This window comes from Pandoraea communis, from assembly GCF_902459745.1.
Classification (GTDB): Bacteria; Pseudomonadota; Gammaproteobacteria; order Burkholderiales; family Burkholderiaceae; genus Pandoraea; species Pandoraea communis.
This window is the reverse complement of the sequence record NZ_CABPSJ010000007.1, coordinates 1-57,671: the sequence shown is the minus strand read 5'-3', so window position 1 is coordinate 57,671 and position 57,671 is coordinate 1. Positions and strand designations below refer to the sequence as shown.

Here is a 57,671-nt window from a genome sequence, read left to right as displayed (position 1 = left end):
GTCTGCAACAACATCGAGACGCGCCTGTGTTTCGCGCTTCAGGGCCTGGGGATCGCCTACCTGCCGGAGTTCGCCATCCGGGAGCCACTTGCCGACGGCCGCCTCCAACCCGTACTCGCAACATATGCACAACGCACCGGCGTTTTTTATGTGCTTTGGCCGGCGAGCAAACATCCTTCGCCTAAAGTCCGGGCCTTGGTGGATTTTCTCTGCGCGAATGTATTCCCCGTCACGAAAACCTGAACGGGCAAGGTCGACAAAAAGCCCCCAAGCGCTGGACTGATGTCCGGCCCTTGGGGGCTTTTTTACGTCTTCGCGCACGGCCTGATTGCGCCGGCAGCGCCCCGTGTACGACTTGGGGCAGGGTCAGATGACTCAGCCCACGAACGCCCGTTCAACGAGGTAGTGCCCCGGCGCGTGGTTGTGGCCTTCTACGAAGCCGCGCTTTTCCAGCAGTTCACGGGTGTCTTTCAGCATGGCCGGACTGCCGCACAGCATGACGCGATCGTTCTCCGGCGAGAATTCCGGCAAACCGATGTCGGTGAACATCTTGCCCGACTCGACCAGCTCAGTGATACGGCCCTGGTTTTCGAACTCTTCACGCGTGACCGTCGGGTAGTAGATCAGCTTGTCGCGAATGTACTCGCCCAGATATTCATGCTCCGGCAGATGCTGCGTGATCAGGTCACGGTAAGCCAATTCGCTGGCGAAGCGGCAACCGTGCACCAGAATGATGTGCTCATAGCGGTCGTAGACTTCCGGATCGCGGATGATGCTCATGAACGGCGCGAGCCCCGTGCCCGTCGACAGCAGATACAGATTCTTGCCCGGCAACAGGTTGTCGTTGATGAGCGTGCCGGTCGGCTTGCGGCCGACGATGACCTTGTCCCCCGGCTTCAAATGTTGCAGACGCGAGGTGAGCGGACCGTCCTGCACCTTGATGCTCAGGAACTCCAGCTCTTCCTCGTAATTCGCGCTTGCCATGCTGTAGGCACGCAGCAGCGGTTTGCCTTCCACTTCCAGCCCGATCATCGTGAACTGACCATTGACGTAACGGAACGACGCGTCGCGAGTGGTCTTGAAGCTGAACAACGTATCAGTCCAGTGGTGGACTTCCAGCACGGTCTGTTGATTCTGAGTACTCATAGTGACTTGACGTTAGACGAAGGGAGGCGGCGCGGCGCATCGGCGGGGCGGATGACCCAAACGCCCGAAATACGTGTGCGCGAGCCATCCTTAATGGCCCGATGCCCGGACTCCAGGTGCAGGTGTACGCACTTTCAGTTTTGGGCGGGAAAACCCGGTTATTTTACCCCAATTGGGAATTGCTTTCATTTGTCCGGTGAAGGGGCGCGGGCGGTTTCAGCGTGACGATTGATATCCATCGGGGTTTTGATGCTGCCAACGCCAGTGATCGGCGCACATGCGCGCAAGATCGTACTCGGCGCGCCACCCCAGCAGCGCGTGCGCGCGCGACGCGTTGGCATACGATGTCCCCACATCGCCCGAGCGGCGTTCGACAATCTCGTACGGCACTTTGCGGCCGCTGGCGGCCTCGAACGCCTGCACGATTTCGAGCACGCTGTGCCCTCGCCCGGTACCCAGATTGACGGTGAAACCCGCGCCCAGCCTGTGCAGGCCGGCGAGCGCCGCCAGATGGCCGCGCGCCAGATCCACCACATGCAGGTAGTCCCGCACGCCCGTACCATCGGGGGTCGGCCAGTCGCCACCGTAGACCTTGAGTTTCGGCAGCTTGCCCACGGCGACTTGCGCAACGTACGGCATCAGGTTGTTGGGCAGCCCCCCCGGGTCCTCACCGATCAGCCCGCTCTCATGCGCGCCCACCGGGTTGAAGTAACGCAACACCCCGACACGCCAGCGCGCATCGGATTTCACCGTATCGGCAAGTATCTGCTCGGCCATCAGCTTGGTGTGACCGTACGGAGTCCCCGTCGAAAGCGGCACCGTCTCATCGATCGGCACCGATGTCTGATAGCCATACACGGCGGCCGACGAACTGAACACCAGGTGCCGCACGTCGTGGCGCTCCATCGTCTCGATCAGCGTCAGCAGGCTACCGAGATTGTTGCGGTAATAGAGAGATGGTTTCTCGATCGATTCGCCGATCGACTTCAACGCGGCAAAGTGGATCACGCCGTCGATCCGATGGCGCGTGAAGATGTTGTCCATGACCGCCGGGGAACAGGCATCGCCTTCGATGAACACGGGCGCACGACCGGCAATACGCTCGATGCGCGCCACTGCGTCGAGATGGCTGTTGCACAGGTTATCGACGATGACGACATCGTAGCCGCCCGCCAGAAGCTCGACACAGGTATGCGAGCCGATGTAGCCGGCACCGCCGGTAACGAGAATGGTGCCCAGATTATTCATGACAATACCTTAGCGACGCCCGTGTGGCGCCTTTGATGCCGCACTGATCGAACAACACGATCACACATGCGAGACCCGCGATATTACTCCAGCCGTCGTTCCCTCGCCAACGGGACGCCAGGCCGCTCGCGCGGCACATCGGCCCGGCCGGGTAAGTTATCCCCTCTGCCCCATGTAAGTGTCGTATTCGAGCGCCGCCAGCCGGCGGGTCAGCCGGTGTGCGCCGAGCGCCAGCACGCACAGTAGCGCGAGCGCGAACCCATAGCCGTAGAGCGCGGGCCCGTATTGCAGACTGGCCCAGGTGAAGGTCGCGTTCAGCACCACCAGAAGCGAGACGAGGACCAGTACGTCACGGCGCCGGTCCAGATAGAACAGCACATTGAGCACACCGAGCAGCAGCACCTGCAAACCTGCCGAGATGACGTCGATGCGCAGCAACGATTGCCACGTCTCGGGCACCCCTACGAACCGCAACATGTCGTCGCCGAACGCAAAGACGAGCAGCGTCACCACGGCCTGTACCTTGAGGATCTCATAGAGCCCGGTGCGCACCGCCCGCACCATCGACACCCGCGACGCAGAAATCTGGCGCAGCGTGCCGCCATGCCGTACGGCATCGAAAAAACCGGTATAGGCTTCGGCAAAATCCGTCTCGATCCGCAGCAGGAACACTGCCATGCCCGGAATCACGCAAAGATACGACAGGAACACCGGCAGATCGTAGATGGGGGCAGCGCGCAGCGGTCCGATGATAGCGATGCCGGTCACTGGCGACGCCCAGAAGATCAACTTGTCGATCCACGCCCCCAACCCGAAGCATACCCCGACGCCAACCAGCGAAAGCCGCAGATTGCGCGGCTCGAAGACCGACCACGACAGCCAGGTGGTGGTACGGTAGTTACGCACGACAATGGCGGTCAGCCCCAGTAGCAGACATGTGTGGCCGATCACGAAGCCGCCCAGCAGGCCCGTAAGTCCGAAGCGCCCGAGCAGTACGGCACTGACCACGCTCAGGCTGTACCCCAGGCAGAACACACCGAGAATCGCGCGATATTGCTTTACGCTCGTGAGGAACAGCACCACGATCCACAGATTGCCGAGCAACACGAAGCCAATCCACATCAGCCAGCGATAAGCCAGCGGCAAGGCCGAGAAGAGCGTCTGCGACAGAACGAGCCCCATCACGCCGAGCACGACGGTGGTGACCAGCGTCACGGCATTGAACGCCGGTATCACCGCCTGCGGATCGCCCGCGAACAATCGATCGCTCAGATAACGGGTGAATGCCAACTGGATCAGTCCCGTCACCATGACGCTCGACGCAATCAGATACGTCACCGAGACCTGAAACTGCGTCAGCACCTCGTGCGGATGGACGCTGGCCAGACTCATTAGCCCGACAAGCACCACACCGAGCATCGACAGCACCAGCGGACCGGCGCTGATGATCCCCGCATAGCTGTATGCGGCGAAGGTGCCCGAAAGCGTGTCGCTGCGTAGCAAACGCCGCAACTCGAAACCGATACCCGCCATCAGTCACCCCCTCCGTCCATCCAGCGCTCGTATAGCGTGCGATACGCATCGCGCAGGGTGTCAAGCCGGTAGTAGCGCTCGACACGTGCGATGCCGGCGCGGCTCGCGGCGTGCCATACCTCGGGCTCCAGCACCTCGACGATGGCGGCGGCCAGTGCCTCTGGGTCGGCCATCGGCACGATGCGCCCCGAGCAGCCAAGCGCGCGGTCCTCGGCGCCGTTGCCTTCGATCAACTGACGGCACGCACCGACATCGGTCGCCACGACCGGCACGCCGGCCGCTGCCGCTTCGAGCATGACCAGCGGCAAAGCTTCGGAAACCGACGACAACGCCAGCACGCCGATTTGCGGCAAGACCGATTCAATGGCGCGATACCCCATGAAGCGCACCTGATACTCCATCCCGAGACTTGCGGCGAGGTCCCGGCACTCTTGTGCATAGGCGGTATCTTCGGTGTCCGGCCCGACGATCCAGCCCTGCAAGTCCGGCCGTGCCCGGTAGGCAATGAAGATGGCGCGTAGAAACGTCTTGATGTCTTTGACGGGCACCACGCGCCCCACCAGTGCCACGACCGGGGGGATGTCCGCGCGGTCCGCCTGCGCATCAGTCTCACGCCGCACGACACGCAACGCCGCAAAGCGTGCGATGTCTACGCCGTTCGCAATACTGTGCGTCTTGTGCGCAGGCGCGCCATCACTCACCTGACGCTGGCGGCTGCCCTCATACAGCGAGACGATCTCGTTGGCCGTGTCGTAACACACCCGGCCGATGGCCTCGAAGAACCGCATCCACAGGCTCTGGAAATAGCCAACGCGCGAGATGTCGCGCTCGAGCGGACCGCGATTGTCACGCAACCATTCGCTTTGCAGCAGGTCGAGCTTGCGCTCTTTCGTGTAGCTGCCGTGTTCGGTCACGAGCAACGGGCGGCCGGTGCGCTTGCTCAGCATCGTCCCCAACAGCCCGGCATACCCCGTCGACACTGTGTGATACATGCGAGCCGGCGGCAAGGCCCCGGCGATCCCTGCCAGTTGCCAGATCGGCTTGTGCATCGCACGTATCGTCCAGAAGTAATCGGTAAACGACGGGTCGTGGCAGTAGCTTTCGTAGCGCTGCGTGATGAAATCCCAGGCACGCTCGCTATGGAGAAATTCCGGCTGCGCCAGCGCCTGAGCCTTGCCCAGCATCGGCAAAATCCGCGACAGCATGGCGTGCAAATCGTCGACACCCATGTCGTCGGTCGCGCCATCACGCCCATCGCGCCCATCGCCCGCTTCGTGCCGCTGACGAAACAGGTCGTGCATCCGGGCAATCTGCGCGAATGCGCTCACGTCGCCCGAGCCCCGCCGCGTTCGCGCCTGGCTGGCGGCCGCGCCCACCGGGGTGTCTGCCGTCTCGTACAGATAGTGCGCCTCGAAGTGGACGACGTTCGCCGGCATCGGATAGACGGGCGCGCCGTAGTCGTCCCGGCGGCTGCCGATGAACACCACCGAGAAGGTCAGATCGGGAAACGCGCGAATGAGCATATCGACCCACGCCGACACCCCGCCCCGCACATACGGGAAGGTGCCTTCGAGGAGCAGCGCGATGTCGGCGGCCTCGCCTGACGGCCGCGAAGTCGGAAGATCGCCGTGCGGGCGCATTGGCATGGGCCCTAACGTGTCCAGAATCGTACTGCGGGCTGCACCGCCTGCGAGGCTGTCGCGCCTCTGGCGCCCTTCGCACTCGCCCCCAGCCCGCCAAGCAGTTGCGCCACCCGGTCATAACGACGCTTCTGAAACGCGGCTTCCGCCAGCCAGGGCAACAGGCGCTCCGTCGGGAAGCTGTGAAACTGTGCCTGGCGCAGGTACATCTCGGCGACGTCGGGCGTCTCACGCAGTAGCGCACAGCGGCCGAGGAGGTACCACATCGAGGCGTCGTCGTCGTGCTGCTCCAGTGTGTCGCGTGCGAACTGCTCGACTCGCTCCATCGTGAAGCGCAGCACTTCGCCACGCACCAGATTCTGATAGATCAACTCCCAGTACAGTTGAGCGAGATGCCGGCACGCATGGGCGCGCTCATCTTCGTCCTGCGCTGCCGCGTGCCGGTCGCGCATCGCGTAAATCTGCTGCATGATGCGCTTCTCCATCCCGTCGAGAATGCCGTACGCCAGCAAGCGCACCTCTTCCACGGGATCGGCCAGCAGGTCGCGCGCGATTTCGCTCGTCACCCGCGACGGCAGCGCCTGAACCGATACCAAGGCCGCCACGCGATCGTCGCGCTCGCCACGCAGGTTGCGCAGGCGCGCCCTCAGCCGCATTCCCGCGCCATGCCGTACGCGCCCCACCAGATGCGATATGAAACCAGGGGGCGTCACCCGGCCAGCCACCACTGCCTCGCTCGGCGGCGGAAACAGGTAGCCGATCAGGAGCACGCCCAGCACCACGCTCAGGCCCGCACCGGGTAGAAAGAAGGTGATGAGCGCGATATGCCAGAACGCGCTGCGCCGCCCGCGATAGCTTGCCGGCACCACGCATGTCGTAAAACCGCCCGCCAGCAACGCCGCGACGGCTTGCCATCCCAGCACCGCCGACATCGACACCAGTGGCATCGCAACGCCTCCCGGCTGAGCATCCCAAACCTCGCTCTGCATGACGAGGCGCAGCGCCTGTGCTTGCGCCCCCACGGCAAGCGCGGCAAGGCCAAGCGTGCATGCCCAACGCAGCAGACACAGGCCGCTTGCGCCATCGCTTCGACGCAGCCGCCGGCCGCTCGTCGCGCGCTCGTCCTTCGATGTGGGCTCAGGCATGGTCGACGCACCGCTCCATCAGCTTGAGAAGTCCGGCGCCGGGCGCGTCGGCGTCCACATGTGCCGTGTGCACCGCAATGTGCCCCCTCTGGAAATCGACGTCGTACTGTTGGCGCAAGAGCGTCTCCACACGCAGCAGATAGCCGTCGATACCGTGCTCGTCCGTGATCGGCATCAGGGCAATCGCGATCTGCCGGCGTGGTGTGCCGATGGTCCATAGCGCGTCGAGCGCGCGGCGCTGACGCACCGTCTGCTCGAACAGCGAGTCGCCCCGTGCACCCCGCGGGAACGCCAGTGCAACGAGCGAAGACTCAATGCCGCTCGCCCGCTTGAGCCGCGCCAGACGCCCAAGCTCAAGCGCGAAATCGTAAGGCGCCTGGGGCACCGATTCCCGGACGCTCGCCACCAATGGCTGATGCGCCACGCCATCGGCGTAGTAGGCAAGCAGCACCAGCAGCAATTGCAGATTGTCATGATTGAGCGCGAGGAACGGCATGCGACGCACGATCAATACGCTGATCAACGTGCCATCGGTGTCGAGCAGCGGCGCGCAGGCGAGATAGGGACTGGTGTCGCTAGCGGCGTCGTCGGCGCGCACATGCGCGAGCGTCCCCTCCTGCAAACAGTGCCGGACAAGCGGGTCGTCGGCATCCGGCTCGAACCCCTCGCCGACACGCGCGATAGGCGTCGTGACGAGGTGGCCGGCGCGCACGGGAAACAACGAGGCGACTTCAATCTGGCAGGTGAGCGACGCGAATTCGAGCATCGGCTGCGCATTCGGCAAGCCACCCGCGTGGCCATGCACATCCCCGGCTCGCCGCACGGAAAGCTCACGCAGGCGCGTCAGCGCATCACGCAATGTCACGGGACGTGCCAGCAGGTCGCGTTCGAGCCGTTCGTGAGAAACACGCAGGAGATATTGGTTGTGTGTGATCGCCACGAGCCGGTCGCTGAAGTACGCATTGATGCCCTGCGCCCGATTTGTCCGGTGAGACCAGATGTCGCAGAAGTGTCCGGCGATCAAAACCGCCGTCATGCCGCCCGCAAAGTGCACTATGGGAAACGGACCGCCTGCCGGTGCGCACAGCGCATACCAGGCCGCCGCGAGTACCAACCCGCTCGCAGCGCCCGCCAGCGCTCCGTAGCGCAATGCTGCGACGAGTGCCGCCAGCCATAGCCACGGGAACTGCGTGCCAAGCAGCAAGGGATCGTCCGGACGCAACCGCCAGGCGACAAGCACCGCGAGTGCGGTGCCGCCCAGCACTTCAAGCATGGCAAAGGGACGTGCGATAGCCGGGGCGATCCAGCGCCCCCACCGCCCGAGATTGCCGAGCGGCTGCGAGCTGCGCACGCGTGCCGGCGATTGGGCATTGCGTGCCGGTTCGGCTTCGTTGGGCGTAGCGGCGGTCACGTGGTGTTCGCGGAAATTGAGATCAACCGGGTGCGCGCGCGCGGATTCGATGGTATCGCGGCGTCGCATGCCATCGAAATGCCCGGCGCGAAACGCGGGCGTTCGCGCAAGCGCTGCGCGATGGCGGTTTGCATGATTCCCCGTTATCGGAATGTGCCCGGCCCGGCATCTTCGGCCGGTGCTTCGGGCGGCGGATCGACAGGTCTCCTGGCAAGACCCGTCGCTCCCGTCCCGCGATACTTCCCCGGCGGGGCGGCCTGTGACTGCTGATCCGAACTGATCTCTTATGTTTGATGGGAATGAACTTTACACACGCCCAGTCCTACTTTCGTCCCCATTTTCACCTTGCCGGAAACCCGCATGAATCCGTCAGGAGACCGATTCACCGTCGAACGAATACGGTCCATCGTGCGGGCCCACATAAGCCAGATGCGTACGAACACCCGCTCCCGGTTGCCACAGATGCAACGCGAAGCCCGGCGGCTCGAGTGCAATCGTCCCTGGCGCACCGGGCGCGAGTCCGAGCGTGATCTGGTGCGCGGTCGACACGCACGTACTTGCCATGACGCCGGGCGCCCCCTCGACGCTCGCCTGAATGCTCCGGTGCAAGTGACCGCAGATCACCCGTTCAATGTGACGATGCCGTGACGTCACACGCGCGAAACCTGCGCGCCCTTGCGCCGTAAGGCCGTATCCATCCATGAACTCGATGCCCGTATCGAACGGCGGGTGATGCATGGCGATGATCGTCGGGCGTCCCGCGCACGCATGCAGTTGCTCATCGAGCCAGGCAAGCCGGTCTTCACACAAATGACCACCGGCATTCGGGGGATCTTGCGTATCGAGCGCGAGCACGGTCAGTGGCCCGAGATCGACTCGGTACTGCACGAACTCATGCCCCGTATGTAGATAGGCATGCTCCGGAAACGCGGCGCGCAGCCCTTCGCGGTGATCGTGGTTCCCGACCACCAGATACAGCGGGATTGTGAGTTCCGCAAGACACTCGCGAAGTACTTCGTATTCCGATAGATGCGGCGTATCGATCAGATCGCCAGTGGCAATGACGGCATCGGGCCGCGGCGTCCAGCGATTGATGGTGGCAATGGCGCGGCGCAATGCCTGCGCGGTATCGACACGCCCGCAGGCAAGCAAACCGGGCCGTGTGATATGAAGGTCGGTGATCTGACAGAGCAGCATGAAGGCAATTCCTCAAAAGCGTACTGCGACGCGCCCCACCGATCGTCGCCATTCGAGTGTAGGACGCACGCAGCGGTACGTAGTCGATCGTGCGGCGCCACGCTAGACATTGCAGATGACACGCCAATGAATTCCGGGCAATACGGACACTGTGTCAGCAATGCCAACCAAAAGTCGGCCCGCAACGCAACCCCTATTACGTTAGGGGAAACCTGCAAAGCCCGCCCAGCAAGGGATTGCGCGCGATGGTGACCGGAGATGCCCGCAGTTACCGGGTTTTTATCATCAAAAACGAGAAAGTACGCGGCATGTCACAACAAAATCGCCGCAAACCATTGTCAGGACTGGCCCACAGCCCGCCGAAGGCTCTATAATGCGGCTGCCCGGCCAGTGCCGGCGCCCTCTCGATACGTGACTGACCCAATTTTCGGATCGTGTTTGCGTGACGTATCGCGATGGCGATATCCTGGCGTGCGCCGCGTGCCTTATGGCGCGGATACAACACCGACACTCGCCAAATGGCGGAAGTGTTAGAGTTGTCGCCGGTATTCACCACCTCTCAAGGGAAACACACATGAACAAACAGGAACTGATCGACGCCGTCGCTGGTACTACGGGTGCAAGCAAGGCTCAAACCAACGAGACCCTCGACGCCGTGCTTGAGGCGGTCAAGAAGGCCGTTGCCAAGGGTGACACGGTTCAGTTGATCGGCTTCGGCTCGTTCGGTTCGGGCAAGCGTGCCGCACGTACCGGCCGCAACCCGAAGACCGGCGAAACGATCAATATCCCGGCAGCCAAGACCGTGAAGTTCACGGCTGGTAAGGCGTTCAAAGACATCGTGAACAAGAAGTAACACCAGTTGCGCGCAGGCTGGCCTTCGGGCCAGCCTATCTTTTTGCTCACATGGCCGTCCTGCGGCTTGTGGCATTGGACGCGTGTCACGTCATCCTCTCGCGAGGTCCACGACTGATGTGATGCTGCGCGCCTCGCGGGTGTCCTGCGTGCCGAATCCTCGGAGACCGGGCGCCCGCGGCAGCTTTACCCCCGCTTTTCCTTCCGGCCGCACTCTCCTGCCGATACGCTTCGGCAACGCGCCCCTTGTCATGGCCTGCCGTTTCGGCTGGCACGACCGATTTGTCTTCGCAAATCGCGGCGCCGCGACCCTGCGCGTCATCGCGCCGCACCCAATTTTCCCCAGATCATTTCCCAAAGCATCTATGCTATGTTGGGTGACATGACACGCGTGACGACAGCGGCCATCGCCGCCTCCGGTGAAGTTTCACCCGCGGCCGCTCCGGCTGATGAAGAGGCTATCGCGCCGCCCGACGCCCGACACATGCGGCACATGTCGGCTTCGCGCCTGCTTGTCGCGCTCGCCGCGTTTCCTCTGAGGCAGTGGCCATCATTGCCGGACACCCCAGAGAGCGACGCTCACCACGGGGCCTTCGACCCCGAAGTCATTCACCAGTTGCGCATTGCGACGCGCCGTCTGCGCGCGCTGATCGACGTCTTCTCGCCATGGCTCAAGCCCCGCTGGCACCGTCGGCTGAAAGCCGAATTGCGCTGGCTGGGGGAAGCGATGGGCCCCGCGCGAGATGCCGACGTGCTGGCGACAACGACGCTGCCCGCATTGCGTACCGAGCATCCCGATATCGACTGGCCGGCAATTGACGCTCATGTGGCGAAACTGCGCAGCGACGCCCGCGCGCACGCCGCCGAGGCGCTCGCTAGCGAACGTCAGCGAGCATTACGTGCATTGCTGTTGAAGGCTTTCGGCATCGGAGAAGATGGTTACGCCGACCTGCGAATCGCGAAGGCGTTGCGGTGCCCTTCGCGCACACCAGGCAAGCGGCCGCGCGCGCTAGCGAAGCACGCTCACAACATACTCCGTGCCCGTTACGTTGCGCTATTTCCGGATTGCCGTCAGTTGGCGATGCTCGACACCGGGCAGTTGCACGCGTTGCGCGTGAAGGTCAAGAAAGCCCGTTACAGCGCCGAAGCCTTGACACCGTGGCTCCGCAAAGCGGTCGGCACGCCCTATCAGGGCACACTGCACGCCGCCCAATCCTTACTGGGGCAGCTCAACGATGCAGTTGTGGCTCAGCGAGCCTTCGAAGACATGCCGATTTCGGCTGCGCAGCGCGACATATTGATCGGACGCCTCGACACGATCATCGTGAACGCAACCAGCCGCGCCGCCCATATCCTGTGTCAATTGCCCGACGCGCACACCCTTGAGCGCGGCATGCGCGAGGGCTGAACCTCAGGCGGCAGGCAATCCGAGGGCTCACGCCACCTTCGCGCGCAACAAGCGCATGCCGTTGGCGATGACCAGCAGGCTAGCCCCCACGTCGGCGAACACCGCCATCCAGAGCGACGCCAGCCCGGCGATGGCGAGCGCGAAGAACACCGCCTTGATGGCGAGCGCCACAGCGATGTTCTGCTTGAGCACGGTCGCCGAGCGCTTCGATAACGCGAGGAAGGCCGGCAGCTTGCGAAGATCGTCGTCCATCAACGTGACGTCGGCCGTCTCGAGCGCGCTGTCGGTCCCCGTCATGCCCATTGCGAAACCGACATCTGCGGCAGCAAGCGCGGGGGCGTCGTTAATGCCGTCACCGACCATGCCGACGTGCCCAAACGCCTCTCGCAACGCCGATACCGCCTGCCATTTGTCTTCCGGCAGCATTTCCGCACGCACTTCGCTCACACCCGCCTGCTGACCGATGACCCGCGCAGTGGCACGGTTATCTCCCGTCAGCATGACGGTGCGAACGCCCATTTGCGTGAGTCGCGCAATCGCCTCGCGGCTTTCCTCCCGCAAGGTATCCGCCACAGCCAGCACCGCAAGCGCTTGCGTTTCGCTGGCCAGCACAATTGCCGTGCGGGCCTGCGCTTCGAGGCGGTCCAACTCAGCCTCCACGTTCGCGTTGCACACCCCAAGCGACTCGATCAGACGGTGATTGCCGAGGTAGTACAGCGTTTGGCCGACGCGCCCCTTCACGCCCATGCCGACGAGCGCCTCGAAGTCTGTCACCGGCGGCAGTGCACCGAGCCCGGCTTGCGTGTGGCCGTCGACGACCGCGCGGGCGATGGGGTGCGTAGTCTGCGCGTCGAGCGCGGCGGCGAGCGTCAACACGTCGTCGTGCGACGTTTCGCCCAACGGCACGACATCGGTCAGGCGCGGCTCGCCGCGTGTGAGCGTACCCGTCTTGTCGACGGCCACGGCCCGGATCAGGTGACCACTCTCCAGAAATGCGCCGCCCTTGATCAGGATGCCGGCGCGCGCCGCCGCTGTCAGACCGCTCACGACCGTGACCGGCGTCGAGATCACCAGGGCACACGGGCACGCGATCACCAGCATCACGAGCGCCTTGTAGATCCAGGGCGACCAGGCCAGACCAAAGGCCAGCGGCGGTACCAGCGCGACGAGCAGCGCGCAGATCACAACTGCCGGCGTGTAGACGCGCGAGAACTTGTCGACGAAGCGCTGCGTCGGCGAGCGCTGCTGCTGCGCAGACTCGACGATGCGCACGATGCGGGCGAGTGTCGTATCGCCCGGCGCAACGTTCGTGCGATACACGATGAGACCGCTCTCGTTGATACTGCCTGCATAGACTTCGTCGCCCACCGTCTTGTCGACAGGCACGCTTTCGCCAGTGATCGACGCCTGATTCAGTGCGGAGCTGCCTTGCTCGATCACGCCATCGATGGCAATGCGCTCGCCCGGGCGCGCTCGCACGCGTGCGCCGATCGGGAGCGATGCCGCAGGCACATCTGCCCACGTGCCGTCCGCCTGTTCGACCGATGCCTGATCGGGTGCCAGACGCATGAGCGCTTCCACGGCACGGCGAGCGCGCGTGAGCGACGCGGCTTCGAGTTTTTCCGAAAGCGCGAAGAGGACGATCACCATCGCGGCTTCCGGCCACTGCCCGATGAACACCGCCCCGATCACAGCCAGCGACATCAGGAAATGGATGTTCAGCGTGAAGTGTCGCAGCGCGATCCAACCCTTCTTGAGCGTGGGCAGGCCGCACGCCAGAATGGCGACGGCCACCATGGCCCCCACCCAAGGGCTGTGTTCGGGCATGCCCGACCAGACGGCAGCTTCGCTTGCCGCGGCCAGCACGCCCCCCACCATCAGGCGCGCAACATCGCCCTTATGGCTCGCGGGAGGGGGTGCGGCGTTCGCGTTGTCTCCCACGAGCGGCACCGGCGTCATCCCCAGCTTGCGCAACGTCCCGGCGACCGCCTCCCCGTGCTGGGCGACATCGGCGGCCGACGCGCTACCGTCGAAAACAACCGTCAATTCCCGCTTGAGAAGATTGAAATACAGGGCGTCGACGCCCGGCCGATGCTCAAGTTGGTCTCGGATGAGACGCTCTTCCGTCGGGCAATCCATCTGATCGATGCGGAATCGGGCCTGCGGCGCGCCGGTCGAAGGCACTGGCTCGACGAGGGCCAGATTTGCGTCACCGGCGCAACAGGACGAGCCTTCGTGCGCATGTGCTGCATCTGAGGCGCGGAGCACGGCATGATCGTGCGCACGAGCGTGATCATGAGCATGCCCGTAATCGTGGTTGTGATCGTGATGATGCGAATGATCGTGATGCTGCCCCTGATCGTGGCGATGCGCATGACTCGGATCTTGCCCGTGGTCATGTACCTTGCGATCTGCCGCCGTCGAGCCCGCCAGACGAGCCGAATCCGAGGGGTTGGACATGTGAACTCCTGGTTTCTTGATTCGTGTTACCCTGCATTCAAAACCCTGTAGCGACTACGGAGTCAAGTATGAAAATCGGAGAACTGGCCCGGGCAGCGGGCACCGATGTCGAGACGATTCGCTATTACGAGCGGGCCGGCCTGCTGTCGGCCCCGCCACGCACGGATGCTGGTTATCGCACCTATGGTGAAGACCATCTGGAAGCCCTGCGCTTCATCCGCCATTGCCGCTCGCTCGATATGCCGCTCGCGGATGCGAAGCGACTCGGTGAACTCGCTCACGACACGAGCGTGACGTGCGAAGACGCCAACCAACTGATCGAAGCGCACCTCGAGCGGGTGCACACGCGCATTCACGAGTTGCAGGCACTCGAACAACAACTGCTGCATCTTCAGGCGCAATGTCATAGCCGTCACGAAACAAGTGACTGCGGAATTCTGCGTGCACTCATGCAAGGCGCACACGGCGAAGCCTGTGCTTGCCATACCGATACCGATCCGATCGAAGTCGCCTGCGATCACAATCATCTGCACGCGTAAATTTGAAGGGATGTCACCGTAGTGGTGGCGCCCTTCTCGCCGCTCTTGGAAATCCTCTCGGCAATCGCAAGCGCCCGCCACTTCAGAAAGCGCACGTTCGCCAACACTGAACCGGCGCGCGCCTTTCAAACCCTTTCCTCATCCTGCATTGCGCTGAACGCCGCGATGATTGTGATGAATGCCCGCGCTCCCCGCGAAAACAAGGGCAAATCAGCTCAGTTTCTATACAATGTCCCGCACGCGCCGCGCCAGCAGCGACTTGTTCGTGTGAACAACCATGGCGTGCCGTTCAGGAAGTGCGCATCGATATGTCGCAATCCGTTCCAATTTTTTGCTCATTTGTCGGAGACCTTATGTCCAGCGACGTATCCGCTACGCCAGCACCCGCGACGGAAAGTAGCGCCGACATCGTGATCATGGGCGCTGGCGCTGCGGGGATCTCCGTGGCGGCCAGCTTGCGCCGACGACGTGCGTCGCTCTCGATCACGATCGTGGACCCGGCCGACACACACTACTATCAGCCAGCGTGGACACTCGTCGGCGCAGGGGAATTCGACGCCGCGCGCACCGCGCGTCCGATGGCAAGCGTCATCCCTGAAGGGGTGACGTGGGTCCAGGCGGCGGTAACGGCTTTCGCGCCGGATCGTCAGCAAATCCTGCTCTCGGATGGCCGGCGTCTCGGCTACCGCTACCTTATCGTCGCGCCGGGCCTTCAACTGAATTGGGAAGCCATCGATGGCTTGACCGATACACTCGGCCGCAACGGTGTCACATCCAACTATCGCTTCGATCTCGCCCCCTATACATGGTCGCTGGTTCGCGAATTCAAGGGCGGCAACGCGCTGTTCACGCAGCCGCCGATGCCGATCAAGTGCGCGGGCGCACCGCAAAAGGCGATGTACTTGTCCGCCGACACATGGCGTCAGCATGGCGCGCTGGACAAGACGAAAATCGAATTCCATCTCGTGGCGCCAGCGCTGTTCGGTGTGAAAGATTACGTCCCCGCGCTCATGGAATACGTGAAGCGATACGGCATCTCGCTCAATCACCTCTCGCATTTGCGTGCGGTGGACGGCGAACGGCGCGTTGCCCGTTTTGAAATCTTCGACGCCGACGGTCAGTCGCAGTTTATCGACAAACCCTTCGACTTCCTGCACGTGGTACCACCGCAAAGCGCGCCGGATGTGCTGCGCGCAAGCCCGCTTGCCGACGCGGCCGGTTGGTGCGAAGTCGATCCGGCAACCCTGCGCCACGCGCGCTATGCCAATATTTTCGGCTTGGGCGATGCCATCTCCGCGCCGAACGCCAAGACGGCTGCCGCTGCGCGCAAACAAGCCGTCGTCGTCGCGGAAAATCTTCTTGCTGCCATGGACGGCCACCCGCTCGCCCTGCACTACGATGGCTATGGCGCTTGCCCGCTCACGGTGGAACACGGCAAGATCGTGCTTGCCGAGTTTGGCTACGGCGGCAAACTGCTGCCCACGTTCCCCATCGACGGTACGCATGCGAGCCGTTTTGCCTGGGTATTGAAAAAATACGTGCTGCCAAAGGTTTACTGGGATTTCATGCTCCGCGGTCGCGAATGGCTGGCACAACCCAGCCGCGCCGGCCATAGGTGAAACCCGGACTCAATTTTCAATGATGGGTGCCGTTAAAAGTCAAAGGACCCGGTGTCGCAACCGGGCACGAGCTTCTGTCGGGCCACGCCTTGCGCGCGGTCTGCCGGATGGCGAGGGATGTGGTGCCGTGGCCGGTGTCTCCCACCCGCTCCTCGCCTGACGGCCGACACATTTACGCGTCTTATGCTGAACATGATTCAAGGGTTTTCCGGCGGCACGACCTGTTCGACGCGTGGGCTTCCTCTGTCCGCAGGCATTACACGCGGCAATGACAAACGTTCAACCGTACGGGGCACGCCTGCCCGTTTGCCGAGATGAACGATACCAACGCGCTGCGACGACAAGTCGTCCTTGCCGATCTGCTGCTGGATCGCCAGCGGCTGTTACGTGCCCTCAGCCTGGAGTTGCGCACCCCGAGTCCACCTGGCAGCCACAGTGCGCTGGTGGTACTGCATGTGGGCCGTGGTCAGCGCACGGCAAGCAGTCAGGCCGCCATTTCGGATGCCGACCTGCTCGCCACCATCGCGTTTCGCATTGGCTCGCGCATTCGCCGCCGCGACCTCATCGGTCGCGTATCCGATCAGCAGATTGCCATCTTGCTGCGCGACCTGGGCAGCCGCGATGCCGCCTCGCAGATCACGCGCCGCTTTATCCGGGCCGGCGAATCGCCCGTGCCGTGCGGGAATGGCCTGCTGTATCCGATTCTCTCGGCAGGGGTAACCCACCTGCCGCAAGTGCCGGTCTGGCCCGCCACGCTGCTCGAGCACACTTCGGACGTCGCCGATCAGGCCATTCGGGAAAGCGCGTCGCGGTTTCTCGTGACCGAAGCCCCGTCTGCCCCCACCGAAGGCATCACGCCGCCGGACGAAGCGGGCAACGAGCACTATTGGCGTAACACTATCGGACGCGCTCTGTCGGAGTCCGAATTCCGCCTGCATTACCAGCCGCAGATCGACATGCGTACGCACCGGCTGACCGGTCTCGAAGCGCTGATCCGCTGGCAGCGCGACGACGAACTGATCATGCCGGGCGAATTCATCCCGGCCGCCGAGCGCTGCGACGTCATCGGCCCCATCGGTGAATGGACGCTGCAAGAGGCTTGCCGTCAACTCGATCAATGGCAGACGGACGGTGAGGAATATCCGCGCGTGGCCGTGAACCTGTCGGCACAGCAAATGCGCGTGCAGACACTTGAGACGGTCCGCTACGCCCTCAAGCACCATCGGGTGCCGCCGGACAAGCTTGAGATCGAGATTACCGAGTCGTCACTGATCTCCCATCTCGACGAAGCCGCCACACTGATGAACGAACTCGTCGCGATGGGCGTTCGCCTGTCGCTCGATGACTTCGGCACCGGCTATTCGAGTTTCGTGCGTCTGAAGCGCTGGCCGTTCGGCACGGTCAAGATCGATTATCAGTTCGTCGCCGGCGTGCTGCTTGGCGGCTACGATACCGAGCTGATCCGAGCCATCATCGCGATCGCGCGCAAGCTGGAGATCGAAACGGTTGCGGAGGGTGTCGAGACCAGCGCGCAACGCGACGCACTCGCGTCACTGGGTTGTCACGCCTGGCAGGGGTATCATTGCACACGCCCCCTGCCGCCCGGGCATATCGAGACATTCATTCGCGACTGGCACGGGCGCCTGTAATCGCGTCTGTAACCGCCTCTGCCGTTGGTCAACGCCTTGTTTAATCGTCGCCGCACCGCTTCTGCCTTCGTCAGCAGCCTGGTCATTCTCGTGTGCGTCCTCGTCGCCTGGGGGCTGGCCCGTTTCGCCGCCGATCAGTTGGTGGCGAACCGCGCGGCGCGACTGCTCTCCGAAGAACGCAGCGTGGCGACCCGCCTCGCACAAGGCACGGTTCACACGGTCAATCAGGATCTGATACTCATTCGCGGCATCCCGCAGGTACTCGCTCAGGTCGAGCAGATTCAGGACGCCGCAGCCAGCCTTGCAAAGCACCCGCTCACGGGCATGCCACCGGAAAGAACCCGTCAGACACTGCTTGCCAACCCCATACTCAAACCCGTCAACGAGTTGCTGCACGCCGCGCAGCTCTACTTCGGTGCGGATCTCGTATGGCTGGGCACGCCGGATGGCGTCACCGTCGCCTCCAGCGATGCCGACGCGGCCAATCCGCTGATCGGCGAGAACTACGGCGACCGGGAGTACTACAACACTGCCGTGCTCGGGGGTATCGGGCAGCAATATGTCATCGGGCGCAAGACCGGCCTGCCCGGCATCTACTTCACGGCCCCCGTCTATCGGGACGGCCTGCTCGCCGGCGTGATGGTGGTGAAGGTCGGCATGCGCCGGCTGGCGCATTGGGTCGATTCCGGCGCGTCGTTCGTGACAGACAACAACGGTGTCATCGTGCTCGCCAACGACCCGACATTCACCGGCATGGCAGTTCCCGGTGCCGATGTCTTCAAACTGACGCCAGCGGAACGACGACGCCTCTATCAGCAGGAAGACTTCCCCCTCGTTCCCATCGATGACTATGATTCGTCGCCCGGCACGCCGGGGTTCATGCAAAAAACGCCTGAAGACAAAGAGGGTCGGCAGCACGCTCGTCTGGTTTGTGTCCGCCCCGGCAATCGGCCATATCTTCTGGAGGCCGAACCGTCTGCGGACAGCGAACTGGTTGTCTACACCATGAACGAAGTGCCGACGCTGGGCAGCCTGTCCATCGAGCGGCGCCGTTATGCGGTATTGGTCTTCGCGTTGTTGCTCAGCTTAGCGGGTGCGCTCTGGTTGCTCGTTCGCTATCTGCGCCGCGAAAAACTTCAGTTGACCGACACCTTGGCCAGGAATGCGGCACTTGAGCGCGAAGTCAAATATGACGCGCTCACGGGTGCGCTGTCACGCGGACACTTTCTCAAACGCCTGCGCGCCGAGGTTGCGCAAGCCGAATCGACAGGGGTACCGACCTGCGTCATCCTCGTCGACCTGGACCACTTCAAGCAGATCAACGACACGTGGGGTCATGCGCTCGGCGATACCGTGCTGGCGACATTCGTCCATCTTTGTCACGAATCGTTACGCGAAGATGACATCTGCGGTCGTTTGGGAGGCGAAGAATTCGCTATCATCGCGAGTGGTGCCGCCGAGGCACGCGCTTTTGACGCCGCCGAGCGTTTGCGCGATGCCGTGCGCACGTCCCGCATCAATGTCGGTGGCCGGCCGCTTCAGTTCACGATAAGTGCGGGCGTAGCCCAATGGCACGCTGGCGACGACGATCACGCGTGGCTAAGACGCGCCGACGCGGCACTGTACCTTGCCAAATCTCTCGGACGCGATCGCTGCGCCCGCGAATCCGACCTCCGGGGGTTCTCCCCAGGCGGGTTGTAACAGACGTCGGGCTCACCGGCCCGGGGTCACAAACCCAGACCGGACCGATGCCCAAGACGAATCTCGCCACATTCGCCCCGTCACCGTTGTGTGCCATCCGGATCGGCACAACTGCGCTTTGCCTGGTCCTGAGTACTGCGGCAAATGCCGAACTCGCACTCTTACAGGCACCGCGCGCCCTCACGGGCGAGGCCCCCTTGCAACTGACCCTGCTGGCCACACAGGACACGCAGGGCCGCAAAACCATCAAGCTGCCGGACGAAATCGTCGTGCGCATCTCAAACGACGACTTCGGGCCCACGCTGCTCCATCTGAAGCGTGCAGCGGCGGCTCCCGCTGAAGTCACGCTCTCGAAGGGCCAGTTCCGGCGCATCTCGTACGCTGCCGCGCTTCCGAAGGAACTACGCGGCACCCTACACCTTGAGCCGATCGACTGGGACGTCTCGACAACAACCATCGTCCTCGATCGCGCCGCCCCTACTGAACCGATGGTGGCAGCTGCACCGGCACCATCCGGGGCGGGCGCAGCGCAAGCGGCGGGGAAAGGCACCCCGGCGTCCGCTGCCGCCGCAGCAGCAGGGGTGACGGCCAGCGCCGCACCCGACGTAATCGCCCCGACGACCGATACCGAGTTCGCCCGCATCTCGTCGAACGAGCCGATGTACATGGCTTTCGGCAGGAACGGCGGCTCGAACGCGCGATTTCAACTCAGCTTCAAGTTCCACATTCTGAAACCGGACAATCCGGCCTCGAAATCCTTCCTCGACAACCTGTATTTCGGCTATACGCAATTGTCGATCTGGGATCTGCAGGCCGAATCGGCCCCGTTCCGTGACTCGAACTACCGTCCGAGCCTGTTCTACTACACCCCGGATACTGGCGCGCGCGCCAACTGGTTCACATCGCTGGGCATCGCGGCAGGTGTCGAGCATGAGTCCAATGGCAAGGCGGGCGACGATTCCCGCAGTCTCAACACCCTCTTCGTCAAACCGATCCTGAAATTCGGGGATCCGTCCGAATACCACTGGACGGTGGCACCGAAGCTCTACGCCTACCTGGAAAAAAACGACAACCGCGATATTCAGGACTATCGCGGCTATATGGACCTGCTGGTTCTATGGGGTAAGCCGAATGGCTGGCAGGTCGGGGCGACGCTGCGCAAAGGGATGAAACGCAACTACGGCAGTGTCGATGTGCAGGTGACCTACCCGCTCGGCAAGCTGATCCCAGGCGCCGGTGGCTACCTCTGGCTCGGCTACTTCACAGGCTACGGCGAAACCCTGCTCGACTACAACCATCACTCGCGGTCGCAGGTGCGTGTCGGGTATAGCGTGTTCCGCTGGTAACGGCGCTTGCTTGCGCGCACCGCGAAGAGCACGTCCATCCATGTTCCCAACAAGCTCATAACACCAGCACGAGCGCCCCTGCGACAATCAGCGCGCCGCCGAGAACTTCCTTGAGCGAGAACGGCTCACCAAGCACCACCCAGCCGATCAGCATCGCCATCGCGACGCTAAGCTTGTCCAACGGCGCCACACCCGACACGGGCCCCAACTGCAACGCGCGGAAGTAGCAAAGCCACGACAAACCGGTTGCCACCCCGGAAAGCACGAGGAACAGCCACGTATTCGCGCTCAAACTGGCCGGCCGCTGCCACTCCCCCCGCATGCCCACGATCGCCAGCGTCACCGCGAAGATGATGACCGTGCGAATCAGCGTAGCCATATTGGAGTTGACTTGTGCCACGCCGAGTTTGCCGAACACGGCCGTCAGTGCGGCAAAGAACGCTGAACCCAGCGCGAATAGTTGCCAGTTACGCAGCATAATGCATCACCATCGCTATTGAGATTTGAGTACCGCCAACCTGAAACGCATTGAAAAGTCCACTGCCTGCCCCCGCCCGTAGGGGAATCGCTGCCGGTGTGACCATCGGTGAGATAATGGCGCTTTCCTGTGACACCGACCTGCCTCCGGCCGAATTCGCCCTCTCATGTCAGAACTGCACGACCGCCCCGACAGCCCCTGCATTGGCGTTTGCTCGACGCTCTTCGACGACGTCTGCAAGGGTTGCGGCCGTACGGCTTATGAAGTGTCGAACTGGGTGTTCTTCACTGACGACGAGAAGGCAGCCGTCTGGGAGCGCATCAACCGCGAAGGCACAGCGATGCGCTATGGCGACAACGGGTCTACGACTTCGCGGACTTGAATTGCAGCGACTTGTACTCGAGGAATTCCTCGAAGCCGTACACGCCATTCTCCCGTCCGTGCCCTGACTGCTTGAAGCCGCCGAACGGTGCCTGCACGTTGAATTCACCGCCGTTGATATCGACTTGCCCCGTGCGGATCTGACGCGCCACGCGTACCGCGTGCGCTTCATCGCCCGACCACACACCACCGCCCAATCCGTAGATCGAATCGTTGGCAATGCGCACCGCATCCGCTTCGCCCTCATAGGTGATGATCGAGAGCACTGGGCCGAAAATCTCCTCCTGTGCAACGGTAGCGTCGGGGGCGACACGCCCCAACACCGTTGGCTGGACGAAGAATCCCGACTCGAAGCCCTCCGGTACGGCATCTCCACCGGCAATCAATTCGGCCCCTTGCGCGAGGCCCTTGCGAATATATGTCTGCACGCGCTCTCGCTGGGCAGCCGATGCCAGCGGTCCGAGACGCGTTGTTTCCTCGCGCGGGTCACCCAGCGTAAAGCGGGCAACGGCCTCCTTTGCCAGCGCCTTGACTTCCTCATAACGCGACGCCGGGACAAGCATGCGAGTGTGTGCCGAACAAGTCTGTCCAGAGTTCAGATAACACGCGTTGAGCGTGCCTTTGACCGCTGCGGCGAGATCGGCATCGTCGAGCACCACTGAAGCCGATTTCCCGCCCAACTCCAAGGCCACGCGCTTGACCGTTTGCGACGCCACTTCGGACACGCGCTTGCCTGCACGCGTCGATCCGGTAAACGACACCATGTCGACGTCGGGATGGCGTGCCAACACCTCGCCGGCGACCGGCCCGAGCCCCGTAACCAGATTGAACACGCCCGCCGGCAGTCCGGCCTCGGCGATCACCTCCGCCAGAATGAACGCATTGAACGGTGCCACCTCCGACGGCTTGAGCACCACCGTGCATCCGGCGGCCAGCGCCGGCGCAACCTTCAGGGTGATCTGGTTCAGCGGGTAATTCCACGGCGTAATCGCACCAACCACCCCAACGGGTTCGCGCACCACCAGCGAATTGCCCACGCGCGCTTCAAATTCGAATGTCTCGGCCAGTTCAGCGTACTTGTTCCAGTGATACACCGGACCGCCCACCTGAATCGCACGAACGAGTTTGATCGGCATGCCCGTCTCGCCCGTCATCACGTTCGCCAGATCCTCCGTGCGTGCCTTCAGGCCCGCCGCGATCTTCCGCAAATAGGCCGCACGTTCGGCCGGTGGCGTGGCCGCCCAGGTGTCGCGCACCTTCAACGCTGCGGAAATGGCCGCTTCCGTGTCTTCGGCAGCCCCCTCGGGAATGCGGCCCATGAGCTTCGCGTCGGCCGAGTGGAAAACGTCCAGCGTGCCGCGCCCAACCGGCGTAACCCACTGACCACCGATGAAAAATTTATCGTACGTAATCATGCAATGTCTCCTGCTGGCAGAGGAACGTCGAACGCCCATTGTAGTCTGCTCGCCTCCGCGCTTCTCAGCCCTTCGGTGAAATCGGATGCCTCTGCGCTGCGCCTTCCGATATTCCCATGACACCGTAAGACGACACCTGCTCCGCCTCAACGTGCTGTAAACGCAAACAGGGCGCTTGCCAAGCAAGCGCCCTGCCGGGTATTACGTGCGTCGCGTGGACGTCTCGAAGACTTCCGTCAGACTTCCACGCCCTGGCTGGCCAGGTACTCGTCATAAGTGCCGGCGTAATCGACCAACGTGCCGTCACTCTTCACTTCGATAACGCGCGTGGCCAGACCCGACACGAACTCGCGATCGTGCGAGACGAAGATCAGCGTGCCCGGATATTTGTCGAGGGCGATCTGAAGCGACTCGATCGACTCCATGTCCATATGGTTGGTCGGCTCGTCCATCATCATCACATTGTGACGGCCCAACATCAGCTTGCCCCAGATCATGCGTCCCTTCTCACCACCGGAGAGCACACGAACAGACTTGCGCACGTCGTCGCCACCGAACAGCAGGCGGCCCAGCGAGCCACGAATCACCTGATCGTCGTCGCCTTCCTTGCCCCATTGCGTCATCCAGTCGGTGAGCGACAAATCTTCCGGGAAGGCCTCCGAGGTGTCTTGCGGCATGTAACCGATGTTGGCGTTCTCGGCCCACTTCACGTTGCCCGCGTCGACCGGCAGTTCCGCCATCAGGCTGCGCAGCAGCGTGGTCTTGCCCGCGCCGTTCTCGCCAATGATGGCCACACGCTCACCGGCGCGCACCGCGCCGGAGTAGTTCTTGAAGATCTGGCGGTCGAACGACTTGGAAATGCCTTCGAATTCGAACGCGAGATTGTGCAGCTTCTTCTCGAATTCGAAGCGGATGAACGGGTTCTGACGTGACGAAGGCTTGATGTCCTCAACCTTGATCTTGTCGATCTGCTTGAGACGGCTCGTCGCCTGACGCGCCTTGGACTTGTTCGCCGAGAAGCGGCGCACGAAGTCTTGCAGATCGGTGATGCGTTCCTTCGCCTTGGTGTTCGCCGCCATCTGACGCTCGCGCGCCTGCGCCGACGCAAGCATGTAGTCGTCGTAGTTGCCCGGATAGATCGTGAGCGTGCCGTAGTCCATATCCGCCATGTGCGTGCACACGGCGTTCAAGAAGTGGCGATCGTGCGAAATGATGATCATGGTGGAGTTGCGCTCGTTGAGCACGTCTTCCAGCCAGCGGATCGTGTTGATGTCCAGGTTGTTGGTCGGCTCGTCGAGCAGCAGCACGTCCGGATTCGAGAACAGCGCCTGTGCGAGCAGCACACGCAGCTTCCAGCCCGGTGCAACGTTGCTCATCGGCCCCTGATGCTGGTCGATCGGAATACCCACGCCCAGCAGCAGCTCACCCGCGCGCGCTTCGGCCGTATAGCCGTCGTACTCGGCGAACTTCGCTTCGAGTTCGGCGGCGTGCATGTAGTCGTCGTCCGTCGCTTCCGGATTGGCGTAGATGGCATCGCGCTCGCTCATGGCGGCCCACATTTCGGTATGGCCCATCATCACGACGTCGAGCACGCGCATGTCTTCATACGCGAACTGATCCTGCTTGAGCTTACCCAGACGCACGTTGGGTTCGAGCATGACGTTGCCGGCGCTCGGCTCCAGATCGCCCCCGAGGATCTTCATGAACGTCGATTTGCCGCAGCCGTTGGCGCCGATCAGGCCATAACGGTTGCCCCCGCCAAATTTGACGGAAATGTTCTCGAAGAGCGGCTTGGCGCCGAATTGCATCGTGATATTGGCAGTAGACAGCACAGGCGGTATCCGGGGAAATGAAGTGCGGCGGCACAAAATTGCGCCACGAAACCCGACATTTTAGCACTGATGCGTGTCACGCGCCCTGAGTCGCCCCCGGCGCTTGTGAAGGCTCCGAAATGCGGCGCCTAAAGGGAGTGCCGGTGCTCGCCGACCCGTAGGCTCCCCCCAAAGCCGCTGAATTTGGCGGAAGTTGCCTGAAGACCTTCAGACGCCGTTTGCGGCCATCATCCCCCGGATGGAGATGCCTCTCTTGCCCTCCCGGGGCGCTATCACTTCCCCAGTGCCTTCTCATGACCCCTATCCGCCTGTCTACGCCCCATGCATGCGCGCTGCGCCCTCAGCGCAACCTCTGCCCCCCTCTCCTCGGCCCCTTCCTTGCTGCCGCCGTGTTGTTGATCGCCACTGCCGCACCGCCGTCTCCCCCGACACGGAAAAACTCGCGCAGGACGAGACCGTGAAAACATCCCGCGACTAACGTCCCTTCAGAGCCTCCAGCACAAAAAAACCGCCGGCAGATACCGGCGGTTCTTCTGATACCGCGATGCCGCACAGAGGCGGTACAGCCATCGTTACTGCTTCGGCAGCGAGCCCTCGACGCCTTCCACGAACCAGTTGATCTGGTGCTTCTCGTCGTCGTTAAGGGTCTTGCCGGCCGGCACGATTTCCTTGCCGTCCTGCCCCTTGATCGGGCCGGTGAACGGATCGTACTTACCGTCGCGAATGGCGTCGTGACGCGCAGTCACGGCCTTGCGCGCCGCTTCCGGCACGGTCTTGTCGTTGATGGCCACGAGGTTGATCTCGTCTTCCTTGATACCCCCCCAGACCGGCGTGTTCTTCCACGAGCCCTGCATGACTTCGTCGACCGTGCGCACGTAGTACTTGCTCCAGTCGATGGCGGCTGATGCGAGATGAGCGTTCGGGCCGAACTTGCTCATGTCCGAATCCCAGCCAAAGGCGTGGATCTTCTTCTCTTCGGCCACTTGCATCACCACCGCCGAGTCGACGTTCTGCATCAGCACGTCGGCGCCCTGTCCGACGAGCGATTCCGCCGCCTGACGCTCCTTGCCCGGATCGAACCAGCTATTGATCCAGACAACCTTCACCTTGACTTTCGGATTGACTTCGCGCGCCGCAATAGTGAACGCGTCGATGTTGCGGATCACCTCGGGGATCGGCACCGATGCCACATAGCCGATCACGTTGGACTTCGTAACATGACCGCCGACCACACCGGCCAGATGCGCGCCTTCGTACGTACGCACGTCATACGTGCCGAGGTTCGGCGCCGTCTTGAAGCCGGTGGCGTGCTCGAACGTCACATCCGGGAAATCGGCGGCCGTCTTGACCATCGAGTCCATGTAGCCGAACGACGTGCCGAAAATCAGCTTGTTGCCCTTGCCTGCCAGATCGCGGAACACGCGCTCCGAGTCCGCGCCCTCGGGCACGTTCTCCACGCGGGTCACGCTCACTTTGTCGCCGTACTTCGCTTCTACGGCCTTCGCACCCTGCTCGTGCGCGTAGGTCCAGCCAGCGTCGCCCGGGTTGCCGATGTAGACGAACGCCACCCCCATCGGGCCCTTGCCTGCCGGCGCGGCCGATGCCTGCGCGTCGGACGCTGCCGCCGGCGCGCTCGCGGTGTTGCTCTCCTGCTTGCCGCAGGCAGAAACCAGCATGGCCGCCGCCAGGCTTGCCATCGTGATCAGGACTTTACGTCGCATCGATTTTCTCCTCGTCATCGATTGTTTCAGGTTGATTCCATGCTCTCGTTTGCCAAACCCCTCGCGCTGCCCGCAGGCAACGCGTCAAGACCCTGCGAAAAACGGCTTGCCCAGCGAGGCCGGCGCATTCAGGCGAATCGTCTGGCGATTGCGCGAGATGATCACCAGCACCACGATGGTCGCCAGATACGGCAGACTGGCCAACGCCTGCGACGGAACGCGAATGCCCATCGCCTGCGCCTGAAATTGCAGCGCCATGACCACGCCGAAGAGCAGCGCGCCGAGCACCGTGCGGCCCGGACGCCACGTCGCAAACACCACCAGCGCCAGCGCAATCCAGCCGCGTCCGGCCGTCAGGTTCTCTTGCCAGAGGCGCAGATAGCCAACCGAGTAATACGCGCCCGCAAGCCCCGACATCGCGCCGCCGAAAAGCGTTGCAAGATAACGGATCCGCACCACCGGGTAGCCGATGGCATGCGCCACGGCGGGTGCCTCACCGATCGAGCGCAACACCAGCCCGGCTCGCGTGCGGTACAAAAACCAGGTGATCGCCACCAGCAGCACCACCGAGAGATAACCCAGCGGGTTGAGCGAGAAGACCGACGGCCCTAATACGGGAATCGACGACAGGCCGGGGATCGGCAGGTCGCGCAGCATCGGGATGGTGGCGTCTGTGTACGGACGGCCGGCATAGGCCGAAAGCCCTACGCCGAAGATCGTCAGCGCCAGCCCCGTTGCCACCTGATTGGCCATGAGCGAGAGCGTGAGCCACGCGAAGATGGCCGACATGACCACACCCGCAGCAATGCCCGCGAGCACGCCGAGCCAGAGGCTCCCCGTCTGTACGGTCACGGCGAACGCACCGACGGCACCCATGAGCATCGTGCCTTCCACGCCGAGATTGAGCACGCCAGACTTCTCCGTCACCAGTTCGCCCAGTGCGGCGAGCATCAACGGAATGGCCGCGATCACGGCACTTGCCGCCAGCGGCGTCAGCAGATTGATCCAGTCCATGCGGCGCTCCTCAGGCTTCCCGCGCGTGTGCACGGGCACGACGGCGCAGACGGTAGTTCACGAAAACGTCGCAACCCAGCAGGCTGAACAGAAGCAGCCCCTGAAACACGCCGCTGATCGCCTTGGGCAATTGCAGCGACGTTTGCACCGCTTCGCCGCCGAGATACAGCAGCGCCATGAGCAAGCTCGCCAGAACGATGCCGACCGGATGCAGACGTCCCACGAACGCCACGATGATGGCCGTGAAGCCATACCCCGGCGCCCAGGTCGCCTGCAGTTGCCCGACCGGCCCCGCCACTTCGCCGGTGCCCGCCAGCCCGGCGGCGGCCCCGCCGATCAGCAGGGCGAGCCAGACGGCGCGCGGCTCGGAATAGCCTGCATAGCGAGCGGCAAGCGGTGCGAGCCCGCCGACTTCCATCCGGTACCCGGCGAAACTCTTGCGCATGAAAAACCACGCGGCCGGCACCGCCACCATCGCCATGAACACCGACGCGTTCAGGCGTGTGCCCCGCCATGGGGTCCAGTGCCAGTCGCCGAAAAAGCGAGGGAACAGCGCGTCGCGGCCAAAGCTGATCGACTGCGGGAAATTCATGCCATGCGGGTCCTGCCAGGGGCCGCTCACGAGATAGATCAGCAGTTGGGTGGCCACGTACGTCAACATCAGGCTCACGAGAATCTCGTTGGCGTTGAAGCGAACGCGCAACAGCGCGGGAATAGCGGCCCACAACATGCCGCCCAGCGCGCCTGCCGCCATCATCAACGGCAACAGCCACGGGCCACCGTGACCATCGAAGTGAATCGCGACACCCGAGGCGAAAATACCGCCCAGCAGCAACTGGCCTTCCGCACCGATGTTCCACACGTTGGCGCGATAGCCAATGGCCAGTCCCAGCGCAATCAGGCACAGGGGCGACGCCTTGAGCAGCAGCTCCGACCAGCCGTTCAGGCTGCTGACCGGTGCCAGAAAGAACGCTGCCATCGCCTGCGCCGGATGCTTGCCGAGGAAACCGAAAATGAGCACACCGCCGGCCAGCGTGATGAGCGTGGCCACCAGCGGCATGGCGAGCCGCATGGTGCGGGAAGGACTTGGCCGTGGCTCAAGCGTGAAATCGAACATGGTGTTTGAAAATCGATGAAATACGTTACGGTGCCGGCGACGGTACGACCGAAGGCCCGACGATCCAGGTCATGCCCCTCTCGCCGATACGTCAGGTCGCGCGCTCTCCTGAACCGCCCGGGCCGCCGGGGAACATCCCCGCCATCCACAGGCCGATCTCGCGGGCGTCGGTCTGCTCGGGCTTGCGCACTGGCGACAGACGCCCCTGCGCAAGCACCGTGATCCGGTCGCAAATTTCGAAAAGTTCGTCGAGTTCTTCGGACAGCACCAGCACCGCGACGCCACGAGCCGAAAGGTCGAGCAACTGCTGACGGATGAAGCTCGCCGCGCCCACATCGACGCCCCACGTCGGCTGAGCCACCACGAGCACCCTGGGTTCCTGAAGGATTTCGCGTCCGACGATGAACTTTTGCAGATTGCCGCCCGAGAGGCTCTGTGCAGCGGCATCCGGTCCGCCCGCCTTCACATTGAAGCGCTCGATGCACAGTGACGCGAACCGCCGGAGCGTGTGCCGGCGAATCCAGCCGCCGCGCAGCAATCCGAGGTGTGCCGTGCCGGACGCGCCAAGCAGCGCGTTGTCGGTAAGCGACATGCTGGGCACCGCACCACGCCCTAGCCGCTCTTCCGGCACGAAGGCCAGCCCGAGACGGCGCCGGGTGGCGGCGCCCATGCGACCGGCGGCGCGGCCGTTCAGATGAAGGGCTTCGGCCTGCGGCGCACGAGTCTCACCCGACAGCGCAGCCAGCAATTCGGCCTGTCCGTTACCGGAGACCCCTGCGATACCGACAATCTCGCCCGCATGCACGTCGAGGTTGATGTCGTGCAACGAGGTGCCGAATGGGTCTTCGCTCGCCATCGACAACTGCCGCAAGGAAAGCAGCACGTCGCCCGGCTGGTGCTCGCGACGCTCGATCTGCGGCAACGCGCGCCCGATCATCATCTGCGCCAGCGTCTCTGCGGTCTCCTCGCGCGGCACGGCGTGGCCCGACACGCGCCCGGCGCGCAACACGGTCGCGCGGTCGCACAGATCGCGTATTTCGTCGAGTTTGTGGCTGATGTAGACGATGCTGCAACCTTCTGAAGCCAGACGGCGCAGCGTGGTGAAGAGTTTCTGGACGGCTTGCGGTGTGAGCACCGACGTGGGCTCGTCCATGATGAGCAGACGCGGATTCTGTAACAGACAGCGCACGATCTCCACACGCTGGCGCTCGCCCACCGACAGGCTATGCACGTGACGCGCCGGATCGACTTCGAGCCCATACTGCGCCGACACATCGCGGATGCGCCCGGCGAGCGCCTTCAGATCGTGCCCCGCGTCATCGAGTGCAAGGGAAATGTTCTCGGCGACGGTCAGCGTCTCAAACAGCGAGAAGTGCTGGAAGACCATGCCGATGCCGAGCTTGCGGGCCGCGGCCGGACTGTCGATACGCGTGGGCTGCCCTTCCCAGCGGATTTCGCCCGCGTCAGGGCGCACCGCACCGTAGATGATCTTCATCAACGTGCTCTTGCCTGCACCGTTCTCACCTAGTACGGCATGGATTTCGCCGGGTAACACGCTCAACGCGATGCCGTCGTTGGCCACCACGCTCGGATAGCGCTTGGTGATGCCGGTCAGCGCCAGACGTGGTGTGGATTGCATTGGGGATGTCACGGGCAAAGTCTCGATCCTGAGCTTGGGCGGGACGAAAATACCCAATTCGCGGCGAAATGTCGAGCGTGCGTCAATAACATGGCATGTCGTGCTTTATGAAGCGCGACATGCCCCTATTTTAGTGATACGGGCTTTCCGCTATGGAGACGTCGGGCGCTTGTGCTTCATAATGATTTAGTTATGTAATTCAGGGTCCGGCATATTCGGACTGTTATATTTCTCATGAGCCAAAACCGCGAACCGATCGACACCTATTTGCTACGCGTCCTTCACACCTTGTTGATCGAGCGCAGCGTGACGCGTGCGGCCGTCAAGCTGAACCAGTCTCAGCCCGCGATCAGCGCGGCACTGCGGCGCTTGCGCGATATCACCGGCGATCCGCTGCTGGTGCGCGGCAAATCGGGCATGGTACCCACGGAGTACGGTCAATCGCTGCTGGAGCCGACGCAGAACGCCCTGCGTGAGATCGAGCGCATCACGGTCCAGCAATCGAGTTTCGATCCGGCGACGACGGTGCGCACGTTTCGCATCGGCTCCCCCGATTATCTGAATACGCTGTTCGTCCCCACGGTCGTCGAACGCTTTCGCCAGCAAGCCCCCAATGCGCAGCTCGAACTGCATTCGCTCGGCCCTGCCTTCGATTACGAACATGCGCTCGAAGACGGCAAGGTCGACGTCGTCATCGGCAACTGGCCCGAGCCACCCGAGCAGCTTCACCTCTCGAACCTGTTCGTCGACCAGATCGTCTGCCTGGTGCGCAATACACATCCGTATGCCAAACGCGGCCTCACCCTCGAGCAATACCTCGCCAGTCCGCACCTCGCGCCAACACCCTACTCCGTCGCCCAACGCGGCGCCATCGACATGCACCTCGCGCGCGAGCGTCTGAAGCGCAATGTGGTCGTGACAATTCCGTATTTCAATCTGGCGCCGTACGTTCTGCTGAAATCCGATCTGATCTTCACGACGACGCGTCTGTTCGCCGACCATTACGCGGAGTTCCTGCCGCTCACCGTGCTCGAAACGCCCATCGACTTCCCGCCGATGCAGTACTACCAGTTGTGGCACGAGCGCACGCACTATTCGGATGAGGTGCGCTGGCTGCGCAGCATCATTTCCGACGCCACACGCACACTGCTCGAGTCACACACGCAGTCCTGATCCTCGGTGGATGCCGGGGTTCCGCGCCGTTTTTACCGGCGGAGCGGCCCCCACCGCTCCGCCGAACCGAACGGCGGCGTTCCTTATGCACAGAAACGTCGCCCCGATTTCCCGCTTGCCCGCTGCCACGCTCGGCCACACACCATGAATCGGTGGCCGGTGTGGCAACGCCTTACCGGGAAGCCTCGGCCAGTTGTCGCGCCAGCGCGTTGTGACGCGTGACGAGCGACGGCAGGTCAAGCGTCGCCAGACGCCCTTCGCGCACCACCACCCGTCCGTTGACCACGCTGTACGCGGCTTGTCCAGGGTTACAGAAGACCAGCGCCGCCACCGGGTCGTGCAGACCGCCCGCCATGCCCACGCTACGGGTGTCGAACGCCACGAAATCGGCCGCCATGCCGGGCGCGAGGATGCCGATGTCGTCTCGACCCAGCACGCGCGCGCCGCCTACCGTGGCGATTTCCAGCGCCTCGCGGGCCGTCATCGCGCTCGGGCCGAAGCCCACACGCTGCAAGAGCAACGCCTGACGCGCTTCGCCGATCATGTTGGCCGCATCGTTCGAGGCCGAGCCATCTACGCCCAGCCCGACCGGCACGCCCGCATCGCGCATCCGGCGAATCGGCGCAATGCCCGAGGCGAGCCGCATGTTCGAACACGGACAGTGCGCCACGCCGGTCCCCGTCCTGGCGAACAGCGCGATGCCTGCGTCGTCAAGTTGCACGCAGTGCGCATGCCAGACGTCGTGCCCGACCCAGCCCAGATCCTGAGCGTATTCGGCTGGCGTCATGCCGAACTTCTCACGGCTGTAGGCAATATCGTTGACGTTCTCGGCCAGATGGGTATGCAGCGACACCCCGTAGTGACGCGCCATCGACGCCGAATCGCGCATCAGTTCGCGGCTCACCGAGAAGGGTGAACAGGGGGCCACGACCAAGCGCAGCATCGCGTAGCGGCCTTCGTCGTGATACGTCTCGATGAGACGCTGCGTGTCTTCGAGAATGTCGTCTTCGCGCTCGACGACGCGATCTGGCGGCAGCCCGCCCTGACTCTGCCCGACACTCATGCTGCCGCGGCTTGCGTGAAAGCGCATGCCGATCTCGGCGGCAGCTTCGATGCTGTCGTCGAGCTTACAACCGTTCGGGTAGATGTAGAGATGATCGCTCGATGTCGTGCAGCCCGAGAGCAGCAACTCGGCCATCGCCGTCTGTGTCGAGACGCGGATCATTTCCGGTGTGAGATTCGCCCACACCGGATACAGGTTCGTCAGCCAGTTGAACAGCTCGCCATCTTGCGCGGCGGGAATGGCACGCGTGAGGCTCTGATACATGTGGTGATGCGTATTGACGAGGCCGGGAATCACAACGTGCCCGGTCAGATCCAGCACTTCGTCGGCCGTGGCTGGAAGCGTATCGCGCGTGCCGACGGCGACGATCCGGTTGTCTTCCACGTACAGTCCGCCGCGCGCAATCTCGCGGCGGCCTGCGTCCATCGTGACCAGAACCTCGGCATTCTTGACCAGCAGTGTTTTCATCAGTGCGCCTCCAGCCCCATGCCTGTACCGTTCTTCTCACCATGAGCGTTGGCCGCCGGGGCTTTGAAGCCATTGAAGTAAGCGTTCAGAATCACGGCCGAAAGCGTGGCGAGCAGAATTCCACTGTGCAGCAGCGGCGCGAGTTGCTCGGGCATCTTCGCGAAGAACTTGTTCGACGCGACCGGGATCATCGCCATACCGATGCTGATGGCCACAATGTACAGGTTGTAGCGGTTATGCGAGTAATCGACCTTGGACAGGATCTTGATGCCCGTGGCGAGCACCATGCCGAACATGACCACGCCCGCCCCGCCCAGCACGAATTGCGGAATCGAGGCGACGATCACCGACATCTTGGGGATCAGTCCGAAAACCAGCAGGATGACACCGGCTGAAGCGCAGACCCAGCGGCTCTTCACGCCCGTAACGCCCACGAGACCGATGTTCTGCGAAAACGAGGTGTGCGGGAACGTGTTGAACACACCTCCGATCACGGTGGCCACGCCATCGACACGCAGACCGGCCACCAGCGCCTTCTCGTCCACCGGCTTGCCGACGATCTCGCCGAGCGCCAGAAACATCCCCGTCGATTCGATGAACGTAATCAGAATCACGATAGTGAGCGTAACGATTGCCCACGGATCGAACACCGGCATGCCGAAATGGAACGGCAGCACAACGTCGAACCACTTCACGTGATCCAGGCCGTCGAAATTCACCTTGTGCAGCATCAGCGCGATCGCGAAGCCGAACAGAATGCCCAGCAGCACGGCGATATTCGAGAAGAAGCCCTTCACGAAACGCGTAATCAGCAAGATAAAGATCAGCACCGCGAACGACACGCCCAGATAGACGGGGTCGCCGTAATCGGGGTTGCCCACCCCACCTGCGGCCCAGTTGATGCCGACGCCGATGATCGTCAGGCCGATGGACGTGATCACGATCCCGGTGACAATCGGCGGGAAAAAGCGCAACAACTTGCCGATGACCGGCGCAATGAGTGTGCCGATGATGCCCGAGGCGATCGTCGCCCCGAAGATGCCCGGCAGGCCCAGCGACGGGTTGGTGCCGATGGCGAGCATCGGACCGACGGCCGCGAAGGTCACGGCCATGATGACGGGCATACGAATACCGAACCGGCCCACGCCTACGCTTTGCAGCAACGTCGCAATGCCGCAGCACATCAGGTCGGCGGAAATAAGAAAGGCAATCTGATCCTTGGGCAAGCCAAGGGCGCCGCCGATGATCAGCGGCACGGCCACCGCACCCGCATACATCACCAGCACATGTTGCAGGCCCAGCATGAACAATTTTGCGATCGGCAGTCGTTCGTCGACCGGATCGACGGCTTTCGTTGTCACACTCATTGCGTCTCCGTCCCTGGGGGGCTGTCTGATTGATATTTTTGGGGTGGTTCAATGGTGCAGGTCGACGCCTTTTGCGACAAGACCACCGGGGGCTATAGTGTTTTTTCCATGGAACGTATGCATGAATGCTTATCATGCGTCTCGGGTTTTCCCCAACGACGCACGTCGCCATTGGGCTTTCCGGGCGATGGGCCTGCCGTCGCTACAGCACTTCATATTTCGGTTGTTATAGCCCGGATAACAGAAGCAAGTAGTGGTCCAAAAAAATGCCAAATTCGACGCGTGCGGCGTACTCTCCACACACGCGCACCCCCTATTGATGGCCGTCGGCTTTTTGTCTGGCGTGACATGGTATGTGCGCGTTTTTATCTTTGGTATTGCGCCCGTTGTCCGGCCGCCATCTCCCTACAATGCACCCATCCATCACAGGAGACACCATGGGACGACTGACTACCCACGTACTTGATACCTCTCACGGCAAGCCCGGCGCGGGCATCCGTGTCGAGTTGTGGCGCGTGGACGGCGAGCGCCGTTTGCTGCGCGACGTGCAAACCAACAGCGACGGCCGCTGCGACAAGCCACTGCTCGAAGGCGAAGCGTTCGTCGCCGGCGAATATGAATTGGTATTTCACGCGGGCGACTATTTTGCCGCGCAGGGCGTGGACGTTCCTTCGCCGCGCTTTGTCGATCGCGTTGTGCTGCGCTTCGGCATTGCCGAGCCTGCCCAGCATTACCACGTGCCCCTTCTGGTTTCGCCGTGGAGCTTTTCCACGTATCGCGGCAGTTGAAGCGCGAGCCGTGAACGTCAGGCAGTTGAGGAGAACATAAGATGGAAGCGTTTATTACCGACTGGGTCAATCTGTTGCTGCGCTGGCTGCATGTGGTGGCAGCCATTGCCTGGATTGGCGAGTCGTTCTATTTCGTGATGCTGGACAACGGTCTGAAGCCGCCCAAGGCGGCGGAAGACCGGCAAAAAGGCGTGTTCGGTGAGATGTGGTCGGTGCACGGCGGCGGTTTTTACCACGCCCAGAAGTATCTGAACTCACCGCCGCAGATGCCGGAAGACCTGCACTGGTCGAAGTGGAAGTCGTACACGACCTGGCTCTCGGGCTTTGCCCTGTTCTGTGTGCTGTATCTGCTGCAACCGCAGACTTACCTGATCGATAAGAATGTAATGGATCTGCAACCGGGTCAGGCCGTCGGCCTCGCGGTGGCGTTCCTGATCGGCGGCTGGTTCGTCTATGACTTCCTGTGCCGCATGCTGGGCAAGAACGAGCGCGTGCTGGGGATTGGCGTTGCGCTGTTCGTGGTCGCGGCAACCTATGCCACGACGCATATCTTCGCGGGTCGTGCCGCGTTCCTGATCGTGGGCGCCATGATGGCGACGTCGATGTCGGCCAACGTGTTCTTCTGGATCATTCCGGGGCAGCGCAAGAGCGTCGATGCCCTGTCGAAGGGCGAAGTCCCAAACCCGATCTGGGGCAAGCTGGGCAAGCAGCGTTCGGTGCACAACACGTATTTCACGCTGCCGGTCGTGTTCATCATGATCAGCAACCACTATGCGTTCACGTACAGCAATCCGTACAGCTGGGTAATACTCACGATCATCATGGCCGCAGGCGCGATGATCCGTCAGTTTTTCGTGCTGCGTCATTCCGGCAAGAACCTGTACGCGCTGCCGGTGGTTGGCGCCGCGCTGCTCGCCGGCGTTGCCGTCTTCGCCGCACCGCGCCCCGCCCCGGCACCGGCCGCCGGTGTGCACGGTGAAGCTGCGGCCCCGGCCGTGAAGCTCTCGGAGATCCAGCCGATCTTGACGCAACGCTGCGCCACCTGCCACTCGGCCAAGCCGACGATGATGGGCAGCGCTCCGGCGGGGGTGATGTTCGATACACCGGCCGAGATCTCTCAGAACGCTCAGCGTATCTATCAGCAAGCCGTGGCGCTCAAGTCGATGCCGCTGGGCAACGTGACCCAGATGACCGACGACGAACGCCAGAAAATCGCGGCATGGTTCAACGGCGGCGCACAACAATAACGGCCACGACCGGCCGTCTTGCTGGACCCATGTTGGGGCGCTTCGGCGCCTCTTTTTTCATTTCACGATGACTCCCGTCCGGCTTGTGAGCGGCCCACGTGTGAATGAGCGGGCCGTCCACACTGAAATGCTCGCCCGACAGGTAGCCGTTGGTGCGCCGTCTCGACCGTCTCATTGACCAGCGCCACCAGGACGTCGCGGGCCATCAAGCGGTCGCGATTGTTGCTGAAGGTCGAGGCATCCCGCACGGCGTCGTCCATCGCCAAGCCGGCAAACCAGCGAAACAGCGAAACAGCATGTTGTAGGAAATCCGCTCCATCAGCATCCGTTCGCTGCGAGTCGAGTACAGTACTTGCAGCATCGCCCGCATCAGCTTCTCTGGCGCGATGCTTGCTCGACCACCCTTGACGTCGCGTTTTTACATCCGCGCAAACACGCTGACCATGCCAACCCACGTCTCGCTCGACCATTGCCGAACCGGTCGCAGCGGACGGTTCGCCGGAGCCAAATCGGTCAACCCCAGACTGCGGGAAAATACCCTATCATTTTTTATAGTTTTTTTACCGAATGTCATTAAATTCGGCTAGATTGACGACCTGCCAAAGAAGAGAAAGTTCCGAACATGTTCGGATTGTCTGGACAAAACTAAACCCGACACGGGAAAACGCGGCCGCTGTGGCGTTTGCAACAAGGGGTAGGGCGCGATACGGGGGGAACCGGCCGCAGCCCGACGACATAACGATAAATGGCTCCACGCACGCGGCCACGAGCCATGCGTGAGCGAACGACTGGGCGTCGGGGCCAACGCCCAAGGGAAACGCAAAGTGTTAGCTCTACCCTGCACGACGGGCGAAGTGCAGCGCCCGGACAGATGCCTATCGTCTCGCCGACCGACGATAGGACTAGCTCCCCGCCTTCGGCGCACCGCATGTATCCGCCGGCTCGCCTGCCAAACGGCACCGGCTTATCTGCTAACAGGAAGATCCCGAAGTGATGGCGCCTCTGCGACATTCGCAGGAAGACGCCCACTTACGCGCGCCTGAATTCATGTGCCCGCCGACGCACACCGGCGTCGGCAGCCCCCCCCATTCCAGCATCAATAGCTCGTTATCTGGCGCAGGCAACTGTAAGGAGAGCATTGCCATGAAGATCATCAAACAGTGGTTCGCGCGCGAGCAGCAAATTGCCGACCGCCCCGGGCCGCGCGTTGCGGCTTCCCCGTTGTTGCTCGCACTCGAACCCCGCGTGGTCTACGACGCGTCGGTAGCGGCTGTCGCCGCGCAACCGCACGCCCAGGACCCGGCTCACACCGACAGTCACAGTGCCACCGAGACGCACACGGATACGTCGGTTCGTGCGTCCGGCAACGCGACGGCGAGTGCGCCGCCCGACCAGAGCGCCTCGGCCGCGACGAACGCTGCAGGCGACGCCCGCGCTTCCGGGGCGAGCGCGCCGGACAAGTCGCAGACCGGCGCCGCACAGAACGATGCGCCAAGCGCCGTCCACGCCACGCAAATTACGCAAACGCAGGTCGTGTTCATCGATCCGAGCGTGGCCAACTATCAGGTGCTGATCGCAGGCTTGCCCGCAGGCACGCAGTATGTGGTGCTCGACGCCAATACGGACGGCCTCGCGCAGATCGCCCAGTACCTCCAGGCGCACCAACGTGTCGAATCGATCAGCCTGATCTCGCACGGCTCGGACGGGATGATTCAAGTCGGGTCGACCTGGCTCACCAACAGCGACTTTTCCGGCTACGGCACGCAGCTCGCGCAAATCGGCGCGGCGATGAAAGCCGGCGGCGATTTCCTGATCTACGGCTGCGACGTCGCCCAACAGGCCGACGGTCAGGCGCTGGTGCAAAAGATCGCCGCCCTCACGCACCTGAATGTGGCCGCCTCCACCGACGCCACCGGTTCGGCTGCGCTGGGGGGCAACTGGACGCTCGAATATCAGGTCGGCAACGTCCGCACCGCGCTGAACGAATCGACCAGCGCCCAGGCGCAGTTCAATGAACTGCTCGGCGTGACGACGGAAACCTACGACTCCCCGGCCGCCAACAATTGGCAGGCGATCGGCCAGTCGCAGTTCACGCTCAACGGCCTCGTCTACACGTTGGACCGGCCGACCAATACCTTCGCATACAACGCCTCGAACTGGCCTTACCCGAGCGACATCTCCGTGTCGCCCACGGACGGCGTGCTGGAAATCAATGCAAACGGCGCCTCGCCGATCCGCAACGTCACGATCTCGCTCTCCAACGGCCACGTGTTCAGCCTGCAGAGCTTCGACCTCAGTTCGTTCAACGGCGACCTGTACATACAGGCCAACTACGCGAACGGCTCAAAAAGCGCCCTGATCCCGCTTGCCACAGCGGGCATCGGCAACTTCACTGGCCCCGTGTCGAACCAGAACCAGCTCGGCAGCGCCTTCAACAATATCGTCTCGTTCTCGCTGATCGACCTGAACGACTCCGGCCCCTTCCAGCCCACGCTCAACAACCTCGCCTACATCGACAACAGCCCGAGCGTGACCACCAGCGGCGGCATCGCCGCCTGGGCCTCGAGCGACAACGGTGTGGGCGGCACCGCGGTGGCGGTCGATCCGGGCATTACGATCTCCGATCCCGGCTCGGCCTCGGCGGTCACCGCAACGGTGCGCATCACCAATGTGCAGAGCGGCGACCAGTTGTCGTTCGTCGCGCAGAACGGCATCACCGGCAGCTACGACGGCACGACCGGCATTCTGCTCTTGACCGGTTCCGGCTCGCCGAGCATCGCCAACTGGCAGGCCGCGCTGCAGTCGGTTACGTTCTTCAGCACGCAGACCTCGCCCACCCTCTCGACCACCACGCGCACGGTGTCGTTCTCGTTCAACGATGGCACCGCGGCGAGCAACGTCGCGACGCGCTCCATCACAATCACGGCCACCGACCAGACGCCTGTGCTCGGCGCCGGCGGCAATACCACCGCGTTCGTGACCGGCGACAACGTCGCCTCGACGCCGGTGCCGGTCAACAACGCCATCACCGTCTCCGATCTCGATGGCGGGCCGCTTCAGCAGGCCGTGGTGACGCTCACGAGCCATTACGAGCCGACAGACGTGCTCGCGTTCACTAACACAAACGCGGCGCTGTACGGGAATATTCTGGCGAGCTATACGGGTGGTGTGCTGACGCTGACTTCGTCGGGCAACGTAGCCACGCTCGCGCAGTGGCGGAACGCACTGCAGGCCGTCACCTACAGTTCGACGGCCATCACGCCGGGCACCGGTGCGCGCACCGTGAGCTTCGTGGTGAGCGACGGCACCAAGCTCAGCGCGGCAGTCACCTCCACCGTGACCGTGGCCGACACCGATCAAACGCCAATCATCCGCGGTTCGTCAGGCAGCGCCACGTTCACGCAGGGCGACAACGTCCCGGCCACGCCGATCGTCATCGATTCCGGCATCACGCTCTCGGACCGCGACAACAGCACGCTGACCCAGGCCAACATCGCGATCGCGAGCGGTTACGACTCGATTGGCGACACGCTGCTGTTCGCCAACGACGGCTCGACGATGGGCAACATCGCGGGCACGTACTCGAACGGCGTGTTGGTGCTGACCTCGACGGGCGGCTCGGCCACGCTCGCGCAATGGCAGTCCGCGCTGAGCTCGATCCGGTTTACCGATTCGGCCGCGACGCCCGGCACCACGCAGCGTGTCATCAACTTCGTCGTCACCGACGGCGTGAAGGTCAGCGCCTCGTTCCAGCGCGCCATCGACGTGGTGCTGACCGACCAGACGCCGATCGTGACCAACTCCGGCGGCAGTACTACCTTCACCTCGGCCGACAATGCCCCGTCCACGCCGATCGTGGTCGATGCCAGCGTGACGCTGACCGACTCGGACAGCCCCACCCTGGCGTCGGCCACGGTGGCGATCACCGGCAACTATCGGAGCGGCGAGGATGTGCTCGCGCTCGGCAGCGGCTCGTTCGGCGACATCCAGGCGCACTTCGACGCCGGCACCGGCACCCTCGCGCTGACCTCGGCCGGTAGCGCGAGCCGCGCGCAGTGGCAGGCCGCGCTGCGCTCGATCACCTACACCGACACGGCCGCCGTGCCGCAAACCGCCAACCGCGTCATCACCTTCATCGCCAACGACGGCACGAAGTCCAGCGCCAGTTCGAGCAAGGTCATCGTGGTGAACGCGACCCACCAGACCCCGGTGCTCGGCGCGTCGGGCAGCAGCTTGAACTACCTGCCGGGCCAGACGGCCACGTCGATCGACAGCGGCATCACGCTGACCGACCTGAACGTGAGCGGCTCGACGCTGGTGTCGATGTCGATCACGGCCCGGATCAGCTCAGGAATGCAAAGCGGCGACACGCTCGGCTTCGGCTTGCCGCTCTCGACGCTGACCAACGGCATGACCATGACTTTCGACGGCGTCAGCGGCACATTGACGATCACCTCGACCGGCGGCACGCTCGCGCAATGGCAGACCGTGCTCGACAACCTGCAGTTCTCGGCCCCCGTCAACGCCGCGCTCGGCACGCGCACGATCAGCATCGTCATCAGCGACGGCGTGAAGACCAGCACCGCGCTCGACCACAGCGTGAACGTCATCAGCTCCGCTCCGGCGCTGGCCAGCGCCAGTACCGGCAGCGTGAGCTTCGTGGCGAGCGACAACAGCGCCGCGTTGCCGGTGGCGATCGATCCGAACCTGACGGTCGCGGACCCGCTCGGCAACGTGGTCGACAGCGCAGTGGTCGCGATCACGGGCAACCTGCACACCGGTGAAGACGTGCTGTCGTTCGTCAACGACGGCCTGACGATGGGCAACATCACCGGCAGCTATAGCCCGTCGACGGGCGTGCTCACGCTGACCTCCAGCGGCGGCTCGGCCACGCTCGGTCAATGGCAGGCCGCGTTGCGCACGGTCGCTTATACCGACACGCGCGTCACGCCCAACAGTGCGACACGCACCGTCAGCTTCTCGCTGAACGCCGGCTCGCAGTTCAGCAACGTGCTCACGCGCTCCATCGCGGTCTCGCCGACCGACCAGACCCCGCTGCTGACCTCCGGCAGCACCGGCAGCGCCGCATTCGTGGCAGGAGACAACACCGTCTCCACGCCAGTGGCGATCGACACCAACATCGTGGTGTCCGACCTCGACAACGCCACGCTCAGTTCGGCCACCGTGCAGCTCGGCGCGGGCTTCCATCAAGGCGAGGATGTCCTCGGCTTCATCAACAACGCGGCCACGATGGGCAACATCACCGCGTCGTACGACGCCGCGCACGGTACGCTGACGCTGACCTCGTCGGGTGCGAGCGCCACGCTCGCACAGTGGCAGGCCGCGCTGCACGCCGTGACCTACACCGACACGGCGATCACGCCCGCGCTGGTATCGCGCACGGTCAGCTTTACCGTCAGTGACGGTACCAAGACCAGCGCGCCGATTACGCGAACCGTCAGCGTGGCCAACACCGATCAGACCCCGATCGTGCATTCCACGAACAGCGGTGCGGCCGTTTTCACGTCGGCCGAAACCGGGCCGTCCACGCCGATTGCCGTCGATACGGGCATCGTCCTCAGCGATCTCGACAACACAACGCTGGCCTCGGCCACCGTGCAGATCGGCACCGGGTTCCACGCCGGCGAGGATACGCTGAGCTTCCTCAACGACGGCCTGACGATGGGCAACGTTACGGGCAGCTACAACCCCGCTACCGGCACGCTGACGCTGACGTCGGTCGGTTCCAGCGCCACGCTGCAGCAATGGCAGAACGCCCTGCGCGCGGTCACCTATACCGACTCTGCAAGCTCGCCGGATCGGGCCACGCGCGTTATCGGCTTCGCCGTCAACGACGGCGTGAAGACGAGCGCCGTCCATTCGCGCAGCGTCGGGATTACCGTCCCCGACCAGGCGCCGCTGATCTCAAGCAGAAGCACCGGGACCGCCTCGTTCGTGGCCGGAGACAACGTTGCCTCCACGCCGGTGGCGATCGACACGGGCATTGCATTGTCGGACGCCGACAACGGTACGCTCGCCTCGGCCGTCGTGCAGATCGGCACGGGTTTCCATGCCGGCGAGGACGTGCTCGGTTTCCGCAACGACGGATCGATGGGCAATATCATGGGCGCATACAATGCCTCGACCGGCATGCTTACGCTGAGCTCGGCCGGTGCGACAGCCACCGTCGCCCAGTGGCAGGCCGCATTGCGCGCGGTGACGTACACCGATACCGCCGTCACGCCCAACACGGCAACCCGCTCCATCGGCTTCAGCGTGAACGACGGTACCAAGTCCAGTCTTTCGTTCAGTCGCGATGTGAGCGTCACGGCCACGCACCAGACGCCGCTCCTCAGCGCCGACAACGCGGCGCTGCGCTATACCGCCGATGGAAAGCCGACCTCGAGCGTTTCCGTCGGCACGGGCATTACGCTGGTCGACCGAAACGACACGCCGCCCACGTCGGCCACGGTGGCCATCAGCGGCGGCTTCGATCCGGCGCATGACGTGCTGACCTTCGCCCCCGGCGCAGCGACGGGCGACATTGCGTCCAACTACGATGCCGTGCGCGGCGTCCTAACGCTGCGTTCGGCGAGCGGCACCGCGACGCTCGCGCAGTGGCAAGCCGCCATTCAGGCCGTCGCCTATCGCGATACGCAGATTTCGAACAAGGACGGCACGCGCACCTTGACGTTCGTGCTGAGCGACGCCGCCGCCAACAGCGCACCGCTCACGCGCACGTTGCAGATCAACGCCGGCCAGGACCCAGTCGGCTCGCCGATCCTGCCGAAGCCACAGCCGGGGCCTGTCGGCGTGCCCAATGTCGTCGCACCGCCTGCGGTTTCCGATCATCGCAATCCGCTGATTCTCTCCGACCTGAACGGACAGAACGACGCCGTTTCGAATCCGACAATTGTGCTCAATGCGCTGGACACCATGCGGGGTATCGGTATTGTGTCGCCGCGCGCGACGTTCACGTTTGCGGCTCACGGTGCAATCGACGCGTCGCTGGGCAACACGCATGTGAGCGCCCTGGACCCGATCGTGATGCCGCATGACGCGCAAACCACGCCGCCCCCGCGCACGCTGCCGGCCGTGGATGTGAGCCCCGTGCGTCAGACCGGCAACGGCTTCGCGTTACCGATCGCCCCGCTGCTTCAGGTGCCGTCTTCGGCGCCGGGCGCCGCCGCGCACGACAATCAGGTGGTCATCACGTTGGCCGACGGTGCGCCATTGCCGCCGTGGTTGCATTTCGACGCAGCGCGCGACGTACTCACGGGCACCCCGCCGGCGGGCGTGCATTCGGTACAGGTGACGCTGCTCGTGCGTGACGCGGCAGGCAATCTTACGCGCCGCGAGGTGACGCTGCATTTCGACGCGAAGAAGGCCGATCGCGCAACGAACGGCGCGAATCCGCAGGGTCGCAACGTCGCCCCGGCACCGGAGCATGCGGCGTTGCCGGCCGCGAAGGCGTCGCTTGCCACCCAATTCGCCAATGCCCGCGCGGCGCTGCATGTCGCGACGCCCGCCGAAGGCTCGCTCGGCCCCGCGCGGAGCCGCGCATGACACATCGTTTCCTGACTCAACTCGCTCAACTTCCTAAGAGATCCGTCGAAGTGAAAACCATGTCGTTCCGGGGACGCATGCCGCGTCCCGCCCTGCTCGCGGTCGCGCTCGCCGTCGTGTCGCTGTCCGGCTGCGCAATCAAGCCCGTACCGTTCTCCGACGCCGAACGTGCCCAAACGGCCCAGGCCGACCGAACCACCATGTTCGCGGATCAACAGCCGGTGACCGGGCCGATTACGCTCGACGAGGCAATGGCGCGCGCCATCCGCTACAACCTCGACCATCGCCTCAAGATGATGGAAGAGGCGCTCGGGCAGCGCCAGCTCGATCTGTCGAACTTCAACCTGCTGCCCAAGCTGACCGCGGCGGCCGGTTACACGAACCGCAATCACGAGCTCGCCTCGTCTTCGGAAGGCCTTTACACGCGTGAGCAATCGCTCGTGCCGTCGTTCTCCACCGACAAGAACAGCCGCACCGCAGATCTGAACCTGTCGTGGAACATTCTCGACTTCGGCGTCAGCTACTTTGAAGCGACGCAACAGGCCGACCGGCTGCTCGTGCTCGAACAGCGCCGTCGCAAGGTCGTGCAACTGATGATGCAGCAGGTGCGCGAAGCCTATTGGCAAGCGGTGGGCGCACAGCGTCTGCGCGATCGCATCGCACCGCTGCTCGACGAAGCCCAGAGCGCGCTCGACGACTCACGCACCACGCAGCAACAGGGGTTGCGCTCGCCCGTCGACGCGCTCAACTACCAACGCTCGCTACTGGATCTGATGCGCCAGCTCGAAGCCGTGCGCGACCAGCTCGAAGTCGCCAAGCCCCGTCTGGCCTCGTTGATGAACCTGGACCCGGGCAAGGACTTCACGCTTGCCACCACCGGGGCATTTCGCGTGCCGGCCTTCGACATGGCCATGCCGGCCATGGAAGATATGGCGTTGCAGCGCCGCCCGGAACTCGTCGAGGCGAGCTACAACGAGCGAATCAGCGTCAATGAAACGCATAAGGCGATGGCCAAGTTGCTCCCGGGTATCGAGTTCAACGTCGGCGCGCACTACGACAGCAACAGCTTCCTCGTGTACAACGCGTGGCGCTCGGCCGGCATCAGCGTGAGCTGGAACCTGCTCAATCTGCTCAACGCCGGCAACATTCGCGGCACGGCGCAGGCGCAGCTCGACGTGGCGAAAATGCAGCGCATGGCGCTCAGCATGGCCGTGCTCACGCAGGTTCACGTCGCACGCAGCGAGCTGGGTGCCAAGACCCGCCAGTTCAATCTGTTCAAGCGACTCAACGACGTCGATCAGCAAATCCTCGAACAGACGCACAACGCCACGCAGACCCAGGCAAAGGGCAAGCTCGAGGAGATTCGCGTGGCGACGTCAGCCATGATGTCCGAATTGCGCCTCTACCAGAGCTACGGCGAACTCGAGAGCGCTTACGGCCAGATGCTCTCCACGCTGGGCCTCGACCCGCTGCCGGCCAAGCTCGACGGCAACGATATCGCGTCGCTCACGCAGTCGATCAGCGAGGAGCAGAAGCGCTGGGACGCGGTTGCGGCGCAGGGTATCCCGGTTGCGGCAAGCGCCCGGCCGGGTCCGACCATCGCGGCCGCAGCAACTTTGCCCACAGGGGCGGTGCAGAAATGACGGGGTTCCGGAAACACCGGGCAGCGCTCGCCGTCGCGCTGCTCGCGGCAATGCAAGCCGCTTCGGGAGCATCCCCCCAGACCGCTGCGGCGGCGCCTGCCCCCGCTCGGCCAGCCGCGGGTGCCCCGGCACCGGCCGTGTTGCCGGGATCGCCCGTCTCGCCGGCCGCAATGAGTGCGGCGTCACCGGACAGCAGCGACTCGCGCATCCGCATTCAGCTCGTATCGCGCGATCAGGTCGAGGTGTCGAGCGAAATCTCGGCAAAAATCGCCTCGTTGCCGTTGCGCGACGGCGACGCGTTCCGTGCCGGGCAGACGCTCGTCACGCTCGACTGCTCGCTCTTCAACGCGCAATTGCGCAAGGCGCAAGCCGATGCCGACGGTGCACGCGAGCTGCTCGAAACGAACCGCAAGCTCCAGGCGCTGCGCTCGATTGGCGACCTGGAAGTGCAGCAGGCGCAGGCCAAGCAGAAAGCCACGGCGGCCGATGTGACCTACATGCAGGCGACGGTTCGCAAGTGCGCCATTACGGCGCCGTTCGACGGCCGCGTTTCGAAGCGCAGCGCCGCGCCGCAGCAGTTCGCCGAGCCCGGCAAGCCGCTGCTGACGATTGTGGACACCAGTCATCTCGAGCTGAAGATGATCGTGCCGTCGAAGTGGCTCGCCTGGCTCAAGGCTGGCCATGCGCTGAGCGTGCAGGTCGACGAAGTGGGCAAGACCTACCCTGCCAAGGTCGCACGGATCGGCGCGCGCGTCGATCCGGTGACCCAGACGGTGGATGTGACTGCCGCCCTCAACGGCAGCGCCCCGGAACTCTTGCCGGGCATGAGCGGCTGGGCGACGTTCGCGCGGTGATGTCATGACGCAATCGCAGATGGCCGGGGACGACGACCCGCAAGTCCGCATCGACGGCCAGCAACTCGCGCTGCTGTGGCAACTCTCGGTTCGCGCGCGCAGCGCCGCCAGCGAGACCACGCTCGGTTTCACGATCGTCAACGAGACGCTGGCGCTCATGCCCTACCGGCAGGCGGCATGGTGGCGCGGCGACACCCCCGGCCACGTCGCCGCCGTCTCCGGTCTGCCGCAAAGCGATCCCAATGCGCCTTACGTGCAATGGCTCGGTGCGCTTTGCAAGGCGCTCGCCAAAGGGTTGCGCAACGTGCCGCCGAAAGACGCCGCCGCCCACGTGGAAGGCCAAAACGCGAGCGTGCTGCCCGCGCAACCGAGGGTGCAGGCGTTTACCGCCGCGGATCTTGCAGCGCACGCCCCTCACGTCGCTGCGGAATGGGAGGCGTGGTGGCCGGCGCACGGTGCCTGGTTGCCGCTGACCGACCGTGCGGGGCATTCCGTCGGCGGCGTCGTGTTCGCGCGCGAGGCCGCCTGGAACGCCACCGATTTCGCGCTGCTGAGCGAACTCGGACAAGTCTGGGCGCACGCGTTCGAAGCGTTCGCGCCGCGCGCGAGCTGGCTAGAGCGTGCCCGCGAGGTGCTGCGCCCCGGCCGGCTGCAACGCCGTGTGCTGATCGCCATCGCCGTCGTCTGCCTGATTCCGATGCGGCTGACCGTCCTCGCCCCGGCGGAGGTAACGCCGAAAGACCCCTTCGTGGTGCGCGCGCCGCTCGACGGCGTGATCGATCATCTGTACGTGAAGCCGAATCAGCCGGTCACGGCCGGCACCGCGCTGCTCGGACTCGACGCCACCACGCTGCAATCGCGCTATGCCGTCGCACGCAAGAACTTCGATACCGCGCAGGAAGAGTTTCGCCAGACGGCGCAACTCGCCGTCACCGACGATCGCACGCGACTCGACATGGCGGAGCGCAAGGGGAAGCTCGACCAGAGCCGCGTCGAGCTCGACTACACCGCGCGCCAGCTCGCACGCGTGAGCGTGAGCGCCACGCGTGCCGGCGTGGCCGTGTTCAGCGATCCGAACGAATGGACAGGCAAGGCGGTAGCCGTAGGCGAGAAGATTCTGGTGCTGGCCGATCCGGCCCACGTGGAAGTGACTGCGTGGCTCCCGGTGGCCGATAACATCAATGTGCAGCCCGGCGCGGCGCTGACGCTGTATCCCAAGAGTTCGCCGCTGACCAGCTACGACGCGCACATCGACTCCATTGCGTGGCGCGCCGAACCTACACCGGAAGGTGTGCTGGCCTACCGCGTGCGTGCGAGCTTCGACACGCACGGTAAGGACATGCCGCAGGCGCCGCTCGGCGCCATGGGCACGGCGCGCATCCGGGGGCCATGGGTACCCGCCATTTACTATGTTCTGCGCCGCCCGCTGACGCTCGCGCGTCAATGGCTCGGCTGGTAACCTTTCGTGCACCGAGACGCATGCCCCGACTTCCGCAACTTCGTCAGGAACTGACGCTCTCGCCCGGTGCGTCCACGCCCGACGGCGCCCCGACCTGGATGCTGCACGATCCGGCGGCCAACCGCTTCTTCCAGATCGGATGGCCCGCTTTCGAGCTGCTCGCGCGGTGGCCACTCGACGACATGCACGCTATCGTCGACAGCGTGAATCGGGAAACCACGCTGACGGTCTCGCTCGACGATCTCGAGGCGCTGGTGCGCATGCTGCGCCATCAGAATCTGCTGGTGTCCGCGGGGGCATCCGGCACGGCGCGCCTCGAACAGCACAAGGCCGCCCAACAGACGTCGCGCGCGATGTGGCTGCTCAAGCACTACCTGATGATCCGGATTCCGCTCTGGCATCCGATGCCCTTCCTGCGCGCTGCCGAGCGCTACGTACACTTCGCCTTTCGCCCGGTGTCGTGGGCGATTGTGGCGCTCGTCGCCCTGACTGGACTGATTTTGGTATCGCGCCGCTGGGACGAATTCGTCCATACCTTCCATGGCTACAGCGACTGGCGCGGCCTGATCGGCGTAGGTATCGCGCTGGGCTTCGCGAAGATTCTGCACGAGTTCGCCCATGCATTTACGGCGCAGCGCCACGGCTGCCGTGTGCCCACCATGGGCGTGGCGTTGCTGGTGATGTTGCCGGTGCTCTACACGGACACCACTGAAGCGTGGAAAGTGCCGGCTCGCCGCGACCGGCTGTGGATCGGCGCTGCGGGAATGCTCAGCGAGCTGGCGCTCGCGGCGTTCGCAACATTGGCGTGGAGCCTGTTGCCCGACGGTCCCCTTCGCGCCGGGGCGTTCATGCTTGCCACGACGACCTGGGTGGCGACACTGGCGATCAACGCGAGTCCGTTCATGCGATTCGATGGCTACTTCCTGCTCTCCGACTGGCTCGACATGCCGAACCTGCACGACCGTGCGTTCGCGTTGGGCCGCTGGTGGCTGCGCGAGCGGCTGTTTGGCTTCGGCGATCCGCAACCCGAGCCATGCCGCGCCTCTCGCCGGCGTTTTCTGATCGCATTTTCGTTTGCTACGTGGCTGTACCGGGTCGTGGTGTTCGTGTCGATCGCGTTCGTGGTGTATCACGCCTTCTTCAAGCTGCTCGGCATGCTGCTGTTCTGCGTCGAATTTGGCTGGTTCATCGTGCGCCCGGTCTGGCAGGAAGCGCGCGCGACCTGGGCGCGGCGCGACGAATTGCGCTGGTGCCGGGAGACGCGACGTACCGCCATTCTCGCCGCCGTGCTCCTCAGTATATTCGTGCTGCCATGGCATGCCGGCGTGAGCGCCCCGGCCGTACTCGCGCCGCAACGGGCACAGGGGCTCTACACCATCGCCCCTGGCTATGTCGCCGACAAGCCGACGCCCGCGCACGACGGACAGCGCGTGCGCGCCGGCGAGATGCTCGCCGTGCTGGTATCGCCCGATCTCGAGGCGCAACTGGCGGCCGCGATGGCAAATGAGGCGCTGCTGCATTGGGAGGTCGACCAGCAATCGTTCGATGAGCGGCTGCAAAAGCAAGGGACGGCGCTTGCGCATCGATGGGAAGCCGCGAAGCAAGCCGTGGTCGGGTTGCAGGCGCAGATCGCTCAATTGACCATCACCGCCCCCTTCGACGGAACGGTTCAGACAAACGACGATGCGCAAGTGGCGGGCACGTGGCTGCCGCGCGGCGAGCGGATCTACGACTTGATCGCCCCCGGTGCGGTCAAGGGAGACGCCTATGTGGGCGAAGACGACGTGGCGCGACTCGAGGCCGGGCAGTCGGCGACATTCGTCGGAAGCCTGCCGGAATCAAGGGCGCGGCGTTGCGTGATCGATGCGATCGACAAGGTCAACGTAGCGACACTCGATGCACCGTCGGTTGCAAGTACCTACGGTGGGCCTATTCCGGCCGAGCAGAATGCGAAGACGCACGCACTCGTGCCGCTTGCCGCGACATGGCAGGTGCGGTTTGGACAATGTAGCGGCGGCATGGGGCTTGGACGTGAGATTACCGGCACCGTTCATCTTGGCGCAGGACGGCAGAGCTTTGCCGGCGAAGGGATTCGCTTCGTGGCGGCGGTATTGCAGCGAGAAGTCGGGTTCTGAAAGCGCGCCGGCCGGTGGAGCGCTCGATTGCATGGCTTCACTCGTTTGGACGGCTCAAGATTCGCTACGAATGCTATGCACATGTTCATGAGGCCTCCATGTCTTTGGCTGGTGCCTTGATTTGCCAGACGCATCGTTTGGGAACTTCGGCACAAGTACGCAGGTCTGTATTACGCGCCCGGCAGTCCGGGCGTGACGTTGTTGTGAGGGCGGCATCCGCCCAACCTTCCCATGACGTTCAACACTGGCGCGATGCCCTCCACGGCGGGCGCGTCACGCAAACCACACAATGAATTTCCTGCTTTTCTCCGCTTCCCGGCAAGGCGTCGTCTGGGTGCATTTGCACCAGGCCATGTTCCCGCCGTCCGATCTGTCTGCCTGACAACGTCTGCGTGCACTGAAGTTGCGCGTGATGTGTCGGGCGGGACGGGGGCGCCATCGCTTGCGTGCGCCCGATTGATCTCCCATCCGTTTTCGATGTGCAAGCCACGGTGAGCTGCGTCCCGACACGACGCGGCGATGTGTCATCGGGGGGACCATGTCTCATTCCAATTTCTGCCAATCCACGCAGGGCGTCAGGACGTCGCTGCTCAAACAATTCGCTTCACTCGCGATTCCGACGATTCTTTCCGGCTGGGTGTATACGGTCTACACGCTGATCGACGGGATCTTCATCGGCCGATATGCCGGCGAACAGGCGCTGGCCGCGCTCAACCTCGTCGTGCCTCTGCTGTATGTGCCTTACGCCTTCAGTGTGATGGCCGGGGTGGGCGGTGCCACGCTCATCGCCCGTCTGCTGGGTGAGGGACGGGAAGCCGAAGCACGTCGTGCGTTCTCGCAGGTGCTCTGGGTGATGCTTGCCTTCGGTATCACGATGAGCGTTGCGGTGCTGGGCCTGCGGCACGAGATCGCTGCTGCCCTCGGCGCCGAGGGCCCCATCGCGCAAGACGTGGTGGCTTATCTCTCGGGCTGGGGCTGGTTCGTGCTCTTCGCCAATGGTTTGTACGCGCTGGAACTCTTCCTGCGCGTGGAAGGTGCCCCGGCAGCCCGTTTCGGTTTGTACGCGATGTTCCTGGGCGCGCTCGCCAATGTTGCGCTGGACTATTGGTTCATCGCCGTCAACGGGATGGGCATGTATGGGGCGTCGCTCGCCACGGGCTTGTCGATGATGGTCTCCAGCAGCGTGATGCTCGCCTATCACTTCGTGCTCGCCAAGCAGGTCGTGCCCGCGTGGCGCGCGTTCGCAAACGCGGAGGTTCACGTCTGGCGTGCGATGTACAACGGTGCCTCGGAGTTTCTGGGAGCCATCGCGCCTGCGGTGACGGTGTTCGCCTTCAATCGCGTGATTCTGTCGAACTTTGGCGAACCGGGACTGGCGGCTTACGCCATTCTGGAATACATGACGCTGGGCGCCACGGTCACGATGGTGGCGCTGGTGCAGAGCATGCAGCCGATGATCAGCTTCTATCGGGGCGCTCGCGATCTGAGCGCTCTGCGCGAGTCGTTCCGGTTGGGCGTCATCGCCGTGACGGGATTCTCGATACTGGTGGCGCTCGCCATGGCGACGCTCGCTCGTCCGCTCACGTTCCTGTTTCTGCCCGAGGGCGTTCATGCGTGGTCGATTCTCGAGCAGGCAGTGATCTGGTACGCGTTGGCGTTTCTGCCGGCCGCAGGCAATCTGATCGTGGCGGGTTTCCTGACCGCCGTGGAAGCACCGGGTCCGTCGGCCGTCATCGCCACGCTGCGAAGCTGGGTGTTGTTGCTGGGCATTCTCTGGTTGCTCAACGTGTGGCTGGGCGGCGCGGCCATCTGGTATTCGCTGCTGATCACCGAGGTGCTGACGCTGGCCATCAGCGCGTGGCTGTACTGGCGCAGTGTCCGGAGTGAAACGTTGCTGGGTCCGGCCGCGTCTTGCTAAAACGCAGGCATCAAGCAAAACGGCGTGACTTCATCGTCACGCCGTTTTTTATTGCGATGTGGCTAAGGCTCAGCTCGGCATCTTCAGCGAGAAGGTTTGCGCGAGCGATTGAACGCTGGACGCGTCGTCGGCACCCGGTGCACCGTCGGGCGGCGTCGCGCGCGGCGGCGGTAATGTGGACACGCCAACGTCGCTGGCGGCCCATTGCGGCTCGGGCAGTTCGTCGAACACCTGACGCAGACGCGAACCCCACGTGTCGTGAATCATCTTGTAGTAGACGTTCTCGTCGTCGAGCGACGCGAAGCGCGTCACGCGCAGGCTGTCTTCTTCGTACACAAGCAGGTCGAGCGGCAACCCCACGGAGACGTTGGAGCGCAGGGTGGAATCCATGGAGATGAGTGCGCACTTGGCCCCGTCGTCCAGTGACGTGGCCGGCGTGACTAGTCGGTCGATGATCGGTTTGCCGTATTTGGACTCGCCGATCTGGAAGTACGGATTGACCGACGACGCTTCGATGAAGTTACCCGCCGAATACAGTTGGAACAGGCGGCTCGGCGCCCCGGCGATCTGACCACCGAGCAGGAAGCTGCAATTGAAGTCGACCCCGAAGGCTTCGAGCGCCTTGGCATCGCGTGCGTAGACGTCGCGAATCGCCTGACCGACGACGCGTGCCACGTCGCTCATGGTCTGGGCGGTCCACAGGGTGTCGGTGTCGCGCGCTTCGACCAGATGCTGGCGCACGGCCTGCGTGAGCGCGAGGTTGCCTGCCGAGAGCAGCACAAGCACGCGCTCGCCCGGACGCTCGAACACGAGCATCTTGCGAAAGGTGCTGACGTGATCGACGCCCGCATTGGTACGGGTATCGGAGAGGAATACGAGCCCGGCATCGAGCTTCATGGCCACGCAATACGTCATGTCGTTCCTGTCTTGCCGTGCGGGGTACTCCACCCCGTCACGCTAAAAGCTATTGTTGTTGAGCGAGCGGCACGGTATCGACACTCACCGATACGTGCAGCGCTTCGGTCGCCCCACCGCTACGCATACCTCTGACCGGCGCCGCAGACTCGTAGTCGCGCCCCACGGCCAGCCGGCAGTAGTTGCCGCTGGCAAAGCAGGCGTGGGTGACGTCGATGCTAACCCATCCCGCCCCATCGACCCACACGTCCACCCACGCATGACTGGCGGCATGCGGCACGTCGCCCGGATCGATGTATCCGCTGACGTATCGCGCCGGTATGCCGCGCGCCCGGCACACGGCAAGCATGAGGTGCGCATGGTCCTGACAGACTCCTCGCCCCAGCGCCAAGGCTTGCGCGGCGGTGCTGGTTACGGCGGTGATACCGGATTGGTAGTCGACTATCTCACAGATGGTCGCTGCGAGCGCCAGCAGCTCACCCGGCGTCGACACACCGGCGTCGCCAGCGAGGGCGTCGATGGCATCGCTGCGCGCGGTGAGCGGTGTAGGGCTGGCGAAGCATAACACTGGTACGGCATGGCTCATCTCTCCGAGTTTGCCGTCAATGAGGGGGGTGGTTTCGACTTCTCCTTCGGCGAGCAAGTGGATTTCGCTGTGCGGCTGATGGAGCACGAGGGTATGCATGTCGTTGCCATACGCGTCGCGCGAGGCGGTAAGCTTGCCCGGAGCGGTCAGCCGCCAATGCACGATGCGCTGCACTTCGGAACCCACCGGCGTGAGCCGAAGCTGCTGGATGGTGTAGCGCACCGGTGTGTCGTAACGGTAGGTGGTCTCGTGGCGGATGATCAGGCGCATGGCATCAGGCGGCAAGCGGAATCAGGAATGTCTGGCTGATTTTGTTACCGAGCATGGACACTCGCTCGAGGAACTCCGTCAGAACGGGGTGGAGCCCTTGCTGCTGGACCTGCTGAATATCGGTGTACTTGAGTTCGGCCTGTAGTTTGCCCGCGTAGCGTTCGACATCGCCGGACTGGGCGTTGGACAGTGTAGCGAGGTTTTCGCATACACCGGTCAGCGATGCGAGCAACGAACGCGGCATGTGGGCGTTGAGCATGAGCAGTTCGACGACGCGCTCCGGGGTGATGACGTCCCGGTAAACTTTGCGGTAGATCTCGAAGCCGGACACGCTACGCAGCACGGCAGACCAGTAGTAGAAGTCGGTCGGATGGGAATCCGGCCCTGCCCGGTCGACGCGCACGGCTTCGTGGAAGCGCACATCGAGGATACGGGCGGTGTTGTCGGCACGTTCGAGGAAGAGGCCCAATCGGGTGAAGTAGAAGGCATCGTCCTGGAACAAGGTCCCGAAGCTCACGCCGCGCGAGAGGTGGGACCGCACTTTGACCCATTCGAACAGTTGAGCCGGATCTCGCTCGAGCAGGTCGAGCACGCGCGGAAAGTCGAGCCAGGTGCTGTTGACGGTTTCCCACAGTTCGGTGGTGAGGGTACCGCGCACGGCACGTGCATTTTCTCTTGCCGCCGCAAGGCAGCAGGCGATGCTGGATGGGTTATCACGGTCGCGCACGACGAAGTCGAGCACGTTGGCTCGTGTGGCACGCGCATGTTTGCGATTGAAGGCGGGTTCGAGTTCGGAGATACGCAGGGTGGCACGCCAGCCACCCTCATCGTCGAATCCCCCGGTATGCGCGCGGGCGGTGTCGGCGTCTTCTTCGTCATCGATGGCATCCTGCGGCAGCAGCAGATTTTGCAGGTTGACGTCGAGCAGGCGGGCGGTGTTTTCGGCCCGCTCCATGTAGCGAGCCATCCAGAACAGGTGATCGGCGGTACGGCTGAGCATGATCTCTTCTCGCTATGATGTTTGTCGTGTCCGGCTGACGCGGCTTATTTCTCCAGCACCCAGGTGTCTTTCGTCCCCCCACCCTGCGAGGAGTTGACGACGAGCGATCCTTCGCTCAACGCAACGCGGGTGAGCCCGCCTGGCACCATAGTGACGCCCTTGCCGGACGACAGTACGAACGGACGCAGATCGATGTGTCTTGGCGCGACCCCCGCCTCGACGAAGGTCGGGCACGCGGACAATGCGAGCGTAGGTTGTGCGATATAACCGTCGGGTTTGGTGATGAGCCGCTGACGGAATGCCTCGATCTCGGCTTTGGTGGACGCCGGGCCAACGAGCATGCCGTACCCCCCCGCACCATGCACTTCTTTGACGACAAGTTCGGCGAGGTTATCAAGGGTGTAGGCAAGATCATCCGGACGACGGCACTGGTAGGTGGGCACGTTGTTCAGAATGGGTTTTTCGCCGAGATAGAACTCGATCATGTCGGGCACGAACGGGTAGATGGACTTGTCATCGGCAACCCCGGTGCCAATGGCATTCGCCAAGGTCACACGCCCCGCCCGGTACACGCTCAGCAACCCCGGCACCCCCAGGGTGGAGTCGGCACGGAATGCCAGCGGGTCGAGGAAGTCGTCGTCGATTCTGCGGTAGATGACGTCAACTCGCTTGGGTCCGTTGGTGGTTCGCATGTAGACGAGGTTGTCTTCTACGAACAGATCTTGCCCTTCGACCAGCTCGATACCCATCTGCTGCGCGAGGAAGGCGTGCTCGAAGTACGCAGAGTTGTAGATGCCCGGGGTCATGACAACGACAGTCGGGTCGTCTACCCCCATCGGCGCCACTGCGCGCAAGCTGTCAAGCAAGAGATCCGGATAGTGCTCTACCGGCGCGATCCGGTTTCTCGCAAACAATTCCGGGAACAACCGCATCATCATCTTGCGGTTCTCCAGCATGTAGGACACGCCGGACGGCACCCTCAGATTGTCCTCGAGCACGTAAAACTCACCGTTGTCTCCCGTCCCCGCCCTGACAACATCCACACCCGCGATATGCGCATAGATGTCACCCGGTACGTCCACACCCTGCATCTCCGGACGATACTGCGCATTCTTTAACACCTGATCCGCCGGAATAACCCCCGCGCGCAAGATGTCCTGCTCGTGATAAACGTCATGGATGAATCGGTTCAGCGCCTCAACCCGCTGACGCAATCCCGTTTGCAAGGTCTGCCACTCATGCGCCGGGATGATTCTTGGAATCAGATCGAAGGGAATCAGGCGCTCGGTACCCGCTTCATTGCCATACACAGCAAACGTAATCCCGACTCGCCGGAACGCCAGATCAGCCTCAGCCCGCTTGTGATGCAAAACATCTTCCGGCTGACACTTCAACCAATCGTCAAACCGACGGTAATGCGCCCGAGTCGCACCCGTGATGCTCGCCATCTCGTTATAGCTCTCGACCATACGCTTCTCCGCAGATTGCTGTGTCGAGATCCAGCAATATCCATGCCTGAGCATTTTTTCCATCCTTACCGCACGCTTTCGGTGCACACCCCCTCCAACTGCACCACGCCGGTGATTTGCAGTATAGGAGTTGGCGCTGTTTCGGGTTTTTCTTATGCTTTTCGCTAGGTTTCTTCCCCCCTTCGCTTCGTCTTTTCGCCTTCTTCAACGCCCCTCAGTACCTCTCACCTCAACACCGCCCTCCAGACGGACCGGAGCCCCTTTCCGCCTCTCAGACATAAACCCAACTCGCTGCAGAAAGGCGCCCCGGTCCGTCTCTCCTCACTCCTTCCATACTTCCCGCCCTTACCCCCCGTTCTCTTCCCCGCTCCGGTTTCTCTCCCCCCTCCAATGCAAAACGCCGGGCAGTCCCCGGCGTTTTCGCTGTCCTGCTTCCTTCGTGCTTTCTTTTCCTCTTCTCTTTACGCCGCCTTCTGCGCCGCCTGTGCCGCGTCCAACGCCGCCTGCGTCAACACATACACTCCCGGCAAATCCCGCTCGTCACAGTTGTCCCCCTCTCCACCCCGATCCACCACCACGAAGTCACTCACCTCATGCAACGCCAACAACGGGTGATGCCATACCCCTCTCGCATAGTTCACTCCCTGCCACCCATCCGAGACGAAGGCCCGCATCCCACTCACATCCAACTCGCCCGCCGGGGCCACTACCACCAAGTACGGCGTCGTCTTCAACGGTATGAACGCCTGACTGCCCAACGGGTGACGCTCCAACATCTTCACCTCATACGGCAACTGCCTCGGCTGACCCCGGAATACGTTCACCAACGCTCTTCCCCCCGCCGGACCCAAATCCACCGTCGCCAAATCGTGAAATCGCTCAGTCGTCCCGCCATTGATCGCAAAATGCTCCGCCCCCGGCAACTCAATCACGTCGCCAAACGGCTTGAACGCCTCTCGCGTCAATCGCTCTATCTTCAACGCCAGACCCGCCATGTCACACCCCATTTTTTTCTTCGCTCATCGCAGCCTCCCTCGTCCCCTTCCTTTTTCAAGGACGTGAGAGGTCGTCTTTCTTGCTGACGCCGCTTTCGCTGCTTACGCCTTCTTGTCGCTCAGGCGTCCCCACAGTCGCAGCCTCGACACGCCACCGTCCGGGATGATGTTGAAGCGAATATGCGTAATCGCCCCCAACTTCTGCACCTGCTCTTCAAAGAAGAACTGCTTGTCCATCGCCAACTTCTGCTCAGGCAATAACAC

39 protein-coding genes and 4 pseudogenes (1 of these 43 running past the window's edge) are annotated in these 57,671 nt (G+C 63.3%); 19 read left to right on the top strand and 24 right to left on the bottom strand.

What is annotated here, in order from left to right; all coding sequences use genetic code 11:
• Window positions 1–243 carry the end of a LysR family transcriptional regulator gene (locus PCO31110_RS21890; protein ID WP_150691371.1) on the top strand. Its footprint begins 654 nt before the window's first position, so the window shows 243 of its 897 coding nt (coding positions 655–897); the start codon falls outside the window, past its left edge; it ends in the stop codon at window positions 241–243.
• Window positions 244–375: 132 nt separating this feature from the next.
• On the opposite strand, the gene PCO31110_RS21880 is transcribed toward PCO31110_RS21890, so the two are convergent.
• The 7 genes from PCO31110_RS21880 to PCO31110_RS21850 form a co-directional block, all read right to left on the bottom strand.
• Window positions 376–1,146 (bottom strand): ferredoxin--NADP reductase, encoded by a 771-nt coding sequence (locus tag PCO31110_RS21880; protein WP_010807810.1) that lies wholly within the window; start codon window positions 1,144–1,146, stop codon window positions 376–378.
• 216 nt (window positions 1,147–1,362) lie between these two features.
• Window positions 1,363–2,394, bottom strand: coding sequence for a UDP-glucose 4-epimerase GalE (gene galE, locus PCO31110_RS21875; protein WP_010807809.1), 1,032 nt, complete (start codon window positions 2,392–2,394; stop codon window positions 1,363–1,365).
• 156 nt (window positions 2,395–2,550) lie between these two features.
• Window positions 2,551–3,927 carry an exopolysaccharide Pel transporter PelG gene (pelG, locus tag PCO31110_RS21870; RefSeq protein ID WP_010807808.1) on the bottom strand — a complete coding sequence of 459 codons (1,377 nt, stop codon included), beginning with the start codon at window positions 3,925–3,927 and terminating at the stop codon, window positions 2,551–2,553.
• Window positions 3,927–5,573, bottom strand: a complete 1,647-nt coding sequence (gene pelF / locus PCO31110_RS21865) for a GT4 family glycosyltransferase PelF (protein ID WP_246189931.1) — start codon at window positions 5,571–5,573, stop codon at window positions 3,927–3,929. The genes pelG and pelF overlap by 1 nt, the downstream gene beginning before the upstream one ends.
• A gap of 5 nt (window positions 5,574–5,578) precedes the next feature.
• Window positions 5,579–6,712 (bottom strand): polysaccharide transport system component protein, encoded by a 1,134-nt coding sequence (locus tag PCO31110_RS21860; protein ID WP_010807806.1) that lies wholly within the window; start codon window positions 6,710–6,712, stop codon window positions 5,579–5,581.
• A complete protein-coding gene (locus tag PCO31110_RS21855; protein WP_010807805.1) occupies window positions 6,705–8,192 on the bottom strand; it encodes a PelD GGDEF domain-containing protein in 1,488 nt (495 codons plus the stop codon). Before PCO31110_RS21855 ends, PCO31110_RS21860 begins: the two co-directional genes overlap by 8 nt.
• Before the next feature lie 300 nt (window positions 8,193–8,492).
• A complete protein-coding gene (locus PCO31110_RS21850) occupies window positions 8,493–9,320 on the bottom strand; it encodes a phosphodiesterase (RefSeq protein ID WP_150691369.1) in 828 nt (275 codons plus the stop codon).
• Between the two features lie 574 nt (window positions 9,321–9,894).
• On the opposite strand from PCO31110_RS21850, the gene PCO31110_RS21845 reads away from it, so the two are divergent.
• Together PCO31110_RS21845 and PCO31110_RS21840 are read left to right on the top strand one after the other, a co-directional pair.
• Window positions 9,895–10,173 (top strand): HU family DNA-binding protein, encoded by a 279-nt coding sequence (locus tag PCO31110_RS21845; protein ID WP_010807803.1) that lies wholly within the window; start codon window positions 9,895–9,897, stop codon window positions 10,171–10,173.
• Window positions 10,174–10,665: 492 nt separating this feature from the next.
• A complete protein-coding gene (locus tag PCO31110_RS21840) occupies window positions 10,666–11,580 on the top strand; it encodes a CHAD domain-containing protein (RefSeq protein ID WP_174979697.1) in 915 nt (304 codons plus the stop codon).
• Window positions 11,581–11,607: 27 nt separating this feature from the next.
• Here the strand turns inward: PCO31110_RS21840 and PCO31110_RS21835 are convergent, their stop codons facing one another.
• Window positions 11,608–14,040, bottom strand: coding sequence for a heavy metal translocating P-type ATPase (locus PCO31110_RS21835; RefSeq protein ID WP_150691367.1), 2,433 nt, complete (start codon window positions 14,038–14,040; stop codon window positions 11,608–11,610).
• 68 nt (window positions 14,041–14,108) lie between these two features.
• On the opposite strand from PCO31110_RS21835, the gene PCO31110_RS21830 reads away from it, so the two are divergent.
• The 5 genes and pseudogenes from PCO31110_RS21830 to PCO31110_RS21810 all read left to right on the top strand — a co-directional run bounded on the left by PCO31110_RS21830 (window position 14,109) and on the right by PCO31110_RS21810 (window position 20,894).
• Window positions 14,109–14,579 (top strand): Cd(II)/Pb(II)-responsive transcriptional regulator, encoded by a 471-nt coding sequence (locus tag PCO31110_RS21830; protein WP_010807800.1) that lies wholly within the window; start codon window positions 14,109–14,111, stop codon window positions 14,577–14,579.
• A gap of 380 nt (window positions 14,580–14,959) precedes the next feature.
• Window positions 14,960–16,198, top strand: a pseudogene (locus tag PCO31110_RS21825) (NAD(P)/FAD-dependent oxidoreductase); the annotation flags it as partial.
• A 314-nt stretch (window positions 16,199–16,512) separates the two neighbouring features.
• The gene (locus tag PCO31110_RS21820; RefSeq protein WP_150691365.1) at window positions 16,513–17,847 is read left to right on the top strand and encodes a putative bifunctional diguanylate cyclase/phosphodiesterase; all 1,335 of its coding nucleotides are present in this window, start codon (window positions 16,513–16,515) and stop codon (window positions 17,845–17,847) included.
• A gap of 36 nt (window positions 17,848–17,883) precedes the next feature.
• Window positions 17,884–19,548: a sensor domain-containing diguanylate cyclase gene (locus tag PCO31110_RS21815; RefSeq protein WP_150691364.1), complete on the top strand. Its 1,665-nt coding sequence runs from the start codon at window positions 17,884–17,886 to the stop codon at window positions 19,546–19,548.
• 47 nt (window positions 19,549–19,595) lie between these two features.
• Window positions 19,596–20,894 (top strand): phospholipase A, encoded by a 1,299-nt coding sequence (locus PCO31110_RS21810; protein ID WP_150691363.1) that lies wholly within the window; start codon window positions 19,596–19,598, stop codon window positions 20,892–20,894.
• 55 nt (window positions 20,895–20,949) lie between these two features.
• Here the strand turns inward: PCO31110_RS21810 and PCO31110_RS21805 are convergent, their stop codons facing one another.
• Complete coding sequence (locus PCO31110_RS21805; protein WP_174979694.1) at window positions 20,950–21,372, bottom strand: EamA family transporter; 423 nt, start codon at window positions 21,370–21,372, stop codon at window positions 20,950–20,952.
• 166 nt (window positions 21,373–21,538) lie between these two features.
• On the opposite strand from PCO31110_RS21805, the gene PCO31110_RS21800 reads away from it, so the two are divergent.
• Window positions 21,539–21,754, top strand: coding sequence for a DUF1289 domain-containing protein (locus PCO31110_RS21800; protein WP_010807794.1), 216 nt, complete (start codon window positions 21,539–21,541; stop codon window positions 21,752–21,754).
• Here the strand turns inward: PCO31110_RS21800 and PCO31110_RS21795 are convergent.
• The 6 genes from PCO31110_RS21795 to PCO31110_RS21770 form a co-directional block, all read right to left on the bottom strand.
• The gene (locus PCO31110_RS21795; protein WP_150691361.1) at window positions 21,735–23,168 is read right to left on the bottom strand and encodes an aldehyde dehydrogenase family protein; all 1,434 of its coding nucleotides are present in this window, start codon (window positions 23,166–23,168) and stop codon (window positions 21,735–21,737) included. The genes PCO31110_RS21800 and PCO31110_RS21795 overlap by 20 nt on opposite strands.
• Window positions 23,169–23,404: 236 nt before the next feature.
• Window positions 23,405–25,000: an ABC-F family ATPase gene (locus tag PCO31110_RS21790; RefSeq protein ID WP_010807792.1), complete on the bottom strand. Its 1,596-nt coding sequence runs from the start codon at window positions 24,998–25,000 to the stop codon at window positions 23,405–23,407.
• 572 nt (window positions 25,001–25,572) lie between these two features.
• Complete coding sequence (locus PCO31110_RS21785; protein ID WP_150691360.1) at window positions 25,573–26,721, bottom strand: BMP family ABC transporter substrate-binding protein; 1,149 nt, start codon at window positions 26,719–26,721, stop codon at window positions 25,573–25,575.
• An 84-nt stretch (window positions 26,722–26,805) separates the two neighbouring features.
• Window positions 26,806–27,735: an ABC transporter permease gene (locus tag PCO31110_RS21780; RefSeq protein WP_150691359.1), complete on the bottom strand. Its 930-nt coding sequence runs from the start codon at window positions 27,733–27,735 to the stop codon at window positions 26,806–26,808.
• 10 nt (window positions 27,736–27,745) lie between these two features.
• Window positions 27,746–28,852: an ABC transporter permease gene (locus PCO31110_RS21775; protein WP_150691358.1), complete on the bottom strand. Its 1,107-nt coding sequence runs from the start codon at window positions 28,850–28,852 to the stop codon at window positions 27,746–27,748.
• A 91-nt stretch (window positions 28,853–28,943) separates the two neighbouring features.
• The gene (locus tag PCO31110_RS21770; protein WP_150691357.1) at window positions 28,944–30,491 is read right to left on the bottom strand and encodes an ABC transporter ATP-binding protein; all 1,548 of its coding nucleotides are present in this window, start codon (window positions 30,489–30,491) and stop codon (window positions 28,944–28,946) included.
• A gap of 234 nt (window positions 30,492–30,725) precedes the next feature.
• On the opposite strand from PCO31110_RS21770, the gene PCO31110_RS21765 reads away from it, so the two are divergent.
• The gene (locus PCO31110_RS21765; protein ID WP_010807787.1) at window positions 30,726–31,664 is read left to right on the top strand and encodes a LysR substrate-binding domain-containing protein; all 939 of its coding nucleotides are present in this window, start codon (window positions 30,726–30,728) and stop codon (window positions 31,662–31,664) included.
• A 172-nt stretch (window positions 31,665–31,836) separates the two neighbouring features.
• Here the strand turns inward: PCO31110_RS21765 and PCO31110_RS21760 are convergent, their stop codons facing one another.
• Window positions 31,837–33,195, bottom strand: a complete 1,359-nt coding sequence (locus PCO31110_RS21760) for an 8-oxoguanine deaminase (protein WP_010807786.1) — start codon at window positions 33,193–33,195, stop codon at window positions 31,837–31,839.
• Window positions 33,195–34,562 carry a nucleobase:cation symporter-2 family protein gene (locus tag PCO31110_RS21755; RefSeq protein WP_150691356.1) on the bottom strand — a complete coding sequence of 456 codons (1,368 nt, stop codon included), beginning with the start codon at window positions 34,560–34,562 and terminating at the stop codon, window positions 33,195–33,197. The genes PCO31110_RS21760 and PCO31110_RS21755 overlap by 1 nt, the downstream gene beginning before the upstream one ends.
• Before the next feature lie 437 nt (window positions 34,563–34,999).
• On the opposite strand from PCO31110_RS21755, the gene uraH reads away from it, so the two are divergent.
• Window positions 35,000–35,350 (top strand): hydroxyisourate hydrolase, encoded by a 351-nt coding sequence (uraH, locus tag PCO31110_RS21750; RefSeq protein ID WP_010807784.1) that lies wholly within the window; start codon window positions 35,000–35,002, stop codon window positions 35,348–35,350.
• Window positions 35,351–35,391: 41 nt separating this feature from the next.
• Entirely contained in the window at window positions 35,392–36,597 is a 1,206-nt protein-coding gene (locus tag PCO31110_RS21745; protein WP_150691355.1) for a urate hydroxylase PuuD, read from the top strand.
• A gap of 205 nt (window positions 36,598–36,802) precedes the next feature.
• Here PCO31110_RS21745 and PCO31110_RS26355 read toward each other — a convergent pair.
• A pseudogene (locus PCO31110_RS26355) lies at window positions 36,803–36,991 on the bottom strand (transposase family protein); the annotation flags it as partial.
• 749 nt (window positions 36,992–37,740) lie between these two features.
• Between PCO31110_RS26355 and PCO31110_RS21735 the strand changes: the two are divergent.
• The 7 genes and pseudogenes from PCO31110_RS21735 (at window position 37,741) to PCO31110_RS21705 (ending at window position 52,172) form a co-directional block, all read left to right on the top strand.
• Complete coding sequence (locus PCO31110_RS21735) at window positions 37,741–44,163, top strand: DUF4347 domain-containing protein (RefSeq protein WP_150691354.1); 6,423 nt, start codon at window positions 37,741–37,743, stop codon at window positions 44,161–44,163.
• Window positions 44,160–45,806 (top strand): TolC family protein, encoded by a 1,647-nt coding sequence (locus PCO31110_RS21730; protein WP_150691353.1) that lies wholly within the window; start codon window positions 44,160–44,162, stop codon window positions 45,804–45,806. Before PCO31110_RS21735 ends, PCO31110_RS21730 begins: the two co-directional genes overlap by 4 nt.
• Window positions 45,803–46,660 (top strand): efflux RND transporter periplasmic adaptor subunit, encoded by an 858-nt coding sequence (locus PCO31110_RS21725; protein WP_036661226.1) that lies wholly within the window; start codon window positions 45,803–45,805, stop codon window positions 46,658–46,660. Before PCO31110_RS21730 ends, PCO31110_RS21725 begins: the two co-directional genes overlap by 4 nt.
• Before the next feature lie 4 nt (window positions 46,661–46,664).
• Window positions 46,665–48,119: an efflux RND transporter periplasmic adaptor subunit gene (locus PCO31110_RS21720; protein WP_010807778.1), complete on the top strand. Its 1,455-nt coding sequence runs from the start codon at window positions 46,665–46,667 to the stop codon at window positions 48,117–48,119.
• Window positions 48,120–48,139: 20 nt separating this feature from the next.
• The gene (locus tag PCO31110_RS21715; protein ID WP_150691352.1) at window positions 48,140–50,254 is read left to right on the top strand and encodes an HlyD family efflux transporter periplasmic adaptor subunit; all 2,115 of its coding nucleotides are present in this window, start codon (window positions 48,140–48,142) and stop codon (window positions 50,252–50,254) included.
• 5 nt (window positions 50,255–50,259) lie between these two features.
• Window positions 50,260–50,370 (top strand): annotated as a pseudogene (locus PCO31110_RS21710) (IS5/IS1182 family transposase); the annotation flags it as partial.
• A 422-nt stretch (window positions 50,371–50,792) separates the two neighbouring features.
• Window positions 50,793–52,172: an MATE family efflux transporter gene (locus PCO31110_RS21705; protein WP_010807776.1), complete on the top strand. Its 1,380-nt coding sequence runs from the start codon at window positions 50,793–50,795 to the stop codon at window positions 52,170–52,172.
• A gap of 69 nt (window positions 52,173–52,241) precedes the next feature.
• On the opposite strand, the gene PCO31110_RS21700 is transcribed toward PCO31110_RS21705, so the two are convergent.
• From PCO31110_RS21700 to PCO31110_RS21675, 6 genes and pseudogenes are all read right to left on the bottom strand, one after another.
• On the bottom strand, window positions 52,242–53,087 hold the full coding sequence (locus PCO31110_RS21700; RefSeq protein ID WP_150691351.1) for a proteasome-type protease: 846 nt from the start codon (window positions 53,085–53,087) through the stop codon (window positions 52,242–52,244).
• 49 nt (window positions 53,088–53,136) lie between these two features.
• Complete coding sequence (locus PCO31110_RS21695; RefSeq protein WP_010807774.1) at window positions 53,137–53,943, bottom strand: transglutaminase family protein; 807 nt, start codon at window positions 53,941–53,943, stop codon at window positions 53,137–53,139.
• A 4-nt stretch (window positions 53,944–53,947) separates the two neighbouring features.
• Window positions 53,948–54,943 carry an alpha-E domain-containing protein gene (locus tag PCO31110_RS21690; RefSeq protein WP_150691350.1) on the bottom strand — a complete coding sequence of 332 codons (996 nt, stop codon included), beginning with the start codon at window positions 54,941–54,943 and terminating at the stop codon, window positions 53,948–53,950.
• Window positions 54,944–54,987: 44 nt separating this feature from the next.
• Entirely contained in the window at window positions 54,988–56,412 is a 1,425-nt protein-coding gene (locus PCO31110_RS21685) for a circularly permuted type 2 ATP-grasp protein (protein WP_010807772.1), read from the bottom strand.
• A 461-nt stretch (window positions 56,413–56,873) separates the two neighbouring features.
• Window positions 56,874–57,419, bottom strand: a complete 546-nt coding sequence (locus PCO31110_RS21680) for an ureidoglycolate lyase (RefSeq protein WP_150691349.1) — start codon at window positions 57,417–57,419, stop codon at window positions 56,874–56,876.
• A 90-nt stretch (window positions 57,420–57,509) separates the two neighbouring features.
• Window positions 57,510–57,671, bottom strand: a pseudogene (locus tag PCO31110_RS21675) (allantoicase); the annotation flags it as partial.

Bases quoted from the DNA above. Each gene is read 5' to 3' on its own strand.
- PCO31110_RS21880 (WP_010807810.1), bottom strand. From the start codon at position 1,146: ATGAGTACTCAGAATCAACAGACCGTGCTGGAAGTCCACCACTGGACT.
- galE (WP_010807809.1), bottom strand. From the start codon at position 2,394: ATGAATAATCTGGGCACCATTCTCGTTACCGGCGGTGCCGGCTACATC.
- pelG (WP_010807808.1), bottom strand. From the start codon at position 3,927: ATGGCGGGTATCGGTTTCGAGTTGCGGCGTTTGCTACGCAGCGACACG.
- pelF (WP_246189931.1), bottom strand. From the start codon at position 5,573: ATGCCAATGCGCCCGCACGGCGATCTTCCGACTTCGCGGCCGTCAGGC.
- PCO31110_RS21860 (WP_010807806.1), bottom strand. From the start codon at position 6,712: ATGCCTGAGCCCACATCGAAGGACGAGCGCGCGACGAGCGGCCGGCGG.
- PCO31110_RS21855 (WP_010807805.1), bottom strand. From the start codon at position 8,192: ATGCGACGCCGCGATACCATCGAATCCGCGCGCGCGCACCCGGTTGAT.
- PCO31110_RS21850 (WP_150691369.1), bottom strand. From the start codon at position 9,320: ATGCTGCTCTGTCAGATCACCGACCTTCATATCACACGGCCCGGTTTG.
- PCO31110_RS21845 (WP_010807803.1), top strand. From the start codon at position 9,895: ATGAACAAACAGGAACTGATCGACGCCGTCGCTGGTACTACGGGTGCA.
- PCO31110_RS21840 (WP_174979697.1), top strand. From the start codon at position 10,666: ATGTCGGCTTCGCGCCTGCTTGTCGCGCTCGCCGCGTTTCCTCTGAGG.
- PCO31110_RS21835 (WP_150691367.1), bottom strand. From the start codon at position 14,040: ATGTCCAACCCCTCGGATTCGGCTCGTCTGGCGGGCTCGACGGCGGCA.
- PCO31110_RS21830 (WP_010807800.1), top strand. From the start codon at position 14,109: ATGAAAATCGGAGAACTGGCCCGGGCAGCGGGCACCGATGTCGAGACG.
- PCO31110_RS21820 (WP_150691365.1), top strand. From the start codon at position 16,513: ATGAACGATACCAACGCGCTGCGACGACAAGTCGTCCTTGCCGATCTG.
- PCO31110_RS21810 (WP_150691363.1), top strand. From the start codon at position 19,596: ATGCCCAAGACGAATCTCGCCACATTCGCCCCGTCACCGTTGTGTGCC.
- PCO31110_RS21805 (WP_174979694.1), bottom strand. From the start codon at position 21,372: ATGCTGCGTAACTGGCAACTATTCGCGCTGGGTTCAGCGTTCTTTGCC.
- PCO31110_RS21800 (WP_010807794.1), top strand. From the start codon at position 21,539: ATGTCAGAACTGCACGACCGCCCCGACAGCCCCTGCATTGGCGTTTGC.
- PCO31110_RS21795 (WP_150691361.1), bottom strand. From the start codon at position 23,168: ATGATTACGTACGATAAATTTTTCATCGGTGGTCAGTGGGTTACGCCG.
- PCO31110_RS21785 (WP_150691360.1), bottom strand. From the start codon at position 26,721: ATGCGACGTAAAGTCCTGATCACGATGGCAAGCCTGGCGGCGGCCATG.
- PCO31110_RS21780 (WP_150691359.1), bottom strand. From the start codon at position 27,735: ATGGACTGGATCAATCTGCTGACGCCGCTGGCGGCAAGTGCCGTGATC.
- PCO31110_RS21775 (WP_150691358.1), bottom strand. From the start codon at position 28,852: ATGTTCGATTTCACGCTTGAGCCACGGCCAAGTCCTTCCCGCACCATG.
- PCO31110_RS21770 (WP_150691357.1), bottom strand. From the start codon at position 30,491: ATGCAATCCACACCACGTCTGGCGCTGACCGGCATCACCAAGCGCTAT.
- PCO31110_RS21765 (WP_010807787.1), top strand. From the start codon at position 30,726: ATGAGCCAAAACCGCGAACCGATCGACACCTATTTGCTACGCGTCCTT.
- PCO31110_RS21760 (WP_010807786.1), bottom strand. From the start codon at position 33,195: ATGAAAACACTGCTGGTCAAGAATGCCGAGGTTCTGGTCACGATGGAC.
- PCO31110_RS21755 (WP_150691356.1), bottom strand. From the start codon at position 34,562: ATGAGTGTGACAACGAAAGCCGTCGATCCGGTCGACGAACGACTGCCG.
- uraH (WP_010807784.1), top strand. From the start codon at position 35,000: ATGGGACGACTGACTACCCACGTACTTGATACCTCTCACGGCAAGCCC.
- PCO31110_RS21745 (WP_150691355.1), top strand. From the start codon at position 35,392: ATGGAAGCGTTTATTACCGACTGGGTCAATCTGTTGCTGCGCTGGCTG.
- PCO31110_RS21735 (WP_150691354.1), top strand. From the start codon at position 37,741: ATGAAGATCATCAAACAGTGGTTCGCGCGCGAGCAGCAAATTGCCGAC.
- PCO31110_RS21730 (WP_150691353.1), top strand. From the start codon at position 44,160: ATGACACATCGTTTCCTGACTCAACTCGCTCAACTTCCTAAGAGATCC.
- PCO31110_RS21725 (WP_036661226.1), top strand. From the start codon at position 45,803: ATGACGGGGTTCCGGAAACACCGGGCAGCGCTCGCCGTCGCGCTGCTC.
- PCO31110_RS21720 (WP_010807778.1), top strand. From the start codon at position 46,665: ATGACGCAATCGCAGATGGCCGGGGACGACGACCCGCAAGTCCGCATC.
- PCO31110_RS21715 (WP_150691352.1), top strand. From the start codon at position 48,140: ATGCCCCGACTTCCGCAACTTCGTCAGGAACTGACGCTCTCGCCCGGT.
- PCO31110_RS21705 (WP_010807776.1), top strand. From the start codon at position 50,793: ATGTCTCATTCCAATTTCTGCCAATCCACGCAGGGCGTCAGGACGTCG.
- PCO31110_RS21700 (WP_150691351.1), bottom strand. From the start codon at position 53,087: ATGACGTATTGCGTGGCCATGAAGCTCGATGCCGGGCTCGTATTCCTC.
- PCO31110_RS21695 (WP_010807774.1), bottom strand. From the start codon at position 53,943: ATGCGCCTGATCATCCGCCACGAGACCACCTACCGTTACGACACACCG.
- PCO31110_RS21690 (WP_150691350.1), bottom strand. From the start codon at position 54,943: ATGCTCAGCCGTACCGCCGATCACCTGTTCTGGATGGCTCGCTACATG.
- PCO31110_RS21685 (WP_010807772.1), bottom strand. From the start codon at position 56,412: ATGGTCGAGAGCTATAACGAGATGGCGAGCATCACGGGTGCGACTCGG.
- PCO31110_RS21680 (WP_150691349.1), bottom strand. From the start codon at position 57,419: ATGGGGTGTGACATGGCGGGTCTGGCGTTGAAGATAGAGCGATTGACG.